Genomic DNA, 54,583 nt, shown 5'->3' on the forward strand with positions numbered 1-54,583 from the left:
CATCGACAGCGGAATCACCGCGGCCGTAATCAACGCCGCACGAAAGTTGCCCAGCAGCAGGAACAGGATGACGATGACCAGTAGCGCGCCTTCGATCAGGTTCTTGGCGACCGTGGTAATCGTGCGATCCACCAGCGAGGTGCGGTCGTACACCGGCGTGGCGGTCACGCCCTTGGGCAGACTCTTGGCCGCTTCCTGAAGCTTGGCGGCCGCGGCTTGGGAGACGTCACGGCTGTTGGAGCCCACCAGCATGACCACCGAGCCGAGCACGACCTCGTGGCCGTTCTGGGTCGCCGCACCGGTACGCAGTTCTTCACCGTCGGCCACATTGGCCAGATCGCGAACCCGAATCGGCACGCCATCACGACGGGTGACGACGATCTTCTGGATGGCAGGAATGTCCGAGACCTGTGCCGGCACACGCACCAGGAACTGCTGACCGTTACGTTCGATGTAGCCGGCGCCCACGTTCTGATTGTTGGCCTGCAGGGCCGTGACCACATCTTCAAAGGTCAGGTCCAGCGAGCGCAGCTTGGCCGGATCGGGCGTGACGTGAACCTCACGCTTGAAGCCGCCCATGGTATTGACTTCCGTCACACCAGGAACATTGCGCAGCTGCGGACGAATCACCCAGTCTTGCAGCGTGCGCAGATCGGTGGCGGTGTAGGGCGTGCCATCGGGTTTGCGGGCTTTGGGATCGGCATCGATAGTGTAGGAGAAGATCTCGCCCATGCCGGTGGCAATCGGACCCAGAGTGGGTTCGATACCTTCGGGCATTTGCGCCTTCACCTGTGCTACACGCTCGGAGACCTGCTGCCGAGCAAAGTAGATGTCCGTCCCGTCCTTGAACACGACGGTGACCTGGGACAGGCCGTAGCGGGAGATCGAGCGGAAGTACTCCATCTTCGGCAGACCGGCCATGGCCGTCTCGATGGGGAACGTGACGCGTTGCTCCGCTTCCAGCGGCGAGTAACCTGCCGCTTCGGTGTTGATCTGAACCTGGACGTTGGTGATGTCGGGGGTGACATCGATAGGGATCTGACGGGCACTCCAGATGCCGATGGCGATCAAGGCCACCGTCAACGTCATGACCAGCCAGCGATGATTAATCGCGACTTTTATGATTTTTTCGAGCATGACGGTCTCCTTAGTGCGCGTGTGTCGCGCCGGACTTTTCGATGTCCGCCTTGACCAGGTAGCTCTGGGTCACCACGATGTCCTCGCCGGCCTTCACGCCTTCCAGCACGGCCACTTGCGTGGAGTCACGATCACCCAGCTTCACCGGCCGCGCCGTGTAGGTATCGCCGTCACGCACAAACACCACGTCCTTGCCGTCCATGCTCTGGATGGCCGACTGCGGAATCACAACGCCCGCATCGCTGGTGGACATCGTGATTTGCGCTTTGACTGCAGTGCCTGGACGCCAGAAGCCATCCTCGTTGAGCAGTGCGGCACGGGCGACCAGGCTCTGGCTCGCCGTTGACGTGCTGGGCAGCACGCGTTCGATGGTCGTCGTCGCACTGACGTTGTCGTACAGGCGACTGACCGTGACGGCCACGCCCGGACGCAGGTACTGCGCATCGGCCCCGAACACGTGCAGGTCGACCCACACCTTGGACAGGTTGCCGATCTCAAACAGCGGCTGGCCTTCGGCGGCTACGCCACCGACACTGCCTTGTCGACTGAGGACGACGCCGCTGATCGGTGCGGTGATGGTGTAGGTCGTCAGGCTGAGATTGCTGTGCACCACGGCCAGCGCTTGGCCTTGACGCACGGTATCGCCCACGTTGGCGCGCAGGGCACGCACCACACCCGGGTAGCGCGCAGTGACCTGGGCCACGCCGCCCTCCATCGGTGTCAGCACGCCTTGGACTTCCAATTCGTTCTTGATGGCGCCCTCACTGACTTTCGCGACTTTCACGCCGCTCTTGTCAGCTTCTTCCTGCGGGATCGTGGTCTTCTCGGCACCTTCTTCTTCATGACCACCGGCTTCCTCACCGTGGCCGGCTTCCCCTTCCTCGTGCCCGGCTTCGCCTTCGGCGCCGTGATCGTCACCCTCACCGCTGGCTTCTTTGGCAGGCGCCGTTTTCTCTTCCGTGGCGTCCTTGGAACCACCACAAGCGGCCAGCATCAGGACAGCGCCCAGCAGCAACGTCGGAGCTGCAATCTTTGCAACGTTCTTCATGTGGAAATCCTTATGGGGTGGTGGTGCCGCTGGCGACGATCGGCTGCCCGGTCAGGCGCTGGATCTCGATCAGGGCAGCTTGTGCGTCGACGGCCACTTGCAGCTGGCGCACGCTGGCTTCCACGCGTTGCGCCTGCAGCTGCGACCACTCCAGATAGCTGATCGCACCGGCTTTCCACGCGTACTCGGCGGCCTTCTCAGCCTTCTCCAAGCGTGGGATCACGTCGGTACGCAGGCGACCGACTTCCAAACGTGCCGTGGAGTAATTGCCGTAGGCGTTGGTCAGCGCGGAGTAAAGATCGATGCGCAGGGATTCGCGTTCGATCGGCGTCATGGCCAGTTCGGCTTCAGCAGCACGGATACCCGGTGCGGCACGGCGTGCCGACCCCAGCGGAATGCTGATGCCGGCCATGAACCCCACATCGCTCGTGGCACGGTTGTAGCGTCCACCGGCCTGCCACTGCAGATCAGGCGTAGCTTGCGTACGCGCCAGACGTAGCTGGGCCTCACGCACACGCTCCACGCCCGCCAACTCAGCAAGCTCGGGCGTGTTCTGCAGGTAGTCACTCAGTGCATTGAAGCTCTGCAGTTCCGGCAGCACCAAAGGATTGCCCGCGGCCACGGTGAAGCTGGGCGTGCGCTCATTCCACAGGGCCGCCAGGTTCTGGCGCGTGGCCGCTTCATCGGCAATGGCGCGATCGCGATCCAGTTCGGCCGTGGCCAAGGCCGCCTGTGCGGTGAGCACGACCGACTCGGGCGAGGCACCGGCGGTCAGGCGGGTACGTGCCGCATCGACGGCGCGCCTGCGTTGGACGATGTCCAACTCGGCGATGCTCTTGCGCTTGGTTGCGGCGGTGACGGCCAGATAACGCTGCGCCGTCTCGGCCAGCAGGTCCAGCCGTGCCATCTCGCGCTGCGGCGCCAACGTATCAATGTTGGCCAACGCCAGGGCTTGCCGGGCATTGAGCTTGCCGCCGCGCTCGATCACCCCGGCCAGGGTGACGGTGAGCTCGGCCTCGCTGAAACCGCGATAGTTGCCGGTGCCGAGCGTGTTTTCGATGGTTGCGCCGAGGGTCATCGGGGGCTTGAGGGCCGCCGATGCCAGGTTGGCATCCAGGACCTGACGACGTCCGTCGAAGATGCGCAGGTCAGGGTGTGTCGTGGCAACGCGCGCGATGGCGTCGTCCAACGAAAGGGTAGAAGAAGGCGCCGTCCCCGTTTGCGCGTACGCAACGGGCACGACCAAAAAGGCAGCGCACGCTGCCAGTCGCAACCACATGAGATATCTCCGATTAGGCGAAAAAACGATGCACCGGCAAGCCGGCGTGCAGCGTTAGGCCGTAATCGGAGGACGGGTCAGGGACAGCGGCTGCAGGGAATCCAGCGGCTGGATCTCGTGCACAGGCGCGATCGCCTGAGGAGCGAGCGGTTCGACCACAAGGGCGGGCGAGGGAATAGCCACCGGATGGCCGCAGGCATGGGCTCCATGGACCAGCGCGTGCAGCAGATCGCCGGCCGAACCCTCGTCCTGATCGCCGGCATCCTGATCGACCACCGCGCTGGTGGCGTCATCGCTGACATCGCAGTGCTCGGGATCGGCATGATCGGCCACGGCCTGGGCCGATTCGTGGATATCGCCCACGGCCGCCAGCACCGGATTGGCCACCACCGCGAACAACAGCAGTGCCAGCGCCGGCAGGCGCAGGAATCGGCTGAGTTGGCGTAGGGCACGCGTCATGGTGCGCGCATGGTAGTCAGTCCCTTGCGCGTTAGACAATCACGCAATTCAGGAAACTGTCATCGCGCTGCAGCGTTAGGGTGTAACAGCGCTTGGCGTGCGCGACCGGGTTGGGTATCGTCGGGCCATTCGTGCAGCCCGGGACCTCCGCGTGCGCCTTCTGACCGCCCATCCCCGATCATGGCTCGCCTTGGGCGCGCTGTGGCTGATCGTGGCGGCGGTGCTGGCCCATCCGGTCCTGACCCAGCTCGGGCAGCTGCATGGTCTGGAGCACAGCGCACCGCACCTGCGCGCAGCCGCGCATGCGCACGATGCCAAGGGCGAGGTGCCCGATGAGCACGCTACGGGGGCGCACAGCCTGTTCCATCACTCGGACGTGTGCGCACACGCGGTGATCCTGCCGGACTTCCCGGCCCCTGGGCCGCTCATCCCCGGCCAGGCCTATACGCCCATCGCCGCGGTCCTGGCGCTGGCCCAGCGCTCTACGCACCCCTTACGCCCACCCATCGCGTGATCGCGCCGGCGCACGCCGCCTTGGCGTAGCCGCTGCTTTGGGATCGCGTGCGCCGGTCGCAACGACCGTGCTGTCGCGTGGCACTCACTTGCGCTGTGGACACTCAGGTTCATCTGCGCAGCACTGACGAGATCGATATGGATACCTCCCCTGGCAAGTTGCGCCTGGACATTCCCGTTGTGCTTCCCCACGTGCGCGATGCTGCCGATGCGTGCATCGAGCGCCTGCAGAGCGAACTGCTCGCACGCCCCGGGGTGGACCGCGTCCACATCCGACCTGCCGAGGGGGAGGGACCCGGCCAACTCTGCGTGCACTTCGATCCGCAGTTGATGTCGCTGGCCCGCATTCGCGAGCTGGCCCAGGCCGCGGGCGCACGCGTCACCGAAAGCTTCGGTCACCTCACCTGGACGGTCACCGGCATCGGGCATGAGCGACGCGCCCGCACTGTGGCCGAACAGATGAGCTCGGTGTTCGGCGTGCTGGAAGCCCGCGCCAGCTCGGCCGGCACGGTGTACCTGGAGTTCGAGCGCGAGAAGATCGACGAGGGCGGGTTGGAGGCCTCTCTCAAGCGCATGGGCGTTACCCGCGTGGTGACGGGCAAGCCGTCCCAGCACGACGATCACGCCGGTCATGCGCATGACGGCAAGGGGGGGGAACACGGCGAGGAGAAGCACGACCACGACCACACCGGCGGCCTGCTCGGCCCCAACACCGAGCTGATCTTCGCCCTGACCTGTGGTGCGTTGCTGCTGGTGGGCTTTCTGATCGAGAAGTTCGCCGCCTCATTGCCGGGATGGTTCCCCACAGCCTGCTACATCGGTGCGTACGTCTTTGGCGGTGCGTACACGCTGCGCGAGGCCTACGACAACCTCAAGCTCAAGCGCTTTGAAATCGACACCTTGATGCTGGTCGCCGCCGCCGGCGCCGCCGCGCTGGGCTCTTGGGCCGAAGGTGCGTTGCTGCTGTTTCTTTTCAGCTTGGGTCACGCGCTGGAGCACTACGCGATGGGACGCGCCAAGCGCGCCATCGAAGCGCTGGCCGAGCTCGCGCCGGATACGGCGATCGTCATCCGCGGCGAGTCCACCACCGAGATTCCGGTCGGTGACCTGCAGCTCGGTGATCGGGTACTGGTGCGTCCCAACGAGCGCCTGCCGGCCGATGGATTCTTGCTGAAGGGCAACTCCAGCATCAACCAAGCACCGGTGACCGGCGAGTCCATCCCGGTGGACAAGCGGCCTGTGGAGGATCCCGCACAGGCACGGAGCCGGCCCGACAGTGTCGATGCGGCCAGTCGGGTCTTCGCAGGCACCATCAATGGGGCCGGTGCGATCGAAGTGGAAGTGACCAAGCGCGCCGAGGACTCCGCGCTGGCGCGCGTGGTGAAGATGGTGAGCGAGGCCGAGACACGCAAGTCGGCCACCCAGCGCTTCACCGATCGCTTCGAGCGGATTTTCGTACCCGCGGTACTGGCGCTGGCGTTCCTGCTGCTGTTTGCTTGGGTGGTGGTGGATGAGCCGTTCCGCGACAGCTTCTATCGCGCCATGGCCGTGCTGGTGGCCGCCAGTCCGTGCGCGTTGGCCATCGCCACCCCGAGCGCGGTCCTGTCCGGTATCGCCCGCGCGGCGCGTGGGGGCGTGCTCATCAAGGGCGGCGCGCCGCTGGAGGATCTGGGGTCGTTGAAGGCGATGGCCTTCGACAAGACCGGCACCCTGACCGAAGGGCGCCCGCGCATCACCGATGTGGTGCCGGTGGACGGGGCGTCGGAGACCGAGCTGCTGCAGGTAGCGGTCGCGGTGGAGTCGCTGAGTGATCATCCGTTGGCCGCCGCGATCGCGCGAGATGGTCGCAGTCGATTGGATACGGGCAAGTTGCCAACGGCCTCGGCCTTGGAAAACCTGATCGGCCGCGGCGTCAAAGCCCGTCTGGGCGATCAGCCGGTATGGATCGGCAAGGCCGAGATGTTCGGCGCGGACGAGGTTCCCGCCCTGGGCGCCGCCGCGGCAGCGGCCATCGCCGCGTTGCGCGAGCAGGGCAGGACGACCATGGTCGTGCGGTTGGGCGATCGGGAGCTCGGCGCGATCGGCTTGATGGACACGCCACGCGAGGCGGCCAAGCAGGCGCTGGTGCGCCTGAAGGCCATGGGCATCGAGCGCATGATCATGATCTCCGGCGATCACCAGAAGGTGGCCCAGGCCGTGGCCAAGGAGGTCGGCCTGGACGAGGCATGGGGCGACCTGATGCCCGAAGACAAGGTCGAGGCGATCCGCAAGCTGCGCGATCAGGACAAGGTCGCCATGGTTGGCGACGGCGTCAACGATGCGCCTGCGATGGCCAATGCCACCGTCGGCATCGCCATGGGCGCGGCCGGCTCGGACGTGGCCCTGGAAACGGCAGATGTGGCGTTGATGGCCGATGACCTGAAGCACCTGCCATTCGCCGTGGGCCTGAGTCGTCACACGCGCGGCATCATCCGGCAGAACGTCTTCGTCAGCCTCGGCATCGTCGCCTTCCTGGTGCCGGCCACGATTTTCGGGCTCGGCATCGGTCCGGCGGTAGCCGTGCATGAGGGCTCCACATTGTTGGTGGTCTTCAACGCACTGCGTCTGCTGGCCTACAAAGACAAGGGATGAAGCGTGGACACTCCCACCAGACCTCAGGCAAGCACGCTAGCTATGGCGGTGACGCTGAGCGTACTGGCAGTGGCAAGTGGCTACCTCGCACTGGGTGGCTTGGCGGCGAGCATTTTCGCCGTCGGCTATGTCGGCGGTCTGGTGCTGTGGCTCAGCGTGCGCGGCCCGATCGTCTACCGCCGCTTTCGTGCGCCCTACTGGCTGACGCTGGCGGCGTTCGTGTTGTTGCACAAACCCGAGGAGCGTTACGCCCAATTTTTTGATGTTCTGGCCCAGATCAGCGGCACGGCCATCCCCCAAAGCACCGATCCTGCCGTGCTGCTGATGCTGGCGACCGGCTTCCTTCCCTGGCTGCTGATTCCTTGGTTGGCCGGGCAGAGCAGGGATTTCGGTCGCTATCTGGCCTGGACGTTCTTCGCGTCGATGGGGCTGTCGGAGCTGGCCCACTTCGTATTGCCGCTTTTTCTGGCACAGCCTTACCACTACTTCCCGGGCATGCTCAGCGTGGTGATCCTGGCCCCCTTGGCATGGTGGGGACTGTGGCCACTGGCGCAGGCCGGCGCCACGTCCGGATCGGCGCAACCACCGGCGCCCTGATGCTAATCGCGTGGGACGCTGCCTCTAGGCGCCAGGCGGCGGGCGATTCTGGTTTCTTCCGGGTGTGTTGGAGTTCGCTGGTGATAAGCGCGCTCAGTTGCTGGGGGCCCAGTTCGGATAGCAGCTTGCCGTTGACGAAGATCGCTGGCGTGCCGCGAATGTCGGCCGCTTCCACGGCGGCCACTTCGCGTTTGATCAGGGTCTCGACCGCCCCGGTCGCCAGATCGCGCTGTGCACTCGCACGGTCCAAGCCTGCGGCGACGGCAAACTCCCACACCTTCTTCGGATCCGGCGCGCCATGGCTGGCCCACACAGGCTGGTTTTGCATCAAGGTCTCCAGCACCGGCTCGAACTTCTTCTGTTTCCGGGCCGCTTCCAGCACACCAATCGCTTCCTTGGAGACCTGTCCATGGAAGGGCACATAGCGGATCACCAGACGCACGTCCTTGGGACGGGCGGCCAGCAGTTGCTTCACGTGGGGATACATCGCACGGCAGGACTCGCAGGTCGGGTCGAAGAATTCCACGATCGTGACCGTCGCGGTCACCGGCCCCAGGGGCGGTGCACCGGCGGGTGCCAGTAAAAACAGCGTGCGGAATCAAGCAAGGGTACCGGCCGCACGCGGCTTTACATAAGCGACGTTATGCGAAGTAAGTTATTGATTATACCGGATTAATTTGGAAATCGCAAGGTCTGTAGTTGCACCGTGCGCTAGCCGGCCACAGACGCGATAAGCTAAGCATTCCTTAGTTCCAGCCATTCTTGATGTCATGACGACGCCATCTGAGCGCACCCGCAATGTGTTGCAGGCGGGCGCGTTCCTCCGGCAGCTAGCGGCCAGCCAAGCCGTGCCCAAAGAGGTGCGGCAAGAGGCATATCGACTGCTGCGGCACTATCCAACCGTCAGCGACATCGAGGCGATTGCTGAGCACGAAGAGCGGCTGCGAGCGCTGACCCAGTCGGCCTTCGTACGACCCTACCTGAGCAGCGAGATCGAGGCGGATTGGTTCTCCGGATACCCGCTTGGCCCTCATCGCATCTGACTATGAAGCAACCGAGCAGGCCGCGTGCAAGAGGGACTACGTCCGCAGAGGCAGCGCTGGAGGCTTCCTTTGAACGGGCCCGCGACAGCGCAGCCGAGGAACGCGCATTCTTCAAGCGACTGATGGATGCGATCGTGTACGTGCATGCGCCCGTCTCGGATGACGCGCGGACACTGCGGCTGGTCCAGTTCCGCCATCCTGACGGTTTCGATGCGATCCCCTTCTTTACCTCGCTCGACAAGGCGCAGGCGGCCAGTTCGGCTGCTGTCAGAATTCTGGGAGTTCCAGGCCGTGAGCTGCTAACCGGTACTCGCGGCGCTACGTTGATGCTCAATCCCAACGACGACGGCGTTGTCCTCTACCCGGAAGAGGTTGCGGCATTGTTGGATACGGGCTTTCTGGCCAGGGTGGAACGGCTGGAGCCGGCGGAGTTCGCGGTGAGACCTGCCCAAGCCGCACCGGCTTGGCTCGCTCCGGCCATCAGCGGCAGCCTTGAACACGCCGACTTCGTCTCGTCGGCGTATCTCCTGGAAACTCACTCGTCGGGGGGCGTCGAACAGCCTCCCGGTCTGTTGATCTGGCTGGTGGTCGACCTGGCTTTCGCCGAGCGGGCGGCTCGTCTGGTGACCACCGCCATACAGCCCTTATGCTCAGATTTGGACGTCATCATCGACTTGGCGGTCCACGACGTATCGCAGCCTTTGCCGGCGGGCCTGGATGATCCCCAGATCGTGCCCATGTTCACGAGAATCAAGCCAACTTGAGCGCAGCTCATCGGCCTATGAGCCCTGAAGACAAACTGCTAGCACTCCTTCCGGAATTGACCGAGGAGGAGAAGGATCGGCGGACCCGCGAAGGTATCGCCGACGTCGACGCTGGACGTACGATCCCGCACGAGGAACTACTGCAATGGATCAGGCGATGGTCGGAGCCTTCTTGAGGGTTTCCGTTGGGTCAGGAGCGTGGAAACTCTTGAATCCAATATTCAAGAAGGGCACGCGTGCCTAAGCAGCACTTCAGAAATGCCTGGGTCACGCGGCTTCTGGTTCGATCAAGCCTAAGTCTGTAATCCACGCACTGCCTGACGTCGAGGGGTGTTTCCTCGTTGAATCATGGTGTTAGAGCCGATTCGGCTGTTTTTCTCACGAATCCCTGCCGACCCTCAAGTTCAGCCGCGCAGGGGGCGGTGATCTCGATGCATCGCGATGCCGTCGCCTGCGAACGGGCCAAGCACGCCCGCGACCAGGCGTACGCGCGACTTGGCCTGAAGCGCGATTTCGCTACAAGCCGCAAGCTCGACGACCGTGTCAACCAGGCGTGCCGGTGAAGGAGGGTCTCAGATCGTGCGCGAGAACCGTGGCGTGTCCGGCGACGGTGCGGCTGGCAGGTAGCGGTCGAAGCACATCGCGATCACCCGCAGCAGCAGGCGACCCTTGGGCGTGGCCTGGATGCCGACCCGCGTGAACGTCAGCAGGCCGTCGTCTGCCAGCGGCGCCAGCCGCGACAGCGCATCGGCGAAGTAGTCGGTGAACACGATGTCGTAGCGCCGTCCGATGCGCGCGTAGTCCAGTCGGCCATGGCACATCAGTTCCTGGATGACCTCCGCCCGCAACACGTCGTCGCGATCCAGCGGCATGCCGCGCCAGACCGGCATGCGTCCGTCGTCGATGGCGCGTTCCCAACTGGCGATGTCGCGGGGATTCTGGCTGAAGCTGTCGCCGATATGGCTGATGGCGCTCACGCCGAGCCCGATCAGGTCGCTCTCGGCATGCGTGGTATAGCCCATGAAGTTGCGATGCAGGTCGCCGCGCGCCTGCGCACGTGCCAGCTCATCGTCGGGCAGGGCGAAATGGTCCATGCCGATGTAGACGTAGCCCGCCGCCACCAACCGCTCGATCGCCCCCTGGAGCAAGGCGAGCTTGATCTCGCGATCGGGCAGGTCGGCGTCCGCGATGCGCTGTTGCGGCTTGAACAGCTGCGGCAGGTGCGCATAGCTGTAGACGGCGATACGGTCGGGCCTGGCGTCGAGCACGATCTCAAGCGTCCTCGCGAAACCGTCGCGCGTCTGCTTCGGCAGGCCATAGATCAGGTCGATGTTGACCGACCGCATGCCGTGTTCGCGGCATGCCGCCACGATGGAGAGCGTCTCTTCCACGCCCTGCAATCGGTTCACCGCCTTCTGCACGCCCGGGTCGAAGTCCTGCACCCCCAGGCTCGCCCGCGTGAAGCCCACGGCGGCCAGCTCGGCGATGTCGGCGGGCGTGACGAAGCGCGGATCCAGTTCGATCGAGAAATCCATGGTCGCCGGATCGGCGAACGTGAACTGGCTGCGCAGTTCGGCCACGCAATCGGCGATCTGCGCCGGCGTCAGGAAATTCGGCGTACCGCCACCGAAATGCAGCTGCACGACGGGGCGGCCGCTGTCGAACAACGGGGCCATCCGCGCGATCTCGCGGTATAGATAGTCGAGGTAGAGCTCGCCACGCGCCTTGTCGCGCGTGATGACCCGATTGCACCCGCAGTAGAAGCAGGGACTGGTGCAGAACGGGACATGCACGTAGAGCGACAGGGGGCGCGCGTGCTCGAGGCCATTGGTCGACGCCGCATGTGCGCGCAGTTCCGGGGCACCGAAGCGCGCGCTGAATTGGGGTGCGGTCGGGTACGAGGTATAGCGCGGACCGGGCGTGTCGTAGCGCCGCAGCAGGTCGGCATCGAACATCGGGGTTGGAGAGACGTGGCCCATGTCGCGCAGGCTAGGGGCTGGCCCACCATGCCGCATTGATCGGGATCAATTCCCGCGCGGATCGCGCTCTCGGGCCTCGGGCGCATCGTGAATTTCGGGCAGCATCTCCAGCGCGGTCGGCGTGGTGCGCAGCATGGGGTGGAACCGGCCGGGATGCAGCAGCCGGCGCGTCTTGAACAGGCGGCGGCCACCGGCCACCAGCGCCAACACTCCCAGGGTGCAGGCGAAGAAAAGCGGCAGTGCCTCCGCACCGAAGCGCTGCATCAGCGCACCGGCCACGGCGGGCCCGATCGCGGCACCGATGCCGTTGAGCAGTAGCAGTGCGCTGCAGCCCGCGAGCAGCTGCTCGCCCGGCAGACGGTCCAGCAGGTGCGCGACGGCCAGCGGATACAGCGCGAAGGCCAGACCGCCGAACAGGAAGAACAGGGCGTGCGCCTGACCCTCGAAACGCAGCGCGAGCAGGGCAGTGGCGGCGCCTGCGGCGGCGACCAGCGCCAACGTGCTGCGGCGGTCGCTGCGATCGGACAGACGGCCGATCGGCAACTGCAGGGCAGCGCCGCCGATGATGGTCACCGCCATGAAGGTGCCGATGCCTGCGCGATCCAGGCCCAGCGAGGCCGCATACACCGCGCCCATGCCCCAGAACGCGCCCAGCGCCAGGCCGGCGAGCACCGCGCCGGCGGCCGCACTCGGCGCCGCCCGGCAGATCTCCAGCAGGTGCACCTTCGGAGCGACGGTCATCACCGGCGGCGAAAGCCGTGTCGCGCTGACCGGCAGGATGGCCAGCGCGAACAGGATCGCCACGACGCTGAACAGCACCGGGCTGCGCGGAGGCTGCAGGTCGAGCAACAGTTGGCCGGCCGCCAGGGCGAGCAGCGAGACCACCATGTACACGCCGAACACGCGGCTGCGGTGCTCGGGCGCGGCCTGCGCGTTCAACCAGCTTTCGATCACGGTGCACAGCCCGACCAGCGACATGCCGGTGACCACGCGCAGCAGCATCCATCCGACCGGCTCCCTCCACAGCGGGTACACCAGCACCGCTGCCGCCGCGAGCGCGGCGTGGAACGCGAATGCGCGGATGTGGCCCACGCGCCGGATCAGCGGCGGCGCCGTGAACGTACCCAGGAAGAAGCCGACGAAGTAGCCCGACATCACCAGGCCCGTCGTGCGCTCGCCCCAACCTTCGGCCTGGCTGCGCATGGCCAGCAGCGTTCCGAGCAGGCCATTTCCACCCAGCAGCAGCGCAACGCTGGCGAGCAGGGCGGTGAGCGGAAGCAGGAGGCGGATCACGGGAGGCAGGCGGTACCGGGTCTGGCGAGGTCGACATGCTAGCAATCCCATCCTGAGCGTCCGGTTCACAGGCGCCACGATGCATGACGCATGCAACCCGTCCGAGGGCATCGGGTATCCTGCAGGCGTCTCTTTCTCCGACATGCAAGGGCAGGGATCCGATGAGTGAACGCAAGGTCCCGGGCATCGACGAGTACGATGGCGCAGCCGGCGGATGGGGCGCACTCGCCGCCGTCGCCCGCGCGGTGAAGAGCCAGATGGCGGTCGGTCGCGAGACCTCGGCGCTGCGCCGCGTCAACCAGCCCACCGGGTTCGATTGCCCGGGCTGCGCCTGGCCTGATCCGAAGCACACGTCGTCGTTCGAGTTCTGCGAGAACGGCGCCAAGGCGGTGTCGTGGGAAGCCACCGGCAAGCGTGCGACTCCGGACTTCTTCGCACGCCACACGCTGGCGGAACTGTGGGAATGGAGCGACCACGCGCTGGAGGACGAAGGCCGGCTGACGCATCCGATGGCCTACGACGCCGATACGGACCGCTACGTGCCGATCGGCTGGGACGAAGCGTTCGCCCGCATCGGCGCAGCGCTGCGGGCGCTGCCGCATCCCGACATGGCCGAGTTCTACACCTCTGGCCGCACGTCCAACGAAGCGGCCTTCCTGTACCAGCTGATGGTGCGCGAGTACGGCACCAACAACTTTCCCGACTGTTCGAACATGTGCCACGAGGCGACCAGCGTCGGGTTGCCAGGATCCATCGGCGTGGGCAAGGGCACGGTGACGCTGGACGATTTCGCGCACTGCGATGCGCTCTTCAGCTTCGGCCACAATCCCGGCACCAACCATCCCCGCATGCTCTCGACGTTGCGGGAGGTCTCGAAGCGCGGCGTCCCCATCGTGGCGGTGAATCCGCTGCGGGAGCGCGGCCTGGAACGCTTCACCTCGCCGCAGCACCCGGCCGAGATGCTGACGAACACCGCCACGCCGATCGCGCAGACCTATTACCAGGTGAAGATCGGCGGCGACCTCGCGCTGCTGAAAGGCATGATGAAGTGGCTTCTGGACGCCGATGCCGACGACCTCGCCGCCGGCGGCAACGGCGTGCTCGACCATGCGTTCATCGCCGAACACACCGAAGGACTGGAGGCGTTGCGCGAGGATCTCGCGCGCACGACGTGGGAAGAGATCGTCAGGCATTCCGGCCTGGCACGCGACGACATCGCCGCCGCCGCGCAGCTCTACGCCAGGGCGGACCGCGTGATCCTCTGCTACGGCATGGGCATGACGCAGCACCGCCGTGGCACTCAGAACGTGCAGCAGATGGCCAACCTGATGCTGCTGCGCGGGAACATCGGCAGGCAGGGCGCCGGCATTGCGCCGATCCGCGGGCATTCGAACGTGCAGGGTGACCGCACGGTCGGGATCACCGAAAAGCCAACGCAGGCCCTGGTCGATGCGATCAAGCGCACCTACGGCTTCGAGTTCCCGCTCACGCACGGGCACGACGCCGTCGAGGCGGTGCGCGCGATCCGCGACGGCCGTTCGCGTGCGCTGGTGTGCATGGGCGGCAACCTGGCCGTTGCGATGCCGGACCCGGAGACGACGATTCCCGCGATGCGCACGCTCGACCTGGCCGTGCATATCGCCACCAAGTTGAACCGTTCGCATCTGATTCCCGCGAAGCAGGCGTTCCTGCTGCCCTGCCTGGGCCGCACCGAGCGCGACCTGCAGGCGAGCGGCCTGCAGTCGGTAACGGTGGAAGATTCGATGTCGATGGTGCATGCATCGCAGGGTGGACTGCCGCCGGCGTCGGAGCACCTGCTCTCGGAACCGGCCATCGTGGCCGGCATCGCGAAAGCGACGTTGCCGCAGACGAAAGTGGACTGGGATGGCCTGGTCGGCGACTACGACCGCATCCGGGATGACATCGAAGCGGTGTTCCCGATGTTCAAGGACTTCAACCGCCGCGTTCTCGAGCCCGGCGGTTTCCGACTGTACGTGGGGGCGTCCGAACGCGACTGGGGGCCTGGCGGGAAGGCGCGGTTCCTGGTCGCGCCCGGGCTCGACGAGGATCCGTGCACGGGCCGTCGCGACCTGCTGACGCTGACCACGATCCGGTCCCACGACCAGTACAACACCACGATCTACGGCTTCGATGATCGTTACCGCGGGATCAGCGGGCGACGCGACGTGGTGTTCATGAACCGCGACGACATGCGCGCGCGCGGGCTGGCGCAGGGCGACCGGATCGACGTGGTGTCGTACCTGGCCGGCGACGACGCGACGCGGACGGTGTCGGGTTTCATCGCCGTCGAATACGACCTGCCGCAAGGGTCTGCTGCGATGTACTACCCGGAAGGCAACCGCCTGGTGCCGCTGGACAGCCACGATCCGCACTCCGGCACGCCGGCCTACAAGTCGATCCCGGTGGTGGTCAGCAAGGTGCGCGATTCGCATGTCGATGCCGGATGATCGTACCGGGGGCGTGGCGCGACGCGAGGTCGTCGACGTCACCGGGGGCGCATCGACCGTCCGCCAGGATCTGCTCGCCGAGGAGGTACCGCTCGCGATCCACTGCAACGGCGAACCGCTGGCGGTGATGATGGTGTCGCCGTGCGATCTGGAGGACTTCGCGCATGGCTTCGCGTGGACCGAGCTCGGCGTCAAGCCAGGCGATCTCGTGTCGGTGGAGGTGCAGCCCTTGCTGGAAGGCATCCAGCTCGACGTTCGCACCCGCGATCCGCTGCCTGCGCGTGTCGCCGGCCAGCAACGCTGGCTGCCCGGTCGCAGTGGCTGCGGCATCTGCGGCAACCGGCACCTGGAAGATGTCATCAGGCAACCCGAGGCCGTGGGCGAGGGGCGCGCCATCGCCTCATCGGCGCTGGAGGCCGCGCTGTTCGAACTGGCGCAACGACAACGATTGAACGCGGCGACGGGCGCCGTACACGCCGCCGCATGGGCGGGGGTGGACGGAAAGATCGCACGGGTACGCGAAGACGTCGGTCGTCACAACGCGCTGGACAAACTGATCGGTGCCATGCGGCGGGAGGGCATCGATCCCGCATCGGGTTTCGCACTGGTCACCAGCCGGGCGAGTTACGAAATGGTGGCAAAAGCAGCGATGGCAGGCATTCCGTTCCTCGCCGCGATATCGGCGCCCACGGCGCTGGCGGTGGACCTGGCCACCGGATGCGGCATGACCCTGGTCGGTTTCACGCGTCCGGGCCGGCATGTGGTCTACAGCCATCCCGGACGAATGGCGCAGGCCTGAGTCGTCGTCGATCTATCCCGCCGGCAACGCCGCCACCAGGCCGCCCAGGCACGCGACCTGGCGATCACCGGCGCGCAGGACCGGCTCGACGCCGCCGGTGAAGCGCGAAAACGCGGGCAGGACGGTGAGCCCGGTTCGCAGCCAGAACGTCGGCCATCGTCCTGGCAAGCCGGGATAGCGCACGCGGGGATGCACGTGACCTGCGATGACGTGTCCCGTCCCGTCGCCGGGTACATGGCGCAGCTCGAACGGGCCGCGTCGCAGGCCTTCGGGGACGAGATCGAGCCGCCAGTCCGACGCGCGTCCATGCAGATGGCGGTCGTGGTTGCCTGCCACCACGGTGATCGGCAACGACGCATGCCGCTCACGCCACGCCTGCCACTCCTCCTGCCACGCGCCGCCCGATCCGGCGCCATGCAGGAAGTCGCCCAGCACGCACAGCTCGCGTGCACCGGTGGCGGCAAGCAACGACTGCAGGCGTTCCAGATCGTCGCGCGTACCGCCGCGCGGTACCGCGATGCCACCACGACGCAACGCTTCGCCTTTGCCGAGATGGAGGTCCGCGACAAGCAGCAGGGATTGCGCCGGCCAGAACATGGCGCGATCGGCGAGCAGTCGTACAGGCTGTCCTGCCAGTTCGATATCGAGGCTAGCCTGCATGGCGGCGTTCCAGCTGCTCGGCCGCACGGCGTACCCGCGCCTGCCAATCCTCGGTGCTCAGGTGCGCGCGCATCCCGTCGGCCCACAGCGGAAAGGCGAGCGGTGTGAGGCTGGCGGGCGAGGTGAGGTGCACGCGCGCATCGCGCAGCCGGCCGAGCAGGACCTCCATGTCGGCGATCTGCAGGTCTTCTTCCAGCGCCTCGCGGCGCGCCAGTTCCAGCAGCAGATGGCCGGGGTCGTGTTGCGACAGCACGTCGAAGAGCAGTCCGCTCGACGCCTGCAATTGCCGCAGGCTGCGGGGCGTGCGGCCCGGCAGCGAAGGCGGCAACAGGCCGGCAACGCGCGCGATGCCGCGGAACTGCCGGCGCGCCAGTTCGCCGAGGTTGGCGCCGTGGGCGAGGTCGTCCACCAGATGGAGGGGCGAGAGCAGTTCCCGCAGCAGGTCCGCATCCAGGGCAACGGGCAGCTGGGCCGACAGCACGAAACCGAGATCATTGGCCGCGAGCGAGAACGTGTTGGGGTGCCGCTGGCCCCATCGCCACGCCATCAGGGCCGCGAGCCCCTCGTGCGCACGACGGCCGGCGAACGGATAGACGAATACGTGGTATCCATCGCGGCGCTTCACCTGTTCCACCAGCAGCTCGCCGGGAGACGGCACGCGACTGAGACGTTCCTGCACGGCCAGCAGCGGACCCAGCGCCCGCATCTCGGGCGATGTCCGGTCGTCCGCCAGCGACGCCAGCACCTGCGCGGCCAGCCGCGACGACAACGGCATGCGCCCGCCCATCCAGCGGGGCACCACACCGTCGCCCTGCTTGACCAGGCGCACGTAAGCCGTCATGTCCTGAAGCCGCACCAGCTCCAGCAAGCGACCGGCGAACCGGAAACGGTCACCCGGGCGCAGGCGGCTGAGGAAGGCTTCCTCGACCGCGCCCAGTCCACCGCCTTTCATGAACTTCACCGACACGTTGCCGTCGCTGGCGATGGTGCCGATGGAAAGCCGATGGCGCAGGGCGACGATCTTCTCGTGCACGCGATACACGCCGTCCGCATCGCGCACGACGCGTCGATACTCGGGATAGTGCTCCAGTGCATCGCCGCCGCGCACGATGAAGTCGAGCACCCGCTGCCACGTCGCGGTGTCGAGCGTCGCGAACGCGTGCGTCGTGCGCACCTCGGCCAGCAGCGCGTCCGCCTCGAAGCCACCGCCCAGCGCGAGCGTCACCGCGTGCTGCGCCAACACGTCGAGCGGCAGGCGAGGGGGATGCCGGGTCTCCACGACGCCCTCCGCGATCGCCGTGCGGGTGGCCGCGTACTCGGCGAGTTCGAGCGCATGCGTAGGCACGCACAGGACATGGCCGGTCTCGCCGGGACGATGGCGCGCACGGCCGGCACGCTGCAGCAGGCGGGCCACGCCCTTGGGGCTGCCGATCTGGATCACCTGGTCGACCGAGGGAAAGTCGACGCCCAGGTCCAGGCTGGACGTGGCGACCACGCACCGCAGCGATGCATCGCGCAAGCCGGCTTCGGCCTGCTGCCGCACGGCCGGATCGAGCGAGCCATGATGCGGGGCCAGCGTCGCGCTGTCTTCCGGCCATACCGACGACAGCGCCTGATGCCACAGTTCCGCGTGCGCGCGCGTGTTGGTGAACAGCAGGGTGGTGCGTACGGAGAACACGCGATCCATCACGCCCGCAAGCTGGCTCAGGCCCAGGTGGCCGCTCCAGGGAAACCGCACGATGTCCGCCGGCAACAGCGTTTCCAGCGTCATCGGCCGGGGCCGCGCGGCCGACAGCACGCGCGGCGGTTGGCCGGGCGGAAGCAGCGACCGGCAGGCATCCTCCAGATTGCCGAGCGTCGCCGACAGTCCCCACGTTCGCACGCGAGGCGACCATCGGCGCAGGCGCGCCAACGCAAGCTGGGTCTGCACGCCGCGCTTGCTGCCCATCAGCTCGTGCCATTCGTCCACCACCACGCAGCGCAGGTCGCCGAACATCGGCGCCGTATCCGGATAGCTGAGCAGCAGCGACAGCGACTCGGGCGTGGTCACCAGCACATCCAGCTTGCCGCCGCGCGCCAGGCGCTTGTCGCGTGCACTGGCATCGCCGGTGCGCTGCGCCACACTCCACGGCAGGCCGAGCGCATCGGCGGTCTCGGCCAGCGCTCGCGTCGTGTCGGTGGCCAGGGCGCGCAGCGGCGTGATCCACAGCACGCGCAACGGACGCGCAACCGGCCTGCGCGACCCGGATGAACGGGACGGCGCCTTTTCCGCCAACGCTTCGAGCAGCGGTCCGCCGAACGCGGCGAGTGTCTTGCCGCTGCCGGTCGGGGTATGGATCAGCCCCGATTCGCCCGCCAGGTAATGTCGCCAGGCCTGGCGCTGGAACGGCAGCGGCTTCCAGCCGCGGGCGGCGAACCACTGCTGCAGCCGGGCGAGGGGCGTCATCGCGCCAGTGCCTGCAGCGTGGACAGCTTGTCGGCGTGCGCCGCGGACTTGTCATGGCGCCAGCGCAGGATGCGGGGAAACCGAACGGCGACGCCCGCCTTGTGCCGATTGCTGATGTTCACGCCTTCGAAGCCGAGCTCGAAGACATGGTGGGCGACGACGGAACGCACGGGGCCGAACCGCTCGCGCGTGTGGGTGCGGATCCACTGGTCCAGGGCCAGTATTTCCTTGTCGTCCAGTCCCGAGTAGGCCTTCGCCACCGGCACCAGTTCGCCGGCGTCGTTCCATACACCGAACGTGTAATCGGTGTGCAGGGTACTGCGGCGCCCATGCCCGGCCTGCGCGTACAGCAGCACCGCGTCGATGGTCAGGGGATCGATCTTCCATTTCCACCAGTCGCCGCGTCGCCGGCCGCTGCGATACGGCGATGCACGGCGTTTCAGCATCAGGCCTTCGACGCCGCGTTCGCGCGCGCCCTGGCGCAGCGCGGCGGCCGCATCCCAGGATGCAGCATCCACCGCCGGCGAGACCTGCAGGCGCGGATCGTGCGTGGCCCGGAGCAGCTCGTCCAGGCGCTGCCGGCGCGCCTCCAGCGTCCATTCGCGCACATCTTCGCCTTCCAGCTCCAGCAAGTCGTACGCCAGCACCCGCGCGGGCGCGGCAGCAAGATGCTTGCTGCCCGGACGTTTGCGCTGGATGCGCGTCTGCAGCGCGGAGAAGGGGAGGGGTGCCGTGCCGTCTTCCCAGGCCAGCAGTTCGCCATCGATGACGGCATCCCGCGGCAGGCCGAGGGCAGCGGCCTCGATCTCGGGAAAACGGCCATCCAGCCGCTCCTCGCCGCGCGACCAGAGCGCGACCTCGTTGCGGCGACGGATCACCTGCACGCGGATGCCGTCCCACTTCCATTCCAGCAGCCAGTCCTTTACATCGCCCAACTGGTCAGGCGCGTTCTCGAGCGGCGATGCGAGGAAGAACGGGTAGGGCTGTTCGCGGTCGCTGTCGAGCACCTCGGTCGACAGAAGGCCATCGAGGAACGCCGGCGTGGGCGGCCAGTCACCGAGCATGCGCTGCGCGAGCACCGCGATGGGCACGTCGGAAAAATCCGCGAGCGCCTGCTGGACCAGGCGCGCCGACACACCGACCCGCAGCGCGCCCGTCAGCAGCTTGTTGAAGACGAGGCGCTCGCTGTCGGGCAGCTGCGTCCAGGCGTCGACCACGGTGCTACGACGCGTCTCCGCATCGGCACCGGCAACCGGCAACAGGCGCTGTTCGATCCACGCATGCAGCGGCAGCTCGGGATGCTGCGCCGTGCTCGACGGCAGCAACAGGGCAAGCGTCTCCGCCAGGTCGCCGACGTGGGAATAGCTGTCGTCCACCAGCCACGCGGGCAGGCCGGCGAGTTCGCCGCACCAGGTGCGCAGTTCGCCGCTGCCCGCGATCCGCCGCAGCTTGTTGCCGGCAAGCAGCCAAAGCCCCCACGCCGCGTCTTCGCGCGGCACGCGGCGCACGTAGTCGGCGATCGCCGCTCGCTTGTCGAGGGTGCCGGTGCTGTGCTCCAGCGCCTGGTAGAGCGCGGCGAAGGCTTTCATTCCTCGCCACCGAAGTCGGTCGAGAACGCCTGCGCATCCTGGCCGCGCTCGCGCAGGAAGCGGATCAGCGCATCGGTGTTGCCATGGGTGGCGATGATGCGGCGTGCGCCCGTCTGTTCGATGGTGGCGAGCAAGCCCGGCCAGTCGGCATGATCGGACACGACGAAGCCGCGGTCGTAGTTGCGTCGCCGGCGGTTGCCGCGCAGGCGCATCCAGCCGGATGCGAAGCCATGTTCGGCGTCGCGGAAGCGACGCGTCCAGGTGGACCCGGCCGCGGAGGGCGGCGCGATCACCAGGCGGCCCGCGAAATCCTTGCCCTTGGGCTGCTCGCCGACCGCCTCGGTGGCGATCAGGTCGATGCCCGCACTGCGGTACACCTGCACGCCGGTGTCCACGGCGCCATGCAGGTAGACGGGGGGTTCGTCGAAGCGCGCGAGTTCGGCGAGGATGCGCTGCGCCTTGCCCAGCGCATAGGCGTACAGGATGGCCGCACGTCCACGCGCCTCGCACGCGCGACGCCATTCGACGATGCGCGCGACTTCCTCGGGCGTGTCGGGCCATTGATAGACGGGCAGGCCGAACGTCGCTTCGGTGATGAAAACGTCGCACGGCACGACCTCGAAGGGCGGGCAGGTGGGATCCGCCTGGCGCTTGTAGTCGCCCGACGCGACCCAGACTTCGCCGTCCACTTCGATGCGTACCTGCGCGGAACCGAGGACATGACCGGCGGAATGAAACGACACGACGGCATTTCCCAGCGGGAAGCGCTCGCCGTAGGCATGCGGATGGAACTCCTGATCGCCCAACCGCCACCGCAGCACCGGCATGCAGTCGCTGGCCGCGTGGTAGCGCGCCATGCCGGTGCGGGCGTGGTCCCCATGCCCATGGGTAATCACCGCCGTCGCGACCGGCTTCCAGGGATCGATGAAGAAATCGCCCGCCGGGCAGTACATGCCTTCAGGACGCAATACGATGAGATCGCGGGGGGTCGCCGTCATGAGGGAAGACTGCGAAAGGGCGTGTACAGGGGTGGTGAAGCTGGTGCCTTGAGCGCAGCAGGATCGCTCCCGTCCAGGGATGAGTTCGCCGATCTAACGCCTGACCAACGCTTCGTCGTCAAGCTGCAGGATCTCGGCCGCGTCAGGCTCGCCGCGCGTGCCGAGGTCGGCGGGCGAGTGCGGGGCTGGGTGGAGTGGGTCAACGACTCCGGAGAGACAGTCGAACAGATCGAGGTGGCGGCCATCGAGGCGCTCGGCTACACGTCCCACACGCTGTACAACCTGAGCGGAAGCGGCAGCGCCTCCGGCCTTGCGAGCGGAGCGAGTGAGGGCGGTGACGCTGGCCGCGCAGGCGGCACCGTCGATTACGCACCCGGCCAACGCCCGGACGTGTTCCCGCGCAGCCCCGGCTATGCGCCGGGCACGACATACACCGGGCCTGTGTCATCGCTTTAGAGGCCAAACATCCGCTCTAGGTTGGCGTATACCAAAACGCTAGCGGATGTCATTCCCAGGACCAACGTAAGTCCGAGCACGATGCTCCATACCCATTGATGCGCTTTTTGGCTTGATGCGCTGAATGAGCTGTATCGATTTTGTGCCTCATCGAAAGCTGGTCCTTGATGTCCGATGAGGCGTATCAAAGCCATCACGTGCACGTGCTGCCACACCATCTTTCCAACCTCGAATATTACGAACACTGCAAGCGAGCTTAGGCCGAATACCGCTACCAGCCGTGAAAACTGTGGCGCGATATCGCCCGCTGTAGCACTCCATGATGTGAATAGCGCTACGTAACCAACGGAAATAACAGCAGTCGTGTACGCGGACGATTTGTCCCACATCGATGTTAGTAGATCGATCAGAAATTTCTTTGCACTGTCGCGAGCTTGATTCCTAGCTTGATCGGCTATGTCTAATGCCTCGATCACTAAGCGCTCAACGTTCTGCACATCCGATCGGTAGTTCTCTGCGCCCGGATACTCCTTCACCAAACCCTCAAACCAATTTAGTGGGTTCTGCTGCTGGTTCATTTGTCGATCCTCGGTTGGTCTTCCTGTAGGCAGTCTTCGCCGGGGATGTTCTCCCAGCCATTAGGAAGCTTTCGGAACAGTTGGCCGTTAATGCACCTGAGTCGGCCAGCAGCGAAATCTTTCTTCAGTTGTTCGTAGACCGGATCAGGAGCCGGAAGCACTAGTGGTGCTTCACTCTGCGGCTGAGCTTTAGGCGTTGGCGGTCGCTCGCCATAGCGAGCGTTCCACGCCAACTGTGTTCTGCCGAGCAGGTGTACGCCTCCGGCGATCACTGTAGCCAGTGCTAAACCGATCAGCGTGATATGAATGATGCCGGATCGTTCCCGCGCCACCAGGTGTCTCGGACGTTCCATGTTCACCCCCGGACCGATCATACCCGGGGTGTAGGGGCGGCACCCCAACGGTGACGCTTCATCCCGCGCGAGTACCGACGTTCCGGGCGTGCCAGTCGGCCAGGTCAACGATGACCACCTTGACCGGTCCACGCCGAACAGGCTTTTCAGCTTCGCGGCGCGATTTCAGGCCGTCACGTCGAAGCTCCATGGCATCACGCCACAGCAGACCTGCTAGGCGCTGTGCCGTGATTCGGTCGCCATCCGGGCCGATCAGATGCCGGCCGCTGGCCGAGAAGCGCCAGCCATTCCACTGGCTGGGCACGTCGGTGAGGATCTCTACAACCGTAGGCGCGTTGCGGTTCAGCCGATCAGGCATGCGTCAAAGCTCCCGTTGGTGGGCTTAGAGCCACGCAAGCGCCATGCCAGCCAGTCCCGGAGCAGCCGCGCCCACCAGCCCCAATCGGACTTTGACATAATAGGCATTAGCTTACGCGCTAACCATCTGAATCTTCAGCGGTTTACCGATACAGGAAACATCGGTGAACCCAGCTTCCCAACCATACAACGACGGGCTAGACCGCGCCCATCCTTGCACTGCCGGCGACCATAGCCAGAGCGTCCCGGGCACGCACGAAGCCCCGGTTTCCGAAGTGCGGCGCCCACTCGTCCGCTACCACGGCGGCAAGTGGATGTTGGCGCCTTGGATCATCGCCAACCTTCCGGCGCATCGGTTCTATGTCGAGCCGTTCGGCGGCGGTGCGTCTGTGCTGCTGCGCAAGCCCAGGGCGTATGCCGAGGTCTACAACGACCTGGACGACGAGATCGTCAACCTGTTTCGGGTGGCGCGCTCGCAAGGGCAGCGCTTGGCCGAAGTGCTGCGCCTGACCCCATTTGCACGTACCGAGTTCGTCGATGCGTGGTTCCCGTCCGATGATCCCGTCGAGCAGGCCCGCCGCACCATCGTTCGCGCCTTCATGGGCTTTGCCAGCGCTGCCGTCACGATGAGCCGCGCACCGGCAAGTGCCGGCCGCGGTGGCCTGGCGCGCACAGGTTTCCGGGGCAAGTCGAACAGGTCCGGAACCACACCGGCACACGACTGGGCCCACTACCCGGATGCCCTCGCCGCGATCGTCGCGCGGCTTCAAGGCGTCGTCTTGGAGAATCGAGACGCGTTCGAAGTCATGCCACAGCACGATGGGCCAGACACCCTGTTCTACGTGGATCCTCCCTACGTAGCGGCAACTCGCGATGGTGGCAACGACTACCGCCACGAAATGACCGACTCCGATCATGCGCGCCTGGCCGAGTCCCTGAAATCACTGCGGGGAATGGTGGTGCTTTCTGGCTACCCATCGCCGCTGTACGACGAGCTATTTCCCGGCTGGCGCCGGATTGATCGCCCTGCATTAGCCGACGGCGCGCGTCCGCGCATCGAATGCCTGTGGCTGAACGCGGCTGCCGACCAGGCACACCGCCAGCCGCAGCAGAGGCAGCTGATCACAGGCGGTGCGGCATGAACGGCCCCCGCGTAGAAGAAAAGTTCGAACTGCGACCAGTGAAGCGCGACCGCGACGTACGGCCGTTCATCAAGGACCACCATCGCCACCACGGCATCCCCACTGGGTACCTATGGGGTCACGGCCTGCACGATTCTTGCGGCGAACTGGTGGGCGTGGCCACGGTCGGTCGACCAGTGGCGCGCATGCTGGATGATGGGCTGACGGTTGAGGTCACGCGCTGCTGCACGGATGGATCCCCGAACGCCTGTTCGATGCTGTACGGCGCCGCCAGGCGTGCCGCGATCGCAAAGGGCTATCGGCGCGGCCTGACATACATCCTTGCATCGGAAGAAGGCGGCAGCCTTCGGGCCAGCGGCTACGAACTCTTGTGGACTGTTCGGGGGCGTAGCTGGGACGCAAAATCGCGTCGCCGCGTCGACAAGCACCCGACGACGGACAAGGTGGCCTACGGATGGGGCGCGTGGCCACAACTCGAGCGCGGCTTGCCCCACGCCGCACCGGGGGTGTCGGAATGAAGGCACCCGCAACACAGCTGTACTGGAAGGAATGGGTGGGCGACATGGCGCTGGGGCGCTGTTCGCTCGCCGCCCAGGGCGCATGGGTGCGCATCCTGGCCGTGCTTCACCAGTCGGACGAATACGGGGTGCTGCGCTGGCCCCTGGCCGAATTGGCATCGGCCGCGAACGTTCCGCTGCGTTATGCGCGCGAACTGGCGACAAAAAGCGTGCTGAAAGGCAGCGACCGTTTCGATACCGACTTCGTGCACACGCCGAGGCATGCAGGGCGTGATCTGCCGTCGGTGATTCTAGTGAAGGCAGATGGCGGAAGTTGTTGGTTTTCCGCACGTTTTGTCCGCGATGAGTGGCGGCGAACGCAGCGTGGCGCCACCACACGCTTCACTGAAACCAACCAACCCAGCCGACCACCAACCGGACGGGTGGGTGAACGGCAAGGTGACGGCCCTGCTTTTGCTTCTGCTTCTGCTTCTTCAGGTATAGATAAATCTCTACGAGAGGATAGATCCCCAGAGGGCGCCGACGACCTGGCGCGCGCGCTTCGTGGAGTAGTGGGGTACAGCGAATGCGGGGCGTTCGTTCCCGAGCTGCTGGAAGCGAAGGCGGCAGGGGTAACACCGGAGCAGATCGTCAACGTCGCCCGCGAGAAGCAGGGCAAGTCGGTGGCCTACATCGCGCGTACCGCGATCGGTCGACAGCTGGACAAGCAACAGCAGGCCAGCGAGGTACCGGGTGCGCCGGCAGTCGCCGCAGTTGACCCCGAGGCCAGGGCGCGAGCGGACGAACTCCGCGCCATCGGCGACCAGCTGATCGACCTGCGGCACCACCGTGACCACACGGGGATGCTCAGTGCCGACGACTACACCGAACGCGCCGCGCCGCTGCTGGCGCGGTGGCGTGAACTGCAGCCGGCCGCGGCGATGGGGGCTGCTTCGTGATCTTCCCTCCCCAATCATTGCGCGCAAACACTGTTGTTACCCTTGGCGTGGAACATCCGCACGGGCTTGCTGCATCCCTTGTGGCAGTAGGCGGAACCGCTGGACGGCCTCGCCGTGGAACGTTCCACGGGCTTTGGAACAGACCGGCGAGCGGCGCACGTAAGCCATTGATCTGTAAGGGGTCTGGCGTGGTGTCCGGACCGGGGCGCTACGCGGCACCGCAGCAGGGGGGGCACCCCCCCTTTGTTCCACGGGCACCCCGAGGGGGGCGGCCCAACTACTGCCGCCTCGAAAAATGGGAAGGGTTCCCAAGGGCGACGACCCCCGGCGGTGCCGCGTGAACGCGCCGGACATCGCGCCGCTGCCCGATGGCGTCGCCGAAGCGCTGGCAGGGCTCCCCAATGGCCGCGAGTTGCCCGCGCACCGTGCGTGGCTGCTGGCGAGCGAACCGCGCTTCGCCGAGGTCATGCGGCGCGTGGAGCGGCGCGGCCTGCCGCCGCGCAGCCTGGCCGAACTGTGGCTGTGGCTGGTCCACCTGACCATCGACTGCGGGTCACGGCCGGCGACCACGGGGCAGTCGTACGGCCGCACGGCCGGCCGCTTCCTGGCGTGGGCCGCCGGCAACGACATCGACTTCACCCAGGTGACGCTGGAAGACCTGAACCGCTGGCAGCGCTGGCTGGCCGTGGAGTGCAAGAACGGAAACACATGGCGTGCACAGCAGGTTCAGGCGCTACGCAACTTTTTTGATTGGCGGCGCGCCTGTGGTCTGGCGAAGGCGAACGCCGCCGCCGACCTGCAGGGGCCGAAGGTCAAGCCCAAGCCGGCGAAGAAGTACACCGACGACCAGCTGCGCGGCCTGTTCGCCGCGATCGCCAGCGCCAACCCGCTGCGGTCGGTGCGGGACCGCTGCGCCACGCTGCTACTGCTGACCACAGGTCTGCGGCGCGAAGAGTTGGCCAGCCTGAAGCTGGCGCACCTGGAATTGAGCGCCGCTCGCGGCGTCGTGCGGATCGAGGGTAAGGGCGCCAAGGAACGCGAAGTGCCGTTCGAAGGGCCGGTGGTCACCGCGCTGCACGAATGGCTGGCCGCGCGCGACGGGTTGCCGTTCGACATCGACCGCGATGCGGTGTTCGTCGCGTTGACTGGGCCCACGCAGGGGCACGCGCTTGCGCTGCGCAGCTTCGAAGCGATGGTCGGCAAGCACGCGAAGGCGGCGAAGCTGCGCGACTGGGGCATCCATCGCTTCCGCGTGACGTTTGCCACGCAGCTGTACGACGACGGCGCGGATATCGAAACCATCCGTGCCCTGATGGGCCACGAAAGCATCGAAACGACGCGCGGGTATCTCGCCGTGTCGGAGCGCGCGCGACGCACGCGCCTGAGTTCAGCGCGCCAGCACCGCGTGCTGGGGACCAAACCAACAGGCACACCCATGTGGGCGCGCCTGGCAGCAGGGGAACTGTCGAGTGATTGACGAAATCCGATTCAGTGATGCCGGCGAACGGGCTACCGAGTTCGAACGCCGGTTGGTGGCGCAAGCCGGCGCCGTGGAAAACGAATGGCTGGACCTGGCACGCCGCATGATGGCCGTGGTGGGTGAAGACGCCGGCCTGCGCGCCTTCCTGGTGCTGCTGGACGAGATGGGCGGCGGCGAAGTCAGCGTGTGCAAGCGCGTCAAGTTCTTCCAGCGGTTGTGGACCGCGGAGCGTGATGCGCTGATCGTCAACATGGCGTCGCGCGAATCCGATCCGTGGCCGCAGGCGGAGATTGCCAGGCTGCTGGGAGTCTCCGCGCCGTACGTGCACAAGGTGCTGCGGCGGAAACTCGGGCGGGAGACGCGAGGGGGCGCGGCGTGATACGAACCCATCCCGTGAGCAAATCCATCATCCGCGAACGCAAGCCCCTGACCGCTGCCCAGTTGCAGCAGCGGCGCGATGCCGCGAAGAAAAGCACCGGCCCGCGCACCATGGAAGGCAAGGCGCGTTCCAGCCGCAACGCGTGGAAGCACGGTTTGAACAGCGCCATCCACGTGTCGCACTTCGACAGTGGGTTGCAGTCGCTGCTGGGCGCCACCGGCAAGCCGTGCCAGACGACGTGCCCGAAGTACCCGTGTTCGCTGGTGGATGAAGGCCAGACGAAGGCGGGCGGCAGCTGTCTGGACAAGCAGGTTTACGTGCAGGCGTTCACCGCGATCATCGACGCGCTGCAGTCAGGGAGCATGGAAGGCATGCACGGACTGATGGCGGCGGAAGTATCCGCCGCGCTGCAGATGCTGCACGAACTGCGGTCGACGGTTTCCACGCAGGGTCTGGTGATCGGCATCCCGATGGTGACCGACGAAGGCAAGGTGATCTACGACGCCAAGGGCGATCCGGTCATCGGCAAGTACGTCGCCAATCCGGGCTACCCGATGATGATCAAGACGCTGGAAACGCTGGGCATCAGCCTGCCGGAACTGCTGGTCACGCCGCAGGCGAAGGCCAAGGCCAAGGTGCAGGAAGAGGCCACCGACGCCATGCAAACCGTGCTTGGCGGCATCTTCCAGCGCGCTGCGGCAGCGAAGGGCGCAAAGGCGCTGCCACCAGGTGGTGGCTGATGGCGGTCAAACCCGTCAACGTCGGCATCCTTCAGGCGCAGATGCTGGACCGCGGCGTCTACGACGCCGACGAGTTCGATGCATGGATGGCCGAACGCGGCTGGGCATGGAGAGCGCTTGAACGCGGCGACTACGGCATCACCGTCGACGAAGCGCTGGTGGTCTTCACGTTCGAAGATCCGCTGCGCTGGGCGGAAACGTTCCTGTTCGAACCGGACAGCGGTGATCCGTATCGCTTCTGGGACTACCAGCGCCCCAGCATGCGGGCATGGATGCAGGACGTGATCCACCAGGACGGCGCCGAGTGCGGCAAGACGCGCGAGATCATCGCGCTGACGGCGTGGGCGGGCTGCACCGCGATGGGCGGTCGCGTTCCGAACCCGTGGTCGCTGATCGCGGCGCCCCAGCAGACGCACCTGGACGAAATCATCCTGGCGCTGGAAGAGCAGTTCGGCGTGGCTGACGGCGCCGGCCAGAAAACCCTTATCCAGCACTTCTGGCTGAAGCCCAAGCGCACGCCCCACACCATGCACCGGTTCCTCGCACCCAATCCGGTGCGACCGGACAAGCCGAGCATTGCGCGCACGTACTACCGCCCCGGCGGTCATGACGGCGAAGCGTTCCGCGGCGTGCACGTCAACGCCTTCGGCCTGTTCGACGAAGGCGCCAAGGTCAAGTCCAAAGTGATCTTCAGCGAGTTCTGGCGTGCGCTGAAACCGGGCTGCCGGGCCCGCGTCTATTCGGTGCCGGACGGCGACCGCGCCAGCGAGTTTTTCCGGCTCACGCAGACCGCCGTACCTGACCTGCCGGTCGGCAAATCGGGTTACCGCCTGTTCCGCTGGCAGCAGACGATGAAGCCTGCGCCGTTCTGGTCCGCCGAGCGTGACGCCGAAATGGTCCGCCGCTTCGGTGGTCGGAATACGCCGGGCTTCCAGCGCAACGTGCTGGGCGAACACGGCCAGGCAGAGAACCCCGTGTGGCCATGGGGCAGTCTGATGCCCAACGTGGTGGATCTGCCGGACTATCGCGTGATCAAGCTGCACGCCGATGCGGAGGCCGACACGCTGTCCATCGAGGTTATGGGCGTGAAGCTGTCGGTAAGCGATGGGCGCAAGGTGGGCACGTACGACACCCTGCGCGACGACGCCATCGACCTGGCCCCCATCCTGCGCGGTACGGACGCAAGCCGCCGGGCAGCCATGGCGGACATCTTGCGCCCACACATCCCGTTCACTGCGCACGGCTCTTTCTGGGCTGGCGGTGACTTGGGCGAGCGCAACGACCCCACGGAACTGATCGTCAGCGAAGAGGTGGGGCCCGTCATGCGGGACTGTGTCCGCATCAAGCTGCAGGGGTTTCCGTATCACCTGCAGGAAGACCTGATCTTCGTGCTGGACAGCCTGTTCAACCATCTGCCGTTCTGGGGTGTCGACCTTGGCAGTGCGGGCACGGTGGTGGTGAAAGACCTGTGCACCGTCGACCGATTCCTGGACGCCATGTTCGACGGCCGCATGGTTGGGTTCCACTTCCAGCAGAACGTCGAGTGCATTGGCGAAGACGGCGAAGCACTGGAAGACGACGACCAGCGTACCGGCGAGCGGCGCACCCTGGTGGCCCCCGCCAAGCACTGGGCCACGCAGTGCATCAGCGCCCGCCTGCAGGCCGGCGGCTACGCCATGCCGTACGACAACGACGCGTTGAACGCCATGGCCACGCAGACTGCGCGCGAGGGCGCCAAGTGGCCGATCTACAGCAAAAAGGACGACCACGTGCCTGACGCACGTCGACAGCAGATGCTGCGCAAACTGCGCGCCCTGCTGGATGACGGTGTCGGCCATGACCTGTTCGCGTCCGGCGTGGTGGAGCGCGCCGCATGAAGAAAAAAACCCACCGGCACGCCGGTATCACCGACTGGAAGACACCATGCGCATCATGAACCTGTTTCCCGAATGGCCCTGGCATGCCCGCCGCAAGGCGGCCACCAATGGAGGTATCGCGGCATCCTTGCGTGACGGCGAGGGCATGGGTGTGTGGCAGGACATCATGGGGCAGTGGCAGCCGCGCGCGCGCAACCCCTATCTGCTGGAAGCGCTGCGCGAGGCCATCCCCATCCTGGACGGCGGCATCGCTCGCCTGACCACCATGGACGGCATCCTGGAAGTCCAGGGCGACAACGACAAGCTGGTGCAGGAAATCGACGAGTGGATGCGCAACATCCCGGTCAACGATCTGGAAACCGGCTTCCAGGCGTTCTACCGGTCGCAGAGCGACGAGCATTACGAACAGGGCGTCGGTGTGGGCGAATTCGTCTACGACGCGCGAGGTCGTGAGGTGGTCAGCCTACGCGTGGCCGACAGCAAGGGCATCTGCTTCATTCGGCAGGATGGCGTGCTGCGTCCCTTCTATCGTGCGCCGTCGCCGGACAGTGATCGCCGCGCGGATGGACTGGGGCAGGTGGAACAGATCCTGCGCGGCGCTGTCCGGCACGACGTGCTGTCCGGGCTTCGCGCCATCGGCTTCGTTGAGCTTGACCCGCGCCAACTGGTGTTCGCGCTGAATAAGCCCGAGGCCGACAATCCGTACGGCACCAGCATCCTGCGCAGCATTCCTTTCGTGGCGCAGATCCTGCTGAAGATGCAGAACGCCACCGGGCGCGCGTGGGAGCGCTTCGGCGACCCCAGTTACCATGTGCACTACAGCACGAAGAACCCCAAGGTGGATGCCACGGAGGCGCAGAAGCGTGCCGATACCATCGCCACCAATCTTGGCAAAGCCATGCTGGCGAAGAAGCGCGGCAACAGCATGGACCTGGCTACAGCTGCCGCCAAGGACGACGACATCAAGGTCGGCGTGATCGGCGCCAACGGCGAGGTATTGGAAATCGAAGAGCCTGCCAGGCACATGCTGGAACAGGTGGTGGCAGGCTTCGGCTTGCCGCCCTGGATGCTGGGCATCACGTGGTCGCAGGCCGCAGGCATCGGCGAACAGCAGTCCGTCGTGGTGCTGCAGGAATCGGAAACGCGCTTCGCGGTGCGCAAGCCGCAGCTGCGCCGACCCATCGAAGCCATGCTGCGCGCGCGCGGCCGCACGTGGAAGCCCGGCGACTGGGATCTGGTGCAGCGCCTGCCCAACCTGATGGACGAGCAGAAGCGCGCGCAGGCAGGCTTCCTGCGCGCCCAGACGGCCCTGATGCTGGGCGAGAGCGGCCAGGTGGACCCGGCCGAGCTACGCCGCGGGATCGACAACAACCTGCGCACGCCGCGCAGTCCGCGCGCCGGCAAGGCGCGTACGAAATCCGACGACACCACGGAGGGCGAACCATGGGCACGCAACGACCCGGCACTGCCCGCGCTGGAAGCCACAGCGTCCAGCGCGCTGAAGCGACAGTGGCACGCCCTGGCCACCGATGCCCTGCGCACGCTGGGCCTGGACACGCCTGACGGCGAAGCGTTCGAAATGGCTCCCGGGACGGAAGCCATGCTGCTGGCGCAGGGCAATGCGCGCGTGCCGGCGATGGCGAAGGCATTGCTGGAAGCACAGCTTGGCGCGTGGGATCGCGGTGTGCGCAATGGCGCCGACGACCTGGACAGCGCGAAAGGCGCCAAAGCGTTGATGGATGACCCGGTGGTGCAGGCCGCGATCGCGCGGCTGAGGGATCGCGTGCGCGACTCGCTGACGCAGACCGGGCTGCAGCTGGTGCGTGACGGCTTCGCGCGGCAGTACCAGTCCCGCATCGTCGCGGCCTTGGCGTCCGGCGAGTTCGACGGGCAGAACCCAGTGAACGTTGCCCGCGAGTTGCAGCGCCGCTTCGATGGGGGCGACTACAACTGGGAACGGCTGGCGCGCAGCGAAATTGCCATGGCGCAGTCTGATGGTTCGCTGGCGCTGTACGAACAACAGGGCATCACGCTGGTGGACTACAGCACCGCGGAAGACGAAGCCGTGTCGACCATCTGCCGCGAGTTGGCCGCGGCTGGGCCGTACACGCTGGACAAGGCGCCGGTGCCGGTGCGCGACTCGCACCCGAACTGCCGCTGCGCCATCGTTCCGAATGCCTGACCGTTAACCAACGGGGGAGACGGCGCATCGGCACGTCTCCCAATCTTCACCCGCACAAGCAATTCACCGGCCCCGCATGGGGCCATTGCGGAGTGGAGCCGTGGACAAGAAACCCGAAGAACTCGCCGAGATCCAGAATCTGCCGATTCCGGAATTCTCCGAACGCCTCACGGGCCTGACCCTCGTCGACCTGGCCGCACTGCGCGAACTGGAAGCGAAGGAAGCCAACCGCAAGGGCGCGCTGGAAGCCATCGACGAACTGGTCGCCAAGCTGGAAGCCGCTGCCGCCGATGCGCAGCGTGACCCGAGCCCGTCGCTGACCGTGCAGACGGAGGCCGCGCCGGCACCGTCCGATGATGCGCCCGCCTGGCAGCGCGAGGACTACGCCGGCCCGCTGGACATCGAGCAGGCTTCGTGGCGCAACGCCAACCTGAAGCCGGTCGTGGCGGCCACCAAGCCGGTGAAGGCGCCGAAGACCAAGTGAGCGGCCTGCACAAATCGCTGACGCTGTGCATCAAGGCGGCCGGTGATCCGACCGCCGACCAGCTGGCCGCCATTCGCCCGTACATGCTGGCGGACCTGCCGCCGGAACAGCTGTACGTGCGTACGTTCGCCCTGGCGCACAACGCCATCGACCGCGACGACGAGGCGTTCGACGACTCGCTGCTGGCCGACTTCGCCCGCACGTTGCCGGGCAAGGGGCTTTTCATCAAGCACCCGTCTGGCTGGGATGGTGATTCCGGTCCGGGCGAAGGCCGTTTTTTCCACGCCGAACTGCAGACCATGAGTCACGCGGAGGCGCGCACGCTGCTGCGCCAGCCCGACCTGACCTGGCCGCCCGGCGTCACCACCGCCACCATCCTGATGGCCAGCGCGTACATGGTGCGCACCGAAGGCAACAAGGATCTGCTGCTGAAGGCAGACGCCGGCATCGTGTCGGATGTGTCCATCGGCTTCACCGCCAAGCGTGGCGACTACTTCCGCGACGAAGCGGGCCGCGAAATGCAGGCCCGCCGTCTGACTTCCCCCGGCGAAGCGCTGGAAGGCTCGCTGGTCTGGCTGGGTGCGCAACCCGGCGCCCGCGCCATCAAGGGCGCATCCCGTACCGAGGAACCCACCGTGGACCTGCAGAAACTGTTCGACGATGCCAAGGCCGCCAACACGGACTTGCAGAAGAAGCTGGACGCCGCGTCGCCGTCGCACGACATCGTCGTCAAGGCGCGCGAAGCGCTGGGTGACAACGCCCACCTGATCGAAAAGCCGGCCGACCTGGCAGCGCTGGTCGATGCGGGCAAGGCGCACCGCGACAGCCTGATCGACACCATCGTGCAGGGCGAGCGCACCGCCGGCCTGTGCGGCGACGACGAAGAGTCCGTCGCCGCGGCCAAGGCCATCTACGCCGGCCAGCCGCTGGCGTCGCTGCAGAAGCGCGCCAGCGCCGTGCAGGCGAAGGCGCCGAAGAACGGCAACGTCACCCCCACCACCCCCGCCGCGCCCGAGCGCACCGACGAAGGCACGAAGGGTGCCCCGCCGGTGTTCGCCGCCGCGTTCAACGCCTGACCGGAGAGCACGACCATGGGTCTTCAGCTGCGCAGCCCGTCCAACCAGATCCGTGGCCTGCAGTTCGCTGCCACGGGTGCCACCGTCGCCAAGGTGCCGCATGTGCACAACACTCGCGCGTTCATCCCGATGAACTCCGCGGACGCTGCGGCCAGCAACGAACACATCTACGAATCGGAGGTTTCGGGCGCCCCGAAAACCACCGGCGAGGCGTGGACGGTGGGCCAGGCGATCTACTGGGACAACACCAACAAGCGCTTCACCACCACCGCATCGGGCAACACGGCCTGCGGCTTCGCCCTCGCTCCGGCGTTGGCGGGCGACACCGTCACCCCGCTGTTCCTCTTCAAGAGCTTCTAAGGGCCACGCCGACATGAAACTGAACATCGATTACGCGGCCCTGCAGGCCAAGGGCAACGAAGGCGCGCAGCGCACCGCGCTGTTCAACAGCCTGAAGGCCGCGCTGCTGTATGCGCCCATCATGCTGGCGTGCATGTCGCCGGCCGAAGTGGCCAAGGCGTCGCTGAACCCCATGTCCCGCATCGCGGGCGTGGAAGACGGCAAGGGTCTGGACGATGCCCGCGTCAAGGGGTTCCTGCAGTCGGACCGTGCCGCCCCCGTGGTGGGTGCGAAGTGGGCCACCCCGGGCGACAACCCGGTGCTGCAGCAGGTCACCAGCAGCGTGGTGCAGTTCTTCCAGGACAACGTGCGCGACATGGACCTGGGTTACCAGGTGCTGTTCGACGACGTGCCCGGTCTGCTGGGGTCCAACCAGGACCACTTCGAGCTGATGAACGCCAGCATGGGTTTCACGTGGTCGCAGCAGAAGCCCGGCGGCATCATCAAGCCGCGCCGCGAGATCACCGAAGCCAAGGTGTCGGTGCCTTACCTGAGCTACGTGGAAGGCTTCAGCCTGCTGGATGAGTGGCTGCAGTTCAGCAAGTATTACCACGTGGAAGAGGCGGTCAACGAGTTCGTTTCGACGTACTACGACCAGAAGGCCAGCCGCCACTATGGCCTGATCACCGGCCAGGGCGCCGGCATCAATGTGGCGTTCGCCACCGATGCGGCCACCACCTTCAACAAGGCGGTGGCGGGCATCCTGCGCAAGTGCCAGGCCAAGGGCTACGCCCTGGGCAGCAACCCGCAGGTGGACATCCTGGTCAGCCCGGAAAACGTCGGCTACGTGCTGGCCTTCCTGGACGCGACGCGCGGCAGCCCCATGATCGCCTTCGGTACGCAGAAGCAGCCGATTGCCTTCAGCGTGCGCAACGTGATCGTGACCACGAAGGTGCCGGCCAACGACGCCAACTACTACGTGGTTCTGCCCGGCCGCAAGAACAAGCGCGCCGACTGGAAGCCGCTGACGGTGGAAAGCAAGCGCGAGCCCGCAGCGTCGGCCGAAGACTGGTACGGCAAGGGCCAGTACAACGCGATCGTCGGCGACGCCGACCAGATCGCCCGCGTGGCGCTGGCCTGATCGGGGACGCGATGGCCCGGGGCAACCCGGGCCATCCGCATGCATGGCGGCCAAGGTCAAGATCCAGGACATCACCGACGCCGGTTTCCGACCGGAGCAGTTCGGCACGCCCGCTGATTGGGCCAATGACAGCGCCGGCTATCTCTCCCGCCTGATCGCCCGGGCCGAGCAGTGGGCCATCGGCCGCTTCGGCGCCGGCTATGCCGCCGTGCCGGAAGAAAGCACGACCCACGAACGCCTGCGTTCCGCCGAACTGTGCTGGGTATCGGGCCACCTGTGGAAGCGCCGCGCGGCGTTCATCGACAGCAACGCCACCGGCGCGCGCGAAGGATTGGACTATCTGAACCGTCGCGAATACGAAAGCCAGGCACAGCGTGCCTTCGAATGCGCGGACGACAATATGGCACTGGCCCTGGGCATCACCGCGACCGGTACCGGCGCCGCGCTGGCGCACGTGGAGACCGGCCCGTACGCAGCGGCGGGGGTGGACTGATGTTCCGCACCGTCGTGGACGCCAACGAAACGGTGAAGCTGCTGGACGTGTCGGCACGCAACAGCCGCGCCGCCGCGCGCACCCTGATGCGGACGCTGGCCATCCAGTTGCAGCGCGCCGCGGTGAAGCGGTCCACCGGCCCCAAGTCTGCCGCTGCGGGCGCTTATCCCATTCCGCGGCGCACAGGCACGCATGTGCGCGGCTTCGCCATGGAACTGAGCGACCGGTCGGCCATCGTCTTCAACGCCAACGTGTACGCCCGCAGCCTGCACGACGGCTTCAAGCCGTACGGAAACCCGCATGCCCGGCCGATGCCGGCGCGCCCCTACTTCGACGACGCGATGGAAAAGGATCTGGACGTCGACGCCGCGCTGGCTGCCGCCGACAAGGTGCTGGGGGAGGGCGCATGATCGCCGCCGCCCGCGCCGCGCTGATGGCACTGATGGTCGGCGACCCGCAGTTCATCACCGCCATGCAGGCGCTGAAACTGGGTAGCACCGGCGCGGCCGTCACGCCCAAGCGCCTGAAGGGCAATCGGCGCTTCGACCAGATCGGCGCCGAGCATTTCCCGTGCTGGCTGCACGACACCGGCGACCAGCAGCCAGGCCCGGCATCGGCTGATGGCGACGCCATGGGGCTGACGATCAACAGCCATCAGCAGGAATGGGTGGCCGACATCGTGCTGTCGCTGGTATGGCACCAGCAGGACTACGACACCAGCGTGGATCAAACCGACGCGATCGGTCCGGCGCTGGTGCAGCTGCTGCTGCGCAATCCCTCACTGGACGACACCTGCGACATGGCCTACGTGGCCGACGTCGTGACCGACCGCAACTACAACCACCCCGTGCATGCCGCCACGTTCACCGTGCGCGTGCATGGCGTCATCCACCGCGAGTGACCGCCATGAAGAACAGTGCTTCCCGTGAAACATCGCAGGCCGCCGCCCAGCCCCCCGTCGTGCGCGTTCGCATCGTGCTGCGCCCGGGCGCCGTGAAGCTGGGCGACTGGAAAGGCGGCGAGATCGTCGATTGCACCCCCGAACAGGCAGAAGCGCTGCTGGCGAAAGGCTGCCAGCTTGCGGACGCCGACCAGAACGCTGCCGCCCCCGCCGACGCCGACGCTGCCGCCGCAGCGGCAGGCGAGGGCGGCGGCGCCTCTTCCACGCCTTCCGCGGAGTAAGCCCCCATGCCACAGGCCACCGGTGCACTGACCAAACTGCTGGGCCTTACCCAGTCCGCCTTCAAGGAAGTGCCCGTGTCTCCGGACGCGGAAATTCTGTACGTGCGCACGTACGACTACGCAGCCAACCAGCCGCTGGAAAACGACCCCACCCTGGCCGGCGGCCTGCGCGGCAACCTGCGTGGCGAGCGTGGCCGCGTGGATGGCAGCGGAAGCGCGGTGGTTACCCTGGGCACCAGCATCGGCTTCTGGCTGAAGCACCTGGTGGGGGCGCCGACCACCACGGGCGCGTCCTCCCCGTACACGCATACCTTCCAGGTGGGTGGCGGCGCCAATGCCATCCCGCCGGCCATGCTGATCGAACGCGACTACAGCAGCCGAATTGCCACGCCCGGCCGCTACGAACGCGACATGGATATGCGCATCGAGTCGGCCACCTTCGCCTTCAGCACGGGGTCGCCGTTCCAGCAGGCCACGTTCAACCTGCGCGGCGCCAGCCTGTCGACCCAGCCCGGTGCACCGGTTGACGCATCGCCGACCGACTACGGCCACGCTGGCTGGGGCGTTTCCGGCGTGACGCTGGAACTGGACGGCGGCGCCACGCAGGTGTGCGTGGAAACGCTCAACGTGACCTGGAACAACGACCTGGACACGGACCTGTATTGCCTCAACGACGGCGGGCAGCGGCACGACCTGCCGGAAGGCCAGGTGCTGGTCAGCGGCGATGGCGTGGCGCAGTTCGACACGCCGGCCCTGCGTACGAAGGCGCTGGCCGGTACCGACCTGGCGCTGAAAGTCACGCTGAAGCGCGGCACCGGTGCGGGCACGGCCGGCAATGAACAGCTGGAACTGACCATCCCCGTGTCGGTGATCGAGGCGCCGGCCGCGCCCATCAGCGGCCCGCGCGGGCTGAAGCAGAACTTCACCTTCCAGGCATACCGCGCCACCGGCGCGGAACTGGCCGTCACGTGGGTGCTGAAGAGCCCCCGCGCGGCGATCTGACGCAACAACCAAAGGAGCGGCGGCGGTGTTTCGACTGGCGGATATCGGCAAGGTGTGGGTACCGGTGGCATTGCCCATCGGCGAGGACGGCGCGGGCACGCAGATCCATCTGCGCATGCGCCTGCTGACGCGCAAGGAACTGCGCGAGCGCGAGCGCAGCGCCATGGTGCGCACGGCCAGCGAGCTGGTGGCCACCGCGGAGAAAATCCGCACGACGGAAGACCTGCAGCGCGTGTTCGACGCGGTCACGCAGGTGGAGGCCAGCGACCTGCAGGAACTGGCCGACCGCATCGACGACTGGCGCGACGTGTACGACGACGCGGGCGCGCCGCAGGCGTTCAGCGCAGAGCGCTTGGCCGCCTGCATGGACTACCAGTGGTTCTTCCAGGCCGCGCGCGAAGCGCTGTTCAAGGCCAGCCGCGAAGGGGTGGCAAAAAACTAGAAGCCTGGGCCCGGTGGATTGCCGGGGCGGGTCCAGGCGTGGAAGACCAGCGGCTGTGGGACTTCGAAAGGAAATACGACGAGTGGTTCACATCCAGCTACTGCAAGGATTGCAAGGTGATCTGCGGCGACTGTCCGCAGCCGCGCTTGCTGCCGGATGCGGTGCCGGCGGCGCTTGCGTATCTGCGATGCCGCGGACAGTGGAGCTACGCGCCCAGCGGCCTACCTACCGGGCTGCGCATGGGCGACTGCCTGACGATCATCCGCGCGTCGCTGGACCGCATCGGCGTGTCGCGCGCGGACCTGCCGTGCCTGCTGGACGACCTGCTGGTGATCGAACGGGCGTTCGTGACGGCGCGCGTCGACGTGGCCGAGCGGGAGCGCGCGCAGCGTGAGTCAGCGCACTAGCCGCTTCCAGGTCCAGTTCGATGTCGGCGGCGACGGCGAGGTGCGCGCGTCGCTGAAGAGCATTCGCGACGAGGTGAAGGCGACCAGCGCCGCGGTGGAGGACTCGGGCGAAGAGTGGGAAGAGTTCGGCGTAAAGATCGGCAACGCCATCAAGTATGCCGGCGCCGCCGCCGTCGCTGGCATCGGCCTGATCCTTCGCAATACCGCCGCTGCGGAACAGGAAATGGCGCAGCTGGAAGCCGTGCTGCGATCGACCGGGCAGGGTGCCACGTACACGCGCGACCAGCTGGTCGATATGTCGGAGGCCATCGCCGCCGCGTCGACATTCAGTGCCGGCGAGATCATCAAGGCGGAAACCCGCCTGCTGTCCTACAGCGGCATTGCCAGCAAGAACTTCCCCGAAGCACTGCAGATCGCCATCGACCAGGCGGCGCGCTTGGGGATCGGCGTGGAACAGTCCGCCGAGACCATCGGCCGTGCGCTGGAATCGCCGCAGAAAGCAGCGGCAGCGCTGGCGCAGCAGGGCTTCGGCGCCGCGTTCACCGACAGTGTGCGAAAGGCCATCAAGGAACTGGACGAGGCCGGCAAGACCGCCGAAGCCCAGCAGATCATCCTGGACATCCTGGCCGACAGCTATGGCGGCGCCGCGCAGGCGGCACGCGATACGTTCGGCGGATCGATGATCGCGCTGAAGAATACCTTGGCGGATGTGCTGACCGGCGACACGGGGGGTGAGGGGCTGGAAGGTGTGCGGTCCAGCGTCGAGGGACTTATCAGCACGCTGAATTCCGGCGACGTTCGTTCCGGATTCGCCAACATGACCGAAGGTGCGCTGGGTCTGGTCGCTGGCCTGGCGTCGCTGGTGGGGTGGCTGGACCAGGCATTCGGCGCAGCGCAGCGCTTGCTGACAATCCAGGGCGGTGGGTTCAGCAAGCTGATGGGCGGCGAGAACCTAGGCAACCAGCGTGCCGAACTGGCCATGGTGGAGCGCGAGCTCGCTCGCCGACAGTCCGCTGACGCTGCCATGAAGGACGGCCGACTGACTGGCGACTGGCTGACGCAGCGCGCCACCATCGTGAATCGACTGCCAGCCAGGGTGCTGGGTTTCGAGGGTATCGGCGGCGGTACCGACAAGGAACTCCGCAATCGGCAAGCCGCACTGCAGGCACAGATCGAGTTAAACGAACGGATCTTCGGCGACCCGTCGCGCACGCGCGTCAACTTTTCCGACCAGGGAGATATCCCAGCGTCGATGCTTCGGCCATCGGGTGGCGGCGGTGGCAAGGCGCCCGGCGGCGGCGATGGCAAGAAGCCCCGCGCTGCGCAGCTGACCGAAGCCGAGAAGGCCGCCAAACAGCTGAACGCCGAATACGGCCGCATGCTGGAACGTCTGCAGCAGGAAATCGCGCTGAATGGCCAGACCACGGAACTGGCGCGGGTCAACTACCAGATCAAGCAAGACGGGCTGGACGCCCTGAACCCGAAGCTGGCCGAACAGTTGCGCCTGGCCGCCGAAGAGCGCGACGCGCAGGAACGCAGCAACCAGGCGAAAGAAGAGGGTGCGCGCGTCACTGAGGCCATGCTGACGCCGCAGGAAGTGCTATCCGCCGAAATCGCCCGCTACAAGGCACTGCTGGACGAGGGCGCCATCAGCCAGGAAACCTACAACCGCGCGGTCGGCGCTGCCGAAAAGGACTACAAGCGCGCCACGGAGAGTGCCCGCAAGCACGGCGCCACCGTCAAAGAGATCCTGCAGGACGCAAGCGACAGCACGCAGTACCTGCTGGGTGACAGCATCTACGACGCCCTGTCCGGCAACTTCGAACGCATCGAAGATCGCTGGCAACAGATGCTGCTGCAGATGGTTGCCGACATAGCGGCCAGCAAGATCACCGAATGGGCCAACTCCATCGGCAACAACAGCGGCGGATCAGGCGGCAGCAGTGGTGGGGGCTGGTGGGCGACGATCGCGCAGGCGGTTGGGTCTTACTTCGGCGGCGGCCGCGCCACCGGCGGCAGCATGCAGGGTGGAAAGCTGTACGAACTGGGCGAACACGGCAAGCCCGAATTGGTGGAACAGAACGGACGGCGCTTCCTGGTGTCGGGCGCGGGTGGCAACGTCGTGCCCGCGCAATACGCTGGTGCAGGCGGCATGGCCAGTGGCGGCGCCGCGTTCAAGTTCGACATGAATTTCAACTTCATCACTGGCGAGTCGTCGGAAGAGGAATCGGGCGAAGGCACCGACGAAGCGCGCCAACTTGGCGCGCTGGTCAAGGCGACTGTGCGCGACACCATGGCCAACGAAATGCGGCCGGGTGGGCTGCTTTGGAAGATGCAGAATGGCTGAAGTCTTCACATGGCAACCGATCATCGAGCCCAGCGGGGACTTCCAGTTCCGCACGCGCGAAGCGCGCTTCGGTGACGGCTACGGCCAGGCCGTCGGCGATGGCCTGAACAACGAAGTGCAGACATGGCCGCTGACGTTTCGCGGCAGCCTGGACTACCTGCTGCCCATCCGTGACTTCCTGCGTGCCCACGGCGGCCATACGTCGTTTCTGTGGACCCCACCCGATGGCGAACAGGCGCTGTTCCGCTGCAAGGGCTTCCAGTGGATACCGGGCGCCGCTTCGCGGCGTCGCCTCGTGGCCACGTTCGAACAGTGGTTCACGCCATGACCGTCAAGGCAGACATCCAGAAGCTGGAACCCGGCAGCCTGATCGAACTGCTGGAATTGGACGCCACCGTCCTGGGCGGTGACGTGGCCTATTTCCACGGACATGCGCAGACCGAAGCGATCTGGTGGCAGGGCAACCAGTACGTGGGTTGGCCCATCAAGGCCGAGGGCTTCGAAATCACCGGCGAGAAGCAGCCGGTGCCGAAATTGGCGGTGGGCAACGTCAACGGCAGCATCAGTGCGTTGTGCATGTACTACGACGACCTGGTCGGCGCGAAGATCACACGGCGCCGTACGTTCGCGCAGTATCTGGACGCCGTGAACTTCCCTGACGGCAACCCAACAGCCGATCCCACGCAGGGCTTCCCCGACGACGTGTGGTTCATCGAACGCAAGTCCGGAGAGTCCAGCGACGCGGTGGAATTCGAACTGGCGTCTGCGCTGGACTTCGCGGGCGTCCAGCTGCCGCGCCGGCAGATCATCGCCAGCCGCTGCCTGTGGCTGTCCATCGGTGGCTACCGCGGCCCCTATTGCAACTACGTTGGCGTGCCAGTGGCGAAAGCTGATGGCAGCCCCGCGGCCACACTGGCCGAAGACCGCTGTGGTGGTCTGGTGCGCGATTGCAAGCTGCGCATCTGGCCGGATGGCGTCTTGAACTATGGCGGCTTCGCTGCCGCCGGCATGGTGCGTACATGAAAGAAGAAACCCAGCAGGCCATCCGCGACCACGCCGTGGCCGATTATCCGCGCGAGTCGTGCGGCCTGGTGCAGGTGGTCAAGGGCCGCGAGCGGTACCGCCGTTGCGCGAACCTGGCCGCCACCCCGGGCGAACACTTCGTGCTGTCGCCGGAGGACTACGCGAGCGCGGAAGACGAAGGCGAAATCATCGCCGTGGTGCATTCGCACCCCGACGTTCCGGCGCGCCCATCGGAAGCCGACCGGGTGGCATGCGAAACCAGCGGCCTGCCGTGGCACATCGTGCACGTGAGCGTGCCGGACGGTGGCACGGAGCCGGAAGCGGGCGACATCGTGACCATCGAGCCGCAGGGCTATGAAGCCCCGCTGATCGGCCGCCCCTTCGCGCATGGCGTGCTGGACTGCTACAGCCTGGTGCGGGACTGGTACCGGCGGGAACTCGGCATCGACCTGCCCGACTACCCGCGCCGCGACGACTGGTGGCTGCATGGGGAAGACCTGTACATGCAGAACTTCGCCGCTGCCGGCTGTGCGCCCATCGTGGGCGCACCGCAGCGTGGCGACATCATCCTGATGCAGATCCGCGCCCCGGTGGTCAATCACGCCGCCGTGTATCTCGGCGACGGCAACATCATCCACCACCTGCATGGCCGGCTTTCCAGCCGTGACGTGTACGGCGGCCAGTGGGCGGAGGTGACGCGCTACATCGTGCGACACCGGGAGGTCCACGCATGATGCAGGCGCTGACCACCGTGAAACTTTACGGGCGCTTCGGCGCAACGTTCGGCCGGTCCTTTCGCCTGGCGGTCAGCACACCGGCCGAGGCGTTGCGCGCGCTTGCCGCGCAGTTGCCTGGTTTCGAACAGTACCTGACCGAAGCCAAGGACAAGGGCATGGGCTTCGCCGTGTTCATCGGCAAGGACAACCTGAAGGAAGATCAGCTGGACACGCCGGCCGGCCACCGCGAAATCCGCTTCGCGCCGGTGCTGCTGGGGTCGAAGAAGAACGGCGTTTTCAACATCATCCTGGGCATTGTGCTGATCGTCATCGGCGTCATCGGCAACATCTATGGCGGTTGGGGCACGCCCTTCATCCAGGCCGGTATCGGCATGATCATCGGCGGCGTGGCGCAGATGCTGGCACCCACGCCGAAGGGTAATGGCGCCGGTGATCGTCCCGAGAATCGACCCAGCTATTCCTTCAACGGACCTATCAACACCCAGGCGCAGGGCAACCCGGTGCCTGTGGCATACGGCGAGGTGATCTGCGGAAGCGCGGTCATTTCCGCTGGCATCACGTCAGAGGATCAGGTGTACGTACCGACGGGCACCGCCGCGGGCGGTGGTGGCGTCGGGTCGGGTGGCGGTGGTGGTGGCGGTGGCGCGCCCTGGCACGGGGAGTGGCTACTCGCATGATCATGCGTCCGTTGGCGTCAGCGACGCGGGCCGCGATCGCGGGGGCGAAGGGCGGGTCCAGCCAGGCCCGCAAGCCGGTCGAGGCGCCCGACAGCCTGCACAGCACCGATTACGCGCGCATTCTTGACCTGATCAGCGAAGGCGAGATCGTCGGCCTGGTGAACGGGTTGCAGTCGGTGTTCCTGGACGAAACCCCGGTGGCCAATGGCGACGGGTCGCTGAACTTCAAGAATGTGCAGATCGACACCCGCGTCGGCACGCAGGACCAGGACTACATCAAAGGCTTCCCGGCGGTCGAAAGCGAACTGGGCGTCAACCTGGAACTGCAGCAGGGAACGCCGTGGACGCGGGCGATCAACAACACCGCGCTGTCGGCCATCCGCGTGCGTCTGTCGGTGCCGACCCTAAGCAAGGCAGACACCAGCAACGGCGACATCAAGGGGCATTCGGTCCAGTACGCGATCGACCTGTCGACCGATGGTGGTTCGTTCGTGACCGTCCTGAACAGCGCTTTCACGGGCAAGACGTCGACAAAGTATGTACGCAGCCACCGCATCGATCTGCCGGCGGCATCCAGTGGCTGGATCGTCCGGGTGCGGCGCATCACCCCGCAGGCCAACAGCGGGTCGGTCGCTGACCTGACCTTCGTGGAGTCCTTCGCGGAGATCCTCGACGGCAAGTTCCGATACCCGAACAGCGCGCTGGCCGCCGTGGTGGTGGACGCGTCGCAGTTCCAGAACATCCCAACGCGTGCGTATCACATCCGCGGCCGCATCGTGCAGGTGCCGTCGAACTACAACGCGACGACCCGTGCGTATACCGGTATCTGGGACGGCACATTCCAGCCGGCGTGGACCAACAACCCGGCGTGGATCTACTACGACCTGGCCACCAATCCGCGCTATGGCCTGGGGCATCTGGTGCAGCCGTCGCAGGTCGACAAGTGGGCCCTGTACAAAATCGCCCGCTACTGCGACGAACTGGTGTCCAACGGTGCCGGCGGACAGGAACCCCGCTTCACCTGCAATGTGTACCTGCAGACGCGAGTCGATGCGTTCAAACTGCTGCAGGACCTGGCGTCCATCTTCCGCGGTATTTCGTTCTGGACCGGGGCCACCATCAAGGCCGTGGCCGACATGCCGGAAGACCCGGTGTACATCTACACCGCGGCCAACGTCATCGACGGCAAGTTCCTGTATCAGGGAAGCGGCAAGAAAGCGCGTCACACCGTAGCGATGGTCAGCTGGAATGACCCTACCGACTTCGGACGCGCGAAGGTAGAGCCGGTCATCTTCGAAGAGGGCATCGCCCGCTACGGCATCAACCAGACCGACATCATCGCGTTCGGGTGCACGTCCAAGTCGCAGGCGCAGCGCGCCGGGCGCTGGCTACTGTTCACCGAACACATGGAAACCAACACGGTGACGTTCTCCGTGGGCCTGGAAGGCACGGTGGCGCAGCCTGGGCAGGTGGTGCTGGTCGCCGACCCGGCCCGTGCAGGGCGGCGCATTGGTGGCCGCGTGTCACTGGCCACCAACAGCGCCATCACGGTGGACGCCGCGCCCACCGTGGCGCCAGGCGACACGATCAGCTGCGTGCTTCCCGACGCCGTGGCGCAAGAACGGACCGTGCAGTCCGTGGTCGGGCGCGTCATCACCACCACGACCCCGTTCACCGATATCCCGGTGGTCGGCGCGGTCTGGACCGTGCAGAGCGAAACGCTTGCGGCACAGAAGTTCCGCGTTATCAGTGTGACCGAGAACGAGGGGATGACGTACACCCTCACGGCGATCCAGCACGCGGAAGGCAAGTTCGATGCGGTGGAAAATGGCGTCTACGTCGAGGCTGCGCCCACCACCATCCTGCCCCCCAGCGTGCAGCTTCCGCCCACCGGAATCACCATCACGCACCGTGAAGTGGCGGGCGAGATCACCGCGCAGGTGGTGGTCAATGTCGACTGGCAGGCGATCGCTTCCGCGATCGTCTACGACGTCGAATGGCGGCAGGGGCAGGGCGAATGGATCGCGGCGGGCCGCGTGGCCGGCACGTCGGTGGATGTGCCAAACGTGCTGCCGGGCACCTTCGAAGCGCGCATCACCGCCATCAATTCGCTGGGCATCAAGTCGTCGCCGGTAAAGTCCGCGACATACAGTGTGCCCGACCAGACCGTGGCGCCCGACGGTCTGATAACGCCTGGTCGACTTGGCGGCAGCGGCGTCAACGTCCTACCCGACCAGTACAGCACGTTCGAAAACACGACGCTTCCGCAGCTGGTGCCGTCCAACCTCACGGCCAGCCGCGATGCCACCTTCAAGAAGGTGGCAGCAAGCCTTCTTCTTCAGCGGCAGACAGCTGGAACGTCGGGCTTTATTTTCTTGTGCCCGTCGCTGGGCTGGAACATCCAGCACACCACAGGAAAGCGGTACATCGTGTCCTTCTATTACCTGACGAACAGCATTACGTCCGGTAGTGTTGATTTGCAATCAAACACCCTCACCGACTCACCATCAGGCCCGCTCACGTTTGTCAACGACGGACAATGGCGCCGTATCTCTGCGCTACTAGACGCCAGCGCAATGACCGGCGAGCGCATTGCTATTCGCCTTTTGGTCAATGGTGCAAACGGAACCGACATCCGGATTGACGGTGTAATGATTGAAGAGGCCGTCGGAACGCTCAATAGTCCGTCGGCCTATTCGCGCGGTACGCCGGCCGGCGTGGCGCTCTCCGCTCTGATCACCGCACTTTCCGCGCAGGCGACGGCGGATGGTCAAGTTGATATCTATCGGCAGGCGGCCGCGCCATCCATCGGCGGTGGTGGCGCAAAGATCGGCGACTACTGGCAGGACAGCGACGACGGGAAGTGGTACTGGTGCAACGGCTCTTCATGGGTTGAGTCCACTGACAACCGACTGCCGCAGGCAATTATTGACGCCAGCAATGCGCAGGGTGCAGCAAATACCGCGCAGACGACTGCTAACGCTCGCATCCGTTTGTTTGTGCAAGATGCCACACCGGGCGCTGGTAGCTACATCGTTGGTGATATGTGGTATCGCCCGAGCTACAAAGACACATATTACTGGAATGGCACAGGCTGGTCGAAGAACGCCGACGACTTTTCGGCCGCGACGGACTCGCTGGTTTTTAACCCGTCGTTTGAACAAGCCGACCTGTATTGGAATCGTGATACCGGCATGTACACCGAAGAGAATGCAGCCGCTCTTAGCGGTTCCCGCATCATGGTGTTCAGCGCTTCGTTGGGAAACCCGAACGCACGTGCGGTCAACCAGAAGTCTATTCAGGTACGACCCGGACAAGTCATCTCCGTCATCGGCTGCGTTGGCCGCTGGCAAAACCTCGCCAATGGTGAGAGTGCAATCGGCCTTGTGTTCTACAACAAGGACGGCACCTTCATTGGAGAGAAGAATCTTGCATGGTCATCGGCACCGTCTACTGGCCAGCAGGCTAACGGCTATTGGCGCACGGTCACTGGAAAGATCACTGTTCCATATGGAGCAGTGAGGGCGAACGCCAATCTAATCACCACTGGATGCAACGCCGGTTTCTGGGTGTTTGACAACATCCGCCTCGCTTTTACCGACGACCAGCCGCGCGCCGTCAGTAGTGGCGAAAGCTTCGTGCCGAACGGAAATTTCGGCCAGAACTTTGGTCAGTTCCCGATCAATCAATATGCACCAGTCCAAGGCGAGTTCGTCGCAGATGGCTGGATGAACGATAGCGTTGGTGGCGCATACACATCTGCGGTCGGCGTTGGGTTGGAATCGTATGCCGCCGGCAATCAGATGCAACTCTTCATTGGTGACAGCGGCGGCACCGCAGGGCCCGGATCGAATCAAGTGTATGTCCGCACGGGCGATCGCTTCGCTGTTGAGCCGGGCGAGAAATTTATTGTGCGGTCGGAAGGCGTAGTAGATATCGGCACCACTCGGCCAGCCGGCATCGATATCTTTACCTACTGTGGCCTCAACTTCTACAACAAGGACGGTGCAGACATCGGCTACGGGGGTCGGCAGGCCGCCAACCACTCAGGGTATTGGCTTACCGAACACCTTGTCACCATTCCAGCCGGTACTGCTTACGTTCGCCCGATTGTAGGCGTGCAGTGGAACAACACCACCGGCGGCAATGTGACCATGCCGTGGGCAACTACGCACGCGCGCTTCCGCATGTGTCAAATCCGTCGACAGACGACACTCGACCAGAACCAGATTACTGACGGCACGACCTATGGGCGCACAGCCAACGTCGACCTGGCGATGGATGCTGGGGTCCGCCGCATCGGCCTGAACGTGCGGGGCAGTCGTGTGATTCTTGGCGGCGCGCGCAACAGCCGTGCTTCGCTGGTCGCTGGTATCGCATCCGTCAGGAACGCCACTGCACTGACCGCAAATAGCTCCGGCCAGGTGACGGTCAATGCGCACAGTACGAACATCAGCGGTGAGACCGTCAGCTATAACGCCGTCACCAATGCGGTGACGGGCCTGACGCAGGGCGTCACGTACATCATCTTCACCTTGGACCCGTACCTGGACGGTGGAACCCGAACCTACTACGCGCAGACCAATGTGCTGAATGCGCAACAGGCTGGCGAAGGTGCCATCGTGGTGGGCAACGTCACGATTCCGACAAGCGGAACCGGTTCAGGTGGTGGACCCGGCACCGGCAACCCGGGCGACTGGTGCGTGGACTTCGACACGGTGCTGCCCGATGGGCGCCTGGTACGCGACCTGAAGCCGGGCGATCTTGTCCCGTGCATCGACGTGCGCGTGCCGCGCGCAGAAGTGGAAGCACACGCCGTGCGCACCATCAGCATCGGCGATGAAGAGTGCTACCGCCTGGTGACTGAGTCAGGCGCGACCATCGTTCAGAGCGCGTCCACGCCGATGGATCTGCCAGACGGGCGCATCAGGAAAACGCCGCAGATGCTGGGCCAGCAGGTGCTGGTGCAACGCGATGGCCGCATGACGCCTGAACTGGTCTGTGATCTGCAGTTCGTCGGTGCCCGCCAGGTGGTGAAGGTCGACTTGGGTAACCGGATGTTCCTTGCCGGCGAGGTGGCCGGCATCGCGATCGCCACTCACAACGCGCAGTACAAACCATGAGGATGACGCAGTGAAACTGATTCAGATCCAGCTACCCGGCCACCCCACGAACCTTCCCGAAAACGTGGAGGTGCGCGACTTCCACGAACAGGACAGCGACGTGTACATGCGCGTGGTGATGGAAGTCGACCTGTCCGTGAAGGCAGATCACTTCCACATGACGGCGCAGGCATGGGAAATGAATGCCGACGGCACCTTCAAGCAGGCGCCCAATGGCTACGCCAGCCGCAGCAACAGCACCACCCACACCGTCCACCAGGACAACATTGGTGACACCATCGAAATGGACGATGCGTGGGTGCGGCACACGGGCGAAGTCACAGCGGAAGCACTGATGACCCTGCCGCGGTACGACGGCCGCCCGAACTGGAAGGGCGATCAATACGGCGACCTGGTGTGGGACCCGACCGCACAGAGCGGCGCCGGCCAGGCGTGGCGCTGGCAAGAGGGCTTTGCGGACGGCACCGCCCGCGCCAAGGTCGAAAACCTGCTGCGTGTTCTGGGCACCAGTGACCTGCGTTCGGGCTTCGCTTTCCGCAAGGGCAGTGCGCCGGAATGGGCGCCGAAGCCAGAAGAGCTGGCCACCGCCACGCCCGCCGGCACGCTACCCACCGAGTTGCCGGCGGCGACCGAGGGTGCGGAGTGAACGCGGCGCTTGTGGTCATCACGGCATTACTGGTCGCGGCGTTGATCTTCGTGTGGCGCCGTGTTCGCCGACTGGAAAGAGCGGCGCCCGTCACTCCACCTTCCGCGCCCCAGGCCACCGGAGTGGAAACCCGCATGCTGTCCCTGGAACGGGCAGAGCGCTTGCGCCGGCAGCGCGAAGCCGAAAACCGATAGGAGCCCCGCACCATGATCAGTTACGAAGACTTCCTGGCCAACGCCGACGCGGAAGACATCCGCGTGATGAACCTGCTGTCGCAGGGGCAAACCATCAGCTTCAACGATGCCGGAGAAGCCGAAGCCATGTTCCAGCGCATCGGCCGGCTGGACGGCGCCGGCTTCGTCCTCCGCGCTTCGCGCCACTTCGAACGCGTCGACGACGTGTTGTGGCAGCGGTTCGATGGCCTTATCGATCCGGTGGCAGCCAACTACCTGGCGCGCGCGGCCAGCGAGCGCGTGCAGTTGAGTCGTGACCCGCTGCCAACGGAGGGATGAGGCGTTAACCGGCACGGTAGACCGACCATCCCGCGGCGCGTGAAATGCTGACATGACCGCGCCGCAACTCCCGCTGCCGATCCGCCAGGACATCGCCATCAAGCGCGTGATCCTGCCGGCGTTGAAACTGCTGCCGGCGGCCATGACCAGCATCGAGGCCATCGTGATGCTGTTGGCCATCGCCCTGCAGGAATCGGCGCTGGAACACCGCTGGCAGGTCATCGACGCCAAGCGACCCAATGTGAAGGGCCCGGCGCGCGGGTTGTGGCAGTTCGAACTGGGCACGAAGGCGTCGAGGGGCGGGGTGTGGGGCGTGTACCTGCATCCCGCCAGCCGCTACTGGTTGGCGCAGATATGCGCGGCACGCGGCGTCGCGTTCGAACCGCGGGCCATCTGGCTTGCCCTTGAAGCCGACGACCTGCTGGCGTGCTGCGTCGCGCGCCTGCTGCTGTTCACCGATCCGAAGCGCCTGCCGGCGCTGACCGACACGAAGGCGGCGTGGGATCTGTACCGCTTCCGCACCTGGCGCCCCGGCAAGCCGCATGCCGGCAAGTGGCCGCTGAACCATCGCATGGCTGTCGCGGCCGCACAGGCGCACTACGCATGAACCATCACGCCATTCCCGATGCGCTGCTGACGCTCGCACTGGCCGTCACCGTGCCGTTGTGGCCGGGCATCGATGCGTTCAGCAGGTACCCGGTGCTGGGCATTCCGGTGGCGGCGCTGACGGCGGCCATGCTGGGGTCTGGTTTCAGCTATCTGAAGCGCAAAGGGCAGGACGTGGAGGCGGTGCCGCTGCGCCTGCTGGGGATCGCGGCCGATGCTTTCATTGGCGGATGGATCGCGGTGGCGCTGGCCCACATTCCGCAGCTGTCGCCGTATGGCATGAACGCCATCCCGGTGGAGGCGGTTGCCGGGCTCGCGGCTTTCCTGATGCAGGTGGTGCGCATCAAGGCGGCCGACTACTTCGAACGCACCTTCCAGGCGGGGTTGAATGCCTGGGTGGCGGTTTTCACCAGGGGGAAATCTCGGAATGAGGACACCCCATGATCTGGATACTGCTGACCGTCAACGCGCTGGTGTGCTTCGTCATCTTTTGGGTGTGCGGCACCTTCCTGCTGGTCGCTGACCGGCCCACGTGCGTGCGGAAGGCCACAGCACAGGTCGGCCTGTTGCTGGCCATGGTCGGCGCGTTCGCCACCGGCATGGCCCCGCTGGTGCAGCCGCACGTGCCGGGCTGGTGGTCGGTGCTGTTGCGCGTGGGCATTGCGATGATCGCGCTGGCGCAATACGACAAGGCGTTCGGCATCGCGGATCAGGCTCGCAGCCTAGCCATCACCGTGCAGACGGTACCGCTGCGGCTGTCGCTGTGGTGGTCCGAACGTCTGGCGATCGCGCACCGCAACGCGCGGCTGAAGCGCTGATGGCGCTGCGCGACCAGGTTTCCGCCTGGGGCGCGGCGGGCCAGTGGATCGCCGGCATGGTGCTGGTCCTGCTGTTGTCGTGGGCAGCGCTGGCGGTGTCGGTCGGCGTCAATGCCTGGCAGTGGCGCAAGGCTGGCGCGGCGAAGGCGGAATGCCGCACGAAGATGGAGCAGGCCGCCCGCTTCGCCATCGAGGCCGAGCAGAAGCGCGCCACGCAGGCCGAGGCACAGGCCCGCGCGATCGCGACCGACACCCGGGCCGACACCGCGCGCAGCGCCGCGCAGACGCAGAGGAACACGTATGCACGGGAAACCGCACTGGCCAGTGTTGCTGTCGCTGGTGATTGCCGCATGCCTGCTGGTGGGATGCCAAGCATCCAGCCGGCAATCGACGAAGCCAACGCCGCCGCGGGTGACTGACTGCCTGGACGAACCGGCCGGCGAGTTCCCGCCCGAGCCTGCAGACCCGGCACCCGGTCAGCCCATCACCGATGCGGTGCTGCTGGCGTGGAAGCTGTGGGGCAACCGCGTGATGGGTGTGGCCACCACCGACCGCATCCGCTGGCGTGGCGAGCGGCGCTGCATCCGCAAGATGGAAGCCGCCGGCCAGATCCGCTGATCAGCCCGACGTGGGCTGCACGTAGGGCTCGCCATCGGACTGAAGGCCGATGCGCAGACGCAAAGGCTGACCAGCGACCACGCGCTGGCTGACTTCGCGGCGGTAGCGGTCGGCCTGCGAATCGCACAGCCCGCCGCCGGCCGGCGCGACACCCACCAGGCGATCGCCGGCAGGCAGGTGCAGGGTAGCGGTTTCCGCGCGGCGGATCATCAGCGCCGGCTTGCCGTCGACCAGGAAAGCGAGAGGGCACCCGGCGTTCATCATGCCGCTGTCGCGCGTGATGGTGACCGGTGCGGTGTCGCTGCCGGCGCTGGCGAAGGCCAGCACGCGATCGGCCGGCACGGCGGCAGCTGCGGTGGAATCGACGGCGCGCGTGGCGCAGCCGCTGACCAGTAGCGCAAGCACGATGATGCAGGACTTCATGTCGGCCCCCTTCAGCAGATCCCGAGAAACTGTATCAGCCCCTTGCGCTGTTCGTCTGTGAGGGTGTCAAGCCAGGCGTGGAGCTTTTGCAGCGTGTCGTCGCCATAGGTGGCGGTTATCTCCCGCACCACCTTGCCGGCATCGACATCGGGGGTGCCGCGACCGGTGGCCAGCCATTCGAACGCCACCCGAAAATCGGTGGCCAACGTGATCATTCGCTCGAGTTCGGGCAGGGCCAAGCCCGCCAGCCATTTGCGGGCGGTTTCGCGGGTGACCGCGTAACGGTTGGCGAGTGCGCCGGTCCGGGCGCGGTCAGCTGGAAACCGGGCGCGGTCGAGCGCCTTGTGCAGGCGCCCGGCGAATTCCTGATAGGGCGCGGTTGGCATGGGACTCTGTAGGAGGCCCGCCACTCCAATCAGGGGTTCGGCCACCGTGCGGGGGCGGGGGCCAGGCGGCCCCACGTTCAGACCGCAACCCATTGTTGCGCAGCACCAGCCGACGAATGGCAATTTTGAGTTGTTGACAAGCGCAATTTGCGGTTGTAGTTTGCGCAACTATGAATTGCATCCCGACCCAACCTCAGAACCCGGTCGACCTGTGGGTGGCGCTGTTCCCGACCGTAGGCGAAGCCGCCAATGCGGCCGGCGTGTCCACCGAAATGCTGCGCAAGATCCGCCGTCGTGGGTACGTTTCCACGCGGGATCGGGCCATCAAGATGGCGGAGGCGGCGGGCGGGGTAGTGACGGCCGCCGAACTGCTGGCGGTGCATCAGGCCGCGGGGGCGCACTGATGCGCGCCCTGGGCTACATCCGCGTGTCGACCGAAGAACAGGCGGGGCAGGGGCATAGCCTGGCCCTGCAACCCGACATGATCCGCCAGTGGTGCGGCCTGTTCGGCCACACGCTGGTCGACGTCGTCGAGGATCGCGGCGTCAGCGCCGGCACCGCGCTGCACAAGCGCCCCGGCGGCCGTGAACTGCTGCGCCGCCTGCGCGCTGGCGAAGCCGATGTGGTGGTGGTCTATCGCCTGGACCGGCTGTTCCGCAATGCGCAGCACGGGCTGAACTTCGTGCGCGACGAACTGGACCGCACCGGCGTGGCCCTGCAGTCCATCAGTGAAAAGGTGGACACCACCACGGCGGTGGGCAAGTTCGTGCTGACCATCCTGATGGGTGCGGCCGAATACGAACGCGACCTGGTCCGCGAGCGCACACGCGCCACGCAGCAGTCGCTGCGCGAGCGGGGCAGGGTGTACGGCACCACGCCGTATGGCTGTGTGGCCATGGGCGGCACGTGGAGCGATGACGCCGGCCGCGTGGTGGGGCAGTCGCTGTTCCGCGACCCGGCCACCTGGCCGCACCGCGAACTGATCATGGACCTGCGCGGCCCGCACGACGGCCCGGCGCAGATGAGCCTGGAAGCCATCGCCGACGAACTGTTCAAGCGCGGCATACGCGCGCCCAACGGCGGCAAGCGCTGGCAGAAAACGTCGGTGTCTCGGGTGATCAATTCGCATGGCGGGTTGAAACATATCCCGCCCATGCCGGTGGTTCACGAAGCGGCGGTTTCGGGAGGTGAGCAGGCATGACCACGCGCCCCGGCCGCCACCCCAACCAGACCCGCCCGGGGTGGGTTTATCAGGGCACCGACGCGCTGAAGAACGCCACGCTGTCGTGCTGCCAGAAGTCTTACGCGCTTTCGCTCCGTCGCCAGCTGGCATCGCGCCTGATGCGCGAGGCGGCTGACGTTTCCATCCACTTCACCCGGTCGCCGCTGGGTGCGGAG

At 66.0% G+C, this 54,583-nt stretch carries 60 protein-coding genes (2 of these 60 running past the window's edge); 44 read left to right on the forward strand and 16 right to left on the reverse strand.

All coding sequences use genetic code 11. The features are described from left to right. The 4 genes in view from ACSQ19_RS16635 to ACSQ19_RS16650 are tightly spaced (at most 54 nt apart) and all read right to left on the reverse strand, a layout consistent with a single transcriptional unit that may run on beyond the window. On the reverse strand, positions 1–1,137 hold the start of the coding sequence (locus tag ACSQ19_RS16635) for an efflux RND transporter permease subunit (protein WP_327482777.1). 2,052 nt of this gene lie to the left of the window's left edge; 1,137 of the gene's 3,189 nt are visible here — the first part of the coding sequence; its start codon is at positions 1,135–1,137; its stop codon lies beyond the left edge, outside the window. A 10-nt stretch (positions 1,138–1,147) separates the two neighbouring features. Next, positions 1,148–2,185, reverse strand: coding sequence for an efflux RND transporter periplasmic adaptor subunit (locus ACSQ19_RS16640; protein WP_435998489.1), 1,038 nt, complete (start codon positions 2,183–2,185; stop codon positions 1,148–1,150). Between the two features lie 10 nt (positions 2,186–2,195). Continuing rightward, positions 2,196–3,464, reverse strand: a complete 1,269-nt coding sequence (locus ACSQ19_RS16645) for a TolC family protein (protein WP_327482779.1) — start codon at positions 3,462–3,464, stop codon at positions 2,196–2,198. Between the two features lie 54 nt (positions 3,465–3,518). Beyond that, positions 3,519–3,923: a hypothetical protein gene (locus ACSQ19_RS16650; RefSeq protein ID WP_187572539.1), complete on the reverse strand. Its 405-nt coding sequence runs from the start codon at positions 3,921–3,923 to the stop codon at positions 3,519–3,521. A 151-nt stretch (positions 3,924–4,074) separates the two neighbouring features. Here ACSQ19_RS16650 and ACSQ19_RS16655 point away from each other — a divergent pair, with 151 nt between their 5' ends. From ACSQ19_RS16655 to ACSQ19_RS16665, 3 genes are all read left to right on the forward strand, one after another. Then, positions 4,075–4,437, forward strand: coding sequence for a hypothetical protein (locus tag ACSQ19_RS16655; protein ID WP_327482780.1), 363 nt, complete (start codon positions 4,075–4,077; stop codon positions 4,435–4,437). Positions 4,438–4,574: 137 nt separating this feature from the next. Next, positions 4,575–7,067 (forward strand): heavy metal translocating P-type ATPase, encoded by a 2,493-nt coding sequence (locus ACSQ19_RS16660; RefSeq protein ID WP_435998492.1) that lies wholly within the window; start codon positions 4,575–4,577, stop codon positions 7,065–7,067. Between the two features lie 42 nt (positions 7,068–7,109). Continuing rightward, entirely contained in the window at positions 7,110–7,664 is a 555-nt protein-coding gene (locus tag ACSQ19_RS16665; RefSeq protein ID WP_327482782.1) for a hypothetical protein, read from the forward strand. Here the strand turns inward: ACSQ19_RS16665 and ACSQ19_RS16670 are convergent. Beyond that, complete coding sequence (locus tag ACSQ19_RS16670; RefSeq protein ID WP_327482783.1) at positions 7,567–8,211, reverse strand: DsbA family protein; 645 nt, start codon at positions 8,209–8,211, stop codon at positions 7,567–7,569. The two genes, ACSQ19_RS16665 and ACSQ19_RS16670, sit on opposite strands and share 98 nt — an antisense overlap. A gap of 223 nt (positions 8,212–8,434) precedes the next feature. Here ACSQ19_RS16670 and ACSQ19_RS16675 point away from each other — a divergent pair, with 223 nt between their 5' ends. The 3 genes from ACSQ19_RS16675 (at position 8,435) to ACSQ19_RS16685 (ending at position 10,034) form a co-directional block, all read left to right on the forward strand. Beyond that, positions 8,435–8,707 (forward strand): BPSL0761 family protein, encoded by a 273-nt coding sequence (locus ACSQ19_RS16675; protein WP_046933515.1) that lies wholly within the window; start codon positions 8,435–8,437, stop codon positions 8,705–8,707. A gap of 2 nt (positions 8,708–8,709) precedes the next feature. Beyond that, positions 8,710–9,471 (forward strand): SseB family protein, encoded by a 762-nt coding sequence (locus ACSQ19_RS16680; protein ID WP_162109351.1) that lies wholly within the window; start codon positions 8,710–8,712, stop codon positions 9,469–9,471. A gap of 431 nt (positions 9,472–9,902) precedes the next feature. Beyond that, the gene (locus tag ACSQ19_RS16685) at positions 9,903–10,034 is read left to right on the forward strand and encodes a hypothetical protein (RefSeq protein ID WP_435998496.1); all 132 of its coding nucleotides are present in this window, start codon (positions 9,903–9,905) and stop codon (positions 10,032–10,034) included. Positions 10,035–10,043: 9 nt separating this feature from the next. On the opposite strand, the gene hemN is transcribed toward ACSQ19_RS16685, so the two are convergent. Together hemN and ACSQ19_RS16695 are read right to left on the reverse strand one after the other, a co-directional pair. Next, a complete protein-coding gene (gene hemN, locus ACSQ19_RS16690) occupies positions 10,044–11,450 on the reverse strand; it encodes an oxygen-independent coproporphyrinogen III oxidase (RefSeq protein WP_435998498.1) in 1,407 nt (468 codons plus the stop codon). A 45-nt stretch (positions 11,451–11,495) separates the two neighbouring features. After that, positions 11,496–12,731 carry an MFS transporter gene (locus ACSQ19_RS16695; RefSeq protein ID WP_436001010.1) on the reverse strand — a complete coding sequence of 412 codons (1,236 nt, stop codon included), beginning with the start codon at positions 12,729–12,731 and terminating at the stop codon, positions 11,496–11,498. A 173-nt stretch (positions 12,732–12,904) separates the two neighbouring features. On the opposite strand from ACSQ19_RS16695, the gene ACSQ19_RS16700 reads away from it, so the two are divergent. Both ACSQ19_RS16700 and fdhD read left to right on the forward strand, forming a co-directional pair. Beyond that, a complete protein-coding gene (locus tag ACSQ19_RS16700) occupies positions 12,905–15,211 on the forward strand; it encodes an FdhF/YdeP family oxidoreductase (protein ID WP_435998500.1) in 2,307 nt (768 codons plus the stop codon). Then, entirely contained in the window at positions 15,195–16,010 is an 816-nt protein-coding gene (gene fdhD, locus ACSQ19_RS16705) for a formate dehydrogenase accessory sulfurtransferase FdhD (protein ID WP_435998502.1), read from the forward strand. Before ACSQ19_RS16700 ends, fdhD begins: the two co-directional genes overlap by 17 nt. A 12-nt stretch (positions 16,011–16,022) precedes the next feature. Here the strand turns inward: fdhD and pdeM are convergent, their stop codons facing one another. The 4 genes from pdeM to ACSQ19_RS16725 are packed head-to-tail and all read right to left on the reverse strand — an operon-like array spanning position 16,023 to position 21,703. Then, positions 16,023–16,670 carry a ligase-associated DNA damage response endonuclease PdeM gene (pdeM, locus tag ACSQ19_RS16710; protein WP_435998504.1) on the reverse strand — a complete coding sequence of 216 codons (648 nt, stop codon included), beginning with the start codon at positions 16,668–16,670 and terminating at the stop codon, positions 16,023–16,025. After that, positions 16,660–19,116, reverse strand: a complete 2,457-nt coding sequence (locus ACSQ19_RS16715; protein ID WP_435998506.1) for a ligase-associated DNA damage response DEXH box helicase — start codon at positions 19,114–19,116, stop codon at positions 16,660–16,662. The genes pdeM and ACSQ19_RS16715 overlap by 11 nt, the downstream gene beginning before the upstream one ends. Continuing rightward, complete coding sequence (locus ACSQ19_RS16720; protein ID WP_435998508.1) at positions 19,113–20,705, reverse strand: ATP-dependent DNA ligase; 1,593 nt, start codon at positions 20,703–20,705, stop codon at positions 19,113–19,115. Before ACSQ19_RS16720 ends, ACSQ19_RS16715 begins: the two co-directional genes overlap by 4 nt. Continuing rightward, positions 20,702–21,703 (reverse strand): ligase-associated DNA damage response exonuclease, encoded by a 1,002-nt coding sequence (locus ACSQ19_RS16725; protein WP_435998511.1) that lies wholly within the window; start codon positions 21,701–21,703, stop codon positions 20,702–20,704. Before ACSQ19_RS16725 ends, ACSQ19_RS16720 begins: the two co-directional genes overlap by 4 nt. 48 nt (positions 21,704–21,751) lie before the next feature. Between ACSQ19_RS16725 and ACSQ19_RS16730 the strand changes: the two genes are divergently transcribed. Beyond that, positions 21,752–22,159 carry a hypothetical protein gene (locus ACSQ19_RS16730; protein WP_435998514.1) on the forward strand — a complete coding sequence of 136 codons (408 nt, stop codon included), beginning with the start codon at positions 21,752–21,754 and terminating at the stop codon, positions 22,157–22,159. Here ACSQ19_RS16730 and ACSQ19_RS16735 read toward each other — a convergent pair. From ACSQ19_RS16735 to ACSQ19_RS16745, 3 genes are read right to left on the reverse strand one after another with little or no spacing between them, the layout of a single operon-like run. Further along, positions 22,156–22,737 (reverse strand): hypothetical protein, encoded by a 582-nt coding sequence (locus ACSQ19_RS16735; RefSeq protein WP_435998516.1) that lies wholly within the window; start codon positions 22,735–22,737, stop codon positions 22,156–22,158. The genes ACSQ19_RS16730 and ACSQ19_RS16735 overlap by 4 nt on opposite strands. Then, positions 22,734–23,090, reverse strand: a complete 357-nt coding sequence (locus ACSQ19_RS16740; protein ID WP_435998518.1) for a hypothetical protein — start codon at positions 23,088–23,090, stop codon at positions 22,734–22,736. The genes ACSQ19_RS16735 and ACSQ19_RS16740 overlap by 4 nt, the downstream gene beginning before the upstream one ends. A 58-nt stretch (positions 23,091–23,148) precedes the next feature. Beyond that, positions 23,149–23,448, reverse strand: a complete 300-nt coding sequence (locus ACSQ19_RS16745) for a DUF3653 domain-containing protein (protein ID WP_435998520.1) — start codon at positions 23,446–23,448, stop codon at positions 23,149–23,151. Between the two features lie 163 nt (positions 23,449–23,611). Here ACSQ19_RS16745 and ACSQ19_RS16750 point away from each other — a divergent pair, with 163 nt between their 5' ends. The 32 genes from ACSQ19_RS16750 (at position 23,612) to ACSQ19_RS16905 (ending at position 52,376) form a co-directional block, all read left to right on the forward strand. Beyond that, positions 23,612–24,589, forward strand: coding sequence for a DNA adenine methylase (locus tag ACSQ19_RS16750; RefSeq protein WP_435998522.1), 978 nt, complete (start codon positions 23,612–23,614; stop codon positions 24,587–24,589). After that, complete coding sequence (locus ACSQ19_RS16755) at positions 24,586–25,107, forward strand: XF1762 family protein (RefSeq protein WP_435998524.1); 522 nt, start codon at positions 24,586–24,588, stop codon at positions 25,105–25,107. Before ACSQ19_RS16750 ends, ACSQ19_RS16755 begins: the two co-directional genes overlap by 4 nt. After that, positions 25,104–26,045 carry a hypothetical protein gene (locus tag ACSQ19_RS16760; protein WP_435998526.1) on the forward strand — a complete coding sequence of 314 codons (942 nt, stop codon included), beginning with the start codon at positions 25,104–25,106 and terminating at the stop codon, positions 26,043–26,045. The genes ACSQ19_RS16755 and ACSQ19_RS16760 overlap by 4 nt, the downstream gene beginning before the upstream one ends. 337 nt (positions 26,046–26,382) lie before the next feature. After that, positions 26,383–27,522, forward strand: a complete 1,140-nt coding sequence (locus tag ACSQ19_RS16765; RefSeq protein ID WP_435998528.1) for a tyrosine-type recombinase/integrase — start codon at positions 26,383–26,385, stop codon at positions 27,520–27,522. After that, the gene (locus ACSQ19_RS16770; protein ID WP_435998530.1) at positions 27,515–27,904 is read left to right on the forward strand and encodes a hypothetical protein; all 390 of its coding nucleotides are present in this window, start codon (positions 27,515–27,517) and stop codon (positions 27,902–27,904) included. The genes ACSQ19_RS16765 and ACSQ19_RS16770 overlap by 8 nt, the downstream gene beginning before the upstream one ends. Positions 27,905–27,918: 14 nt before the next feature. Then, the gene (locus ACSQ19_RS16775) at positions 27,919–28,644 is read left to right on the forward strand and encodes a hypothetical protein (RefSeq protein WP_435998532.1); all 726 of its coding nucleotides are present in this window, start codon (positions 27,919–27,921) and stop codon (positions 28,642–28,644) included. Further along, complete coding sequence (locus ACSQ19_RS16780; protein ID WP_435998534.1) at positions 28,644–30,521, forward strand: hypothetical protein; 1,878 nt, start codon at positions 28,644–28,646, stop codon at positions 30,519–30,521. Before ACSQ19_RS16775 ends, ACSQ19_RS16780 begins: the two co-directional genes overlap by 1 nt. Next, a complete protein-coding gene (locus ACSQ19_RS16785; RefSeq protein ID WP_435998536.1) occupies positions 30,481–32,703 on the forward strand; it encodes a phage portal protein family protein in 2,223 nt (740 codons plus the stop codon). Before ACSQ19_RS16780 ends, ACSQ19_RS16785 begins: the two co-directional genes overlap by 41 nt. A 100-nt stretch (positions 32,704–32,803) precedes the next feature. Continuing rightward, positions 32,804–33,187, forward strand: a complete 384-nt coding sequence (locus tag ACSQ19_RS16790) for a hypothetical protein (RefSeq protein ID WP_435998538.1) — start codon at positions 32,804–32,806, stop codon at positions 33,185–33,187. Next, positions 33,184–34,263, forward strand: a complete 1,080-nt coding sequence (locus ACSQ19_RS16795; protein ID WP_435998540.1) for a hypothetical protein — start codon at positions 33,184–33,186, stop codon at positions 34,261–34,263. The genes ACSQ19_RS16790 and ACSQ19_RS16795 overlap by 4 nt, the downstream gene beginning before the upstream one ends. A gap of 15 nt (positions 34,264–34,278) precedes the next feature. Beyond that, a complete protein-coding gene (locus ACSQ19_RS16800; RefSeq protein WP_435998542.1) occupies positions 34,279–34,623 on the forward strand; it encodes a DUF2190 family protein in 345 nt (114 codons plus the stop codon). 13 nt (positions 34,624–34,636) lie between these two features. Beyond that, positions 34,637–35,743 carry a hypothetical protein gene (locus tag ACSQ19_RS16805; protein WP_435998544.1) on the forward strand — a complete coding sequence of 369 codons (1,107 nt, stop codon included), beginning with the start codon at positions 34,637–34,639 and terminating at the stop codon, positions 35,741–35,743. 43 nt (positions 35,744–35,786) lie between these two features. Continuing rightward, complete coding sequence (locus ACSQ19_RS16810; RefSeq protein ID WP_435998546.1) at positions 35,787–36,236, forward strand: hypothetical protein; 450 nt, start codon at positions 35,787–35,789, stop codon at positions 36,234–36,236. Continuing rightward, the gene (locus tag ACSQ19_RS16815; protein ID WP_435998548.1) at positions 36,236–36,646 is read left to right on the forward strand and encodes a hypothetical protein; all 411 of its coding nucleotides are present in this window, start codon (positions 36,236–36,238) and stop codon (positions 36,644–36,646) included. The genes ACSQ19_RS16810 and ACSQ19_RS16815 overlap by 1 nt, the downstream gene beginning before the upstream one ends. Then, on the forward strand, positions 36,643–37,137 hold the full coding sequence (locus ACSQ19_RS16820; protein ID WP_435998550.1) for a hypothetical protein: 495 nt from the start codon (positions 36,643–36,645) through the stop codon (positions 37,135–37,137). Before ACSQ19_RS16815 ends, ACSQ19_RS16820 begins: the two co-directional genes overlap by 4 nt. Positions 37,138–37,142: 5 nt before the next feature. Continuing rightward, complete coding sequence (locus ACSQ19_RS16825) at positions 37,143–37,418, forward strand: hypothetical protein (RefSeq protein ID WP_435998552.1); 276 nt, start codon at positions 37,143–37,145, stop codon at positions 37,416–37,418. Between the two features lie 6 nt (positions 37,419–37,424). Further along, positions 37,425–38,420 (forward strand): phage tail tube protein, encoded by a 996-nt coding sequence (locus tag ACSQ19_RS16830; protein WP_435998554.1) that lies wholly within the window; start codon positions 37,425–37,427, stop codon positions 38,418–38,420. Positions 38,421–38,445: 25 nt separating this feature from the next. Next, a complete protein-coding gene (locus ACSQ19_RS16835) occupies positions 38,446–38,862 on the forward strand; it encodes a hypothetical protein (RefSeq protein ID WP_435998556.1) in 417 nt (138 codons plus the stop codon). A gap of 38 nt (positions 38,863–38,900) precedes the next feature. Further along, positions 38,901–39,269: a hypothetical protein gene (locus ACSQ19_RS16840; RefSeq protein ID WP_435998558.1), complete on the forward strand. Its 369-nt coding sequence runs from the start codon at positions 38,901–38,903 to the stop codon at positions 39,267–39,269. Further along, positions 39,253–41,616, forward strand: a complete 2,364-nt coding sequence (locus ACSQ19_RS16845; RefSeq protein WP_435998560.1) for a phage tail length tape measure family protein — start codon at positions 39,253–39,255, stop codon at positions 41,614–41,616. Before ACSQ19_RS16840 ends, ACSQ19_RS16845 begins: the two co-directional genes overlap by 17 nt. Further along, entirely contained in the window at positions 41,609–41,944 is a 336-nt protein-coding gene (locus tag ACSQ19_RS16850) for a phage tail protein (RefSeq protein ID WP_435998562.1), read from the forward strand. Before ACSQ19_RS16845 ends, ACSQ19_RS16850 begins: the two co-directional genes overlap by 8 nt. Next, positions 41,941–42,639, forward strand: a complete 699-nt coding sequence (locus tag ACSQ19_RS16855; protein WP_435998564.1) for a phage minor tail protein L — start codon at positions 41,941–41,943, stop codon at positions 42,637–42,639. Before ACSQ19_RS16850 ends, ACSQ19_RS16855 begins: the two co-directional genes overlap by 4 nt. Next, the gene (locus tag ACSQ19_RS16860; protein ID WP_435998566.1) at positions 42,636–43,373 is read left to right on the forward strand and encodes a C40 family peptidase; all 738 of its coding nucleotides are present in this window, start codon (positions 42,636–42,638) and stop codon (positions 43,371–43,373) included. The genes ACSQ19_RS16855 and ACSQ19_RS16860 overlap by 4 nt, the downstream gene beginning before the upstream one ends. Beyond that, complete coding sequence (locus ACSQ19_RS16865) at positions 43,373–44,053, forward strand: tail assembly protein (RefSeq protein ID WP_435998568.1); 681 nt, start codon at positions 43,373–43,375, stop codon at positions 44,051–44,053. Before ACSQ19_RS16860 ends, ACSQ19_RS16865 begins: the two co-directional genes overlap by 1 nt. Further along, a complete protein-coding gene (locus ACSQ19_RS16870; protein ID WP_435998570.1) occupies positions 44,050–49,176 on the forward strand; it encodes a host specificity protein J in 5,127 nt (1,708 codons plus the stop codon). The genes ACSQ19_RS16865 and ACSQ19_RS16870 overlap by 4 nt, the downstream gene beginning before the upstream one ends. A 10-nt stretch (positions 49,177–49,186) precedes the next feature. Beyond that, positions 49,187–49,822 carry a hypothetical protein gene (locus tag ACSQ19_RS16875; protein WP_435998572.1) on the forward strand — a complete coding sequence of 212 codons (636 nt, stop codon included), beginning with the start codon at positions 49,187–49,189 and terminating at the stop codon, positions 49,820–49,822. A 206-nt stretch (positions 49,823–50,028) separates the two neighbouring features. After that, entirely contained in the window at positions 50,029–50,334 is a 306-nt protein-coding gene (locus ACSQ19_RS16880) for a hypothetical protein (RefSeq protein ID WP_435998574.1), read from the forward strand. Between the two features lie 52 nt (positions 50,335–50,386). Further along, positions 50,387–50,941 carry a hypothetical protein gene (locus tag ACSQ19_RS16885; protein WP_435998576.1) on the forward strand — a complete coding sequence of 185 codons (555 nt, stop codon included), beginning with the start codon at positions 50,387–50,389 and terminating at the stop codon, positions 50,939–50,941. Further along, positions 50,938–51,384 carry a hypothetical protein gene (locus tag ACSQ19_RS16890; protein ID WP_435998578.1) on the forward strand — a complete coding sequence of 149 codons (447 nt, stop codon included), beginning with the start codon at positions 50,938–50,940 and terminating at the stop codon, positions 51,382–51,384. Before ACSQ19_RS16885 ends, ACSQ19_RS16890 begins: the two co-directional genes overlap by 4 nt. Next, positions 51,381–51,758 (forward strand): hypothetical protein, encoded by a 378-nt coding sequence (locus ACSQ19_RS16895; RefSeq protein WP_435998580.1) that lies wholly within the window; start codon positions 51,381–51,383, stop codon positions 51,756–51,758. Before ACSQ19_RS16890 ends, ACSQ19_RS16895 begins: the two co-directional genes overlap by 4 nt. After that, entirely contained in the window at positions 51,758–52,177 is a 420-nt protein-coding gene (locus tag ACSQ19_RS16900) for a hypothetical protein (RefSeq protein ID WP_435998581.1), read from the forward strand. Before ACSQ19_RS16895 ends, ACSQ19_RS16900 begins: the two co-directional genes overlap by 1 nt. Next, positions 52,170–52,376 (forward strand): hypothetical protein, encoded by a 207-nt coding sequence (locus ACSQ19_RS16905; RefSeq protein WP_435998583.1) that lies wholly within the window; start codon positions 52,170–52,172, stop codon positions 52,374–52,376. Before ACSQ19_RS16900 ends, ACSQ19_RS16905 begins: the two co-directional genes overlap by 8 nt. Here ACSQ19_RS16905 and ACSQ19_RS16910 read toward each other — a convergent pair whose 3' ends face one another. Next, entirely contained in the window at positions 52,377–52,799 is a 423-nt protein-coding gene (locus ACSQ19_RS16910) for a hypothetical protein (RefSeq protein WP_435998585.1), read from the reverse strand. It lies immediately after the preceding gene. 11 nt (positions 52,800–52,810) lie between these two features. Then, positions 52,811–53,185 carry a helix-turn-helix domain-containing protein gene (locus ACSQ19_RS16915; RefSeq protein ID WP_435998587.1) on the reverse strand — a complete coding sequence of 125 codons (375 nt, stop codon included), beginning with the start codon at positions 53,183–53,185 and terminating at the stop codon, positions 52,811–52,813. 170 nt (positions 53,186–53,355) lie between these two features. On the opposite strand from ACSQ19_RS16915, the gene ACSQ19_RS16920 reads away from it, so the two are divergent. The 3 genes in view from ACSQ19_RS16920 to ACSQ19_RS16930 are tightly spaced (each overlapping or abutting the next) and all read left to right on the forward strand, a layout consistent with a single transcriptional unit that may run on beyond the window. Beyond that, a complete protein-coding gene (locus tag ACSQ19_RS16920) occupies positions 53,356–53,589 on the forward strand; it encodes a hypothetical protein (RefSeq protein ID WP_435998589.1) in 234 nt (77 codons plus the stop codon). After that, positions 53,589–54,386: a recombinase family protein gene (locus ACSQ19_RS16925; RefSeq protein ID WP_435998591.1), complete on the forward strand. Its 798-nt coding sequence runs from the start codon at positions 53,589–53,591 to the stop codon at positions 54,384–54,386. Before ACSQ19_RS16920 ends, ACSQ19_RS16925 begins: the two co-directional genes overlap by 1 nt. Next, positions 54,383–54,583: the 5' portion of a hypothetical protein gene (locus tag ACSQ19_RS16930; protein ID WP_435998593.1), read on the forward strand. Its footprint extends 87 nt past the window's final position; the window shows 201 of its 288 coding nt (coding positions 1–201); the start codon lies at positions 54,383–54,385; the stop codon falls past the right edge of the window. Before ACSQ19_RS16925 ends, ACSQ19_RS16930 begins: the two co-directional genes overlap by 4 nt.

This window comes from Pseudoxanthomonas sp. LjRoot127 (assembly GCF_964253495.1).
Classification (GTDB): domain Bacteria; phylum Pseudomonadota; class Gammaproteobacteria; order Xanthomonadales; family Xanthomonadaceae; genus Pseudoxanthomonas_A.

Coding starts and splice junctions, on each gene's coding strand:
- ACSQ19_RS16640 (WP_435998489.1), bottom strand. CDS start 2,185: ATGAAGAACGTTGCAAAGATTGCAGCTCCGACGTTGCTGCTGGGCGCT.
- ACSQ19_RS16645 (WP_327482779.1), bottom strand. CDS start 3,464: ATGTGGTTGCGACTGGCAGCGTGCGCTGCCTTTTTGGTCGTGCCCGTT.
- ACSQ19_RS16650 (WP_187572539.1), bottom strand. CDS start 3,923: ATGACGCGTGCCCTACGCCAACTCAGCCGATTCCTGCGCCTGCCGGCG.
- ACSQ19_RS16660 (WP_435998492.1), top strand. CDS start 4,575: ATGGATACCTCCCCTGGCAAGTTGCGCCTGGACATTCCCGTTGTGCTT.
- ACSQ19_RS16665 (WP_327482782.1), top strand. CDS start 7,110: ATGGCGGTGACGCTGAGCGTACTGGCAGTGGCAAGTGGCTACCTCGCA.
- ACSQ19_RS16675 (WP_046933515.1), top strand. CDS start 8,435: ATGACGACGCCATCTGAGCGCACCCGCAATGTGTTGCAGGCGGGCGCG.
- ACSQ19_RS16680 (WP_162109351.1), top strand. CDS start 8,710: ATGAAGCAACCGAGCAGGCCGCGTGCAAGAGGGACTACGTCCGCAGAG.
- ACSQ19_RS16685 (WP_435998496.1), top strand. CDS start 9,903: ATGCATCGCGATGCCGTCGCCTGCGAACGGGCCAAGCACGCCCGCGAC.
- hemN (WP_435998498.1), bottom strand. CDS start 11,450: ATGGGCCACGTCTCTCCAACCCCGATGTTCGATGCCGACCTGCTGCGG.
- ACSQ19_RS16700 (WP_435998500.1), top strand. CDS start 12,905: ATGAGTGAACGCAAGGTCCCGGGCATCGACGAGTACGATGGCGCAGCC.
- fdhD (WP_435998502.1), top strand. CDS start 15,195: ATGTCGATGCCGGATGATCGTACCGGGGGCGTGGCGCGACGCGAGGTC.
- pdeM (WP_435998504.1), bottom strand. CDS start 16,670: ATGCAGGCTAGCCTCGATATCGAACTGGCAGGACAGCCTGTACGACTG.
- ACSQ19_RS16715 (WP_435998506.1), bottom strand. CDS start 19,116: ATGACGCCCCTCGCCCGGCTGCAGCAGTGGTTCGCCGCCCGCGGCTGG.
- ACSQ19_RS16720 (WP_435998508.1), bottom strand. CDS start 20,705: ATGAAAGCCTTCGCCGCGCTCTACCAGGCGCTGGAGCACAGCACCGGC.
- ACSQ19_RS16725 (WP_435998511.1), bottom strand. CDS start 21,703: ATGACGGCGACCCCCCGCGATCTCATCGTATTGCGTCCTGAAGGCATG.
- ACSQ19_RS16735 (WP_435998516.1), bottom strand. CDS start 22,737: ATGAACCAGCAGCAGAACCCACTAAATTGGTTTGAGGGTTTGGTGAAG.
- ACSQ19_RS16740 (WP_435998518.1), bottom strand. CDS start 23,090: ATGGAACGTCCGAGACACCTGGTGGCGCGGGAACGATCCGGCATCATT.
- ACSQ19_RS16745 (WP_435998520.1), bottom strand. CDS start 23,448: ATGCCTGATCGGCTGAACCGCAACGCGCCTACGGTTGTAGAGATCCTC.
- ACSQ19_RS16755 (WP_435998524.1), top strand. CDS start 24,586: ATGAACGGCCCCCGCGTAGAAGAAAAGTTCGAACTGCGACCAGTGAAG.
- ACSQ19_RS16760 (WP_435998526.1), top strand. CDS start 25,104: ATGAAGGCACCCGCAACACAGCTGTACTGGAAGGAATGGGTGGGCGAC.
- ACSQ19_RS16780 (WP_435998534.1), top strand. CDS start 28,644: ATGGCGGTCAAACCCGTCAACGTCGGCATCCTTCAGGCGCAGATGCTG.
- ACSQ19_RS16785 (WP_435998536.1), top strand. CDS start 30,481: ATGACCTGTTCGCGTCCGGCGTGGTGGAGCGCGCCGCATGAAGAAAAA.
- ACSQ19_RS16800 (WP_435998542.1), top strand. CDS start 34,279: ATGGGTCTTCAGCTGCGCAGCCCGTCCAACCAGATCCGTGGCCTGCAG.
- ACSQ19_RS16805 (WP_435998544.1), top strand. CDS start 34,637: ATGAAACTGAACATCGATTACGCGGCCCTGCAGGCCAAGGGCAACGAA.
- ACSQ19_RS16810 (WP_435998546.1), top strand. CDS start 35,787: ATGGCGGCCAAGGTCAAGATCCAGGACATCACCGACGCCGGTTTCCGA.
- ACSQ19_RS16815 (WP_435998548.1), top strand. CDS start 36,236: ATGTTCCGCACCGTCGTGGACGCCAACGAAACGGTGAAGCTGCTGGAC.
- ACSQ19_RS16820 (WP_435998550.1), top strand. CDS start 36,643: ATGATCGCCGCCGCCCGCGCCGCGCTGATGGCACTGATGGTCGGCGAC.
- ACSQ19_RS16825 (WP_435998552.1), top strand. CDS start 37,143: ATGAAGAACAGTGCTTCCCGTGAAACATCGCAGGCCGCCGCCCAGCCC.
- ACSQ19_RS16830 (WP_435998554.1), top strand. CDS start 37,425: ATGCCACAGGCCACCGGTGCACTGACCAAACTGCTGGGCCTTACCCAG.
- ACSQ19_RS16850 (WP_435998562.1), top strand. CDS start 41,609: ATGGCTGAAGTCTTCACATGGCAACCGATCATCGAGCCCAGCGGGGAC.
- ACSQ19_RS16855 (WP_435998564.1), top strand. CDS start 41,941: ATGACCGTCAAGGCAGACATCCAGAAGCTGGAACCCGGCAGCCTGATC.
- ACSQ19_RS16860 (WP_435998566.1), top strand. CDS start 42,636: ATGAAAGAAGAAACCCAGCAGGCCATCCGCGACCACGCCGTGGCCGAT.
- ACSQ19_RS16865 (WP_435998568.1), top strand. CDS start 43,373: ATGCAGGCGCTGACCACCGTGAAACTTTACGGGCGCTTCGGCGCAACG.
- ACSQ19_RS16870 (WP_435998570.1), top strand. CDS start 44,050: ATGATCATGCGTCCGTTGGCGTCAGCGACGCGGGCCGCGATCGCGGGG.
- ACSQ19_RS16880 (WP_435998574.1), top strand. CDS start 50,029: ATGATCAGTTACGAAGACTTCCTGGCCAACGCCGACGCGGAAGACATC.
- ACSQ19_RS16885 (WP_435998576.1), top strand. CDS start 50,387: ATGACCGCGCCGCAACTCCCGCTGCCGATCCGCCAGGACATCGCCATC.
- ACSQ19_RS16890 (WP_435998578.1), top strand. CDS start 50,938: ATGAACCATCACGCCATTCCCGATGCGCTGCTGACGCTCGCACTGGCC.
- ACSQ19_RS16895 (WP_435998580.1), top strand. CDS start 51,381: ATGATCTGGATACTGCTGACCGTCAACGCGCTGGTGTGCTTCGTCATC.
- ACSQ19_RS16900 (WP_435998581.1), top strand. CDS start 51,758: ATGGCGCTGCGCGACCAGGTTTCCGCCTGGGGCGCGGCGGGCCAGTGG.
- ACSQ19_RS16910 (WP_435998585.1), bottom strand. CDS start 52,799: ATGAAGTCCTGCATCATCGTGCTTGCGCTACTGGTCAGCGGCTGCGCC.
- ACSQ19_RS16915 (WP_435998587.1), bottom strand. CDS start 53,185: ATGCCAACCGCGCCCTATCAGGAATTCGCCGGGCGCCTGCACAAGGCG.
- ACSQ19_RS16920 (WP_435998589.1), top strand. CDS start 53,356: ATGAATTGCATCCCGACCCAACCTCAGAACCCGGTCGACCTGTGGGTG.
- ACSQ19_RS16925 (WP_435998591.1), top strand. CDS start 53,589: ATGCGCGCCCTGGGCTACATCCGCGTGTCGACCGAAGAACAGGCGGGG.